This window comes from Cellulomonas marina (assembly GCF_900111925.1).
GTDB lineage: Bacteria > Actinomycetota > Actinomycetes > Actinomycetales > Cellulomonadaceae > Cellulomonas > Cellulomonas marina.
Genome location: NZ_FOKA01000001.1, coordinates 345,132 through 402,043, shown reverse-complemented (window position 1 = coordinate 402,043; position 56,912 = coordinate 345,132). Strand labels below are relative to the sequence as shown.

The 56,912-nt window shown below is 76.0% G+C and carries 52 protein-coding genes and 1 riboswitch (1 of these 53 only partly in view); of the genes, 8 read left to right on the top strand and 44 right to left on the bottom strand.

The window, feature by feature from the left end; genetic code table 11:
* The 7 genes from BM048_RS01810 to rpsB all read right to left on the bottom strand — a co-directional run.
* Nucleotides 1–100, bottom strand: partial view of a DivIVA domain-containing protein gene (locus BM048_RS01810; protein ID WP_090030142.1) — the start only. The gene continues 455 nt to the left of window position 1, outside the view; only the first 100 of its 555 coding nucleotides appear in the window; it begins with the start codon at nucleotides 98–100; the stop codon falls past the left edge of the window.
* On the bottom strand, nucleotides 97–1,215 hold the full coding sequence (gene rlmN / locus BM048_RS01805; protein WP_090030140.1) for a dual-specificity RNA methyltransferase RlmN: 1,119 nt from the start codon (nucleotides 1,213–1,215) through the stop codon (nucleotides 97–99). Before rlmN ends, BM048_RS01810 begins: the two co-directional genes overlap by 4 nt.
* 66 nt (nucleotides 1,216–1,281) lie before the next feature.
* Complete coding sequence (locus BM048_RS01800) at nucleotides 1,282–2,133, bottom strand: phosphatidate cytidylyltransferase (protein WP_090030138.1); 852 nt, start codon at nucleotides 2,131–2,133, stop codon at nucleotides 1,282–1,284.
* Nucleotides 2,133–2,690, bottom strand: a complete 558-nt coding sequence (gene frr / locus BM048_RS01795; protein WP_090030136.1) for a ribosome recycling factor — start codon at nucleotides 2,688–2,690, stop codon at nucleotides 2,133–2,135. The genes BM048_RS01800 and frr overlap by 1 nt, the downstream gene beginning before the upstream one ends.
* Nucleotides 2,691–2,766: 76 nt before the next feature.
* Nucleotides 2,767–3,462 carry a UMP kinase gene (gene pyrH, locus BM048_RS01790; protein ID WP_090030483.1) on the bottom strand — a complete coding sequence of 232 codons (696 nt, stop codon included), beginning with the start codon at nucleotides 3,460–3,462 and terminating at the stop codon, nucleotides 2,767–2,769.
* 282 nt (nucleotides 3,463–3,744) lie between these two features.
* Nucleotides 3,745–4,590 (bottom strand): translation elongation factor Ts, encoded by an 846-nt coding sequence (gene tsf / locus BM048_RS01785; protein ID WP_090030134.1) that lies wholly within the window; start codon nucleotides 4,588–4,590, stop codon nucleotides 3,745–3,747.
* Nucleotides 4,591–4,710: 120 nt separating this feature from the next.
* Complete coding sequence (gene rpsB / locus BM048_RS01780; protein WP_090030132.1) at nucleotides 4,711–5,664, bottom strand: 30S ribosomal protein S2; 954 nt, start codon at nucleotides 5,662–5,664, stop codon at nucleotides 4,711–4,713.
* 395 nt (nucleotides 5,665–6,059) lie between these two features.
* Between rpsB and BM048_RS01775 the strand changes: the two genes are divergently transcribed.
* The gene (locus tag BM048_RS01775; protein ID WP_239078645.1) at nucleotides 6,060–6,623 is read left to right on the top strand and encodes a peptidoglycan DD-metalloendopeptidase family protein; all 564 of its coding nucleotides are present in this window, start codon (nucleotides 6,060–6,062) and stop codon (nucleotides 6,621–6,623) included.
* Nucleotides 6,624–6,713: 90 nt separating this feature from the next.
* Here the strand turns inward: BM048_RS01775 and BM048_RS01770 are convergent, their stop codons facing one another.
* From BM048_RS01770 to rpsP, 13 genes are all read right to left on the bottom strand, one after another.
* Nucleotides 6,714–7,640 carry a FliA/WhiG family RNA polymerase sigma factor gene (locus BM048_RS01770; RefSeq protein WP_239078646.1) on the bottom strand — a complete coding sequence of 309 codons (927 nt, stop codon included), beginning with the start codon at nucleotides 7,638–7,640 and terminating at the stop codon, nucleotides 6,714–6,716.
* A gap of 15 nt (nucleotides 7,641–7,655) precedes the next feature.
* Nucleotides 7,656–7,730: riboswitch (cyclic di-GMP riboswitch) on the bottom strand.
* Nucleotides 7,731–7,830: 100 nt separating this feature from the next.
* Nucleotides 7,831–8,763 (bottom strand): tyrosine recombinase XerC, encoded by a 933-nt coding sequence (locus tag BM048_RS01765; RefSeq protein WP_090030130.1) that lies wholly within the window; start codon nucleotides 8,761–8,763, stop codon nucleotides 7,831–7,833.
* Nucleotides 8,764–8,868: 105 nt separating this feature from the next.
* Nucleotides 8,869–10,155: a DNA-processing protein DprA gene (dprA, locus tag BM048_RS01760; protein WP_090030477.1), complete on the bottom strand. Its 1,287-nt coding sequence runs from the start codon at nucleotides 10,153–10,155 to the stop codon at nucleotides 8,869–8,871.
* Nucleotides 10,152–11,681, bottom strand: coding sequence for a YifB family Mg chelatase-like AAA ATPase (locus BM048_RS01755; protein WP_090030475.1), 1,530 nt, complete (start codon nucleotides 11,679–11,681; stop codon nucleotides 10,152–10,154). The genes dprA and BM048_RS01755 overlap by 4 nt, the downstream gene beginning before the upstream one ends.
* A 101-nt stretch (nucleotides 11,682–11,782) precedes the next feature.
* The gene (locus BM048_RS01750) at nucleotides 11,783–12,142 is read right to left on the bottom strand and encodes a YraN family protein (RefSeq protein ID WP_090030128.1); all 360 of its coding nucleotides are present in this window, start codon (nucleotides 12,140–12,142) and stop codon (nucleotides 11,783–11,785) included.
* 136 nt (nucleotides 12,143–12,278) lie between these two features.
* Complete coding sequence (locus tag BM048_RS01745) at nucleotides 12,279–12,605, bottom strand: DUF2469 domain-containing protein (protein ID WP_090030126.1); 327 nt, start codon at nucleotides 12,603–12,605, stop codon at nucleotides 12,279–12,281.
* The gene (locus BM048_RS01740) at nucleotides 12,602–13,687 is read right to left on the bottom strand and encodes a ribonuclease HII (RefSeq protein WP_239078647.1); all 1,086 of its coding nucleotides are present in this window, start codon (nucleotides 13,685–13,687) and stop codon (nucleotides 12,602–12,604) included. The genes BM048_RS01745 and BM048_RS01740 overlap by 4 nt, the downstream gene beginning before the upstream one ends.
* Nucleotides 13,684–14,517: a signal peptidase I gene (lepB, locus tag BM048_RS01735; RefSeq protein ID WP_090030125.1), complete on the bottom strand. Its 834-nt coding sequence runs from the start codon at nucleotides 14,515–14,517 to the stop codon at nucleotides 13,684–13,686. The genes BM048_RS01740 and lepB overlap by 4 nt, the downstream gene beginning before the upstream one ends.
* 141 nt (nucleotides 14,518–14,658) lie before the next feature.
* Nucleotides 14,659–15,033, bottom strand: a complete 375-nt coding sequence (gene rplS, locus BM048_RS01730) for a 50S ribosomal protein L19 (protein WP_090030123.1) — start codon at nucleotides 15,031–15,033, stop codon at nucleotides 14,659–14,661.
* A 245-nt stretch (nucleotides 15,034–15,278) separates the two neighbouring features.
* Nucleotides 15,279–16,106, bottom strand: coding sequence for a tRNA (guanosine(37)-N1)-methyltransferase TrmD (gene trmD / locus BM048_RS01725; protein WP_090030121.1), 828 nt, complete (start codon nucleotides 16,104–16,106; stop codon nucleotides 15,279–15,281).
* A gap of 1 nt (nucleotide 16,107) precedes the next feature.
* The gene (gene rimM / locus BM048_RS01720; protein WP_090030119.1) at nucleotides 16,108–16,659 is read right to left on the bottom strand and encodes a ribosome maturation factor RimM; all 552 of its coding nucleotides are present in this window, start codon (nucleotides 16,657–16,659) and stop codon (nucleotides 16,108–16,110) included.
* Nucleotides 16,660–16,794: 135 nt separating this feature from the next.
* Complete coding sequence (locus BM048_RS01715) at nucleotides 16,795–17,031, bottom strand: RNA-binding protein (protein ID WP_090030117.1); 237 nt, start codon at nucleotides 17,029–17,031, stop codon at nucleotides 16,795–16,797.
* A complete protein-coding gene (gene rpsP, locus BM048_RS01710; protein WP_090030115.1) occupies nucleotides 17,031–17,462 on the bottom strand; it encodes a 30S ribosomal protein S16 in 432 nt (143 codons plus the stop codon). The genes BM048_RS01715 and rpsP overlap by 1 nt, the downstream gene beginning before the upstream one ends.
* Nucleotides 17,463–17,719: 257 nt before the next feature.
* Between rpsP and BM048_RS01705 the strand changes: the two genes are divergently transcribed.
* A complete protein-coding gene (locus BM048_RS01705; RefSeq protein WP_239078648.1) occupies nucleotides 17,720–19,087 on the top strand; it encodes an MFS transporter in 1,368 nt (455 codons plus the stop codon).
* Nucleotides 19,088–19,140: 53 nt separating this feature from the next.
* On the opposite strand, the gene BM048_RS01700 is transcribed toward BM048_RS01705, so the two are convergent.
* The 17 genes from BM048_RS01700 to ileS all read right to left on the bottom strand — a co-directional run bounded on the left by BM048_RS01700 (nucleotide 19,141) and on the right by ileS (nucleotide 41,981).
* Nucleotides 19,141–20,247: an amidohydrolase family protein gene (locus tag BM048_RS01700; protein WP_239078649.1), complete on the bottom strand. Its 1,107-nt coding sequence runs from the start codon at nucleotides 20,245–20,247 to the stop codon at nucleotides 19,141–19,143.
* 5 nt (nucleotides 20,248–20,252) lie between these two features.
* Nucleotides 20,253–21,851, bottom strand: a complete 1,599-nt coding sequence (gene ffh, locus BM048_RS01695; protein ID WP_090030112.1) for a signal recognition particle protein — start codon at nucleotides 21,849–21,851, stop codon at nucleotides 20,253–20,255.
* A gap of 100 nt (nucleotides 21,852–21,951) precedes the next feature.
* Nucleotides 21,952–23,745 (bottom strand): [protein-PII] uridylyltransferase, encoded by a 1,794-nt coding sequence (locus BM048_RS01690; protein WP_090030110.1) that lies wholly within the window; start codon nucleotides 23,743–23,745, stop codon nucleotides 21,952–21,954.
* A 13-nt stretch (nucleotides 23,746–23,758) separates the two neighbouring features.
* Nucleotides 23,759–24,100 carry a P-II family nitrogen regulator gene (locus tag BM048_RS01685; protein WP_090030108.1) on the bottom strand — a complete coding sequence of 114 codons (342 nt, stop codon included), beginning with the start codon at nucleotides 24,098–24,100 and terminating at the stop codon, nucleotides 23,759–23,761.
* Entirely contained in the window at nucleotides 24,100–25,407 is a 1,308-nt protein-coding gene (locus tag BM048_RS01680) for an ammonium transporter (protein WP_090030106.1), read from the bottom strand. Before BM048_RS01680 ends, BM048_RS01685 begins: the two co-directional genes overlap by 1 nt.
* Before the next feature lie 186 nt (nucleotides 25,408–25,593).
* Entirely contained in the window at nucleotides 25,594–26,841 is a 1,248-nt protein-coding gene (ftsY, locus tag BM048_RS01675; RefSeq protein ID WP_373308392.1) for a signal recognition particle-docking protein FtsY, read from the bottom strand.
* A gap of 25 nt (nucleotides 26,842–26,866) precedes the next feature.
* On the bottom strand, nucleotides 26,867–27,253 hold the full coding sequence (locus BM048_RS01670) for a hypothetical protein (protein ID WP_090030102.1): 387 nt from the start codon (nucleotides 27,251–27,253) through the stop codon (nucleotides 26,867–26,869).
* 124 nt (nucleotides 27,254–27,377) lie between these two features.
* Nucleotides 27,378–30,977: a chromosome segregation protein SMC gene (gene smc, locus BM048_RS01665; protein WP_090030100.1), complete on the bottom strand. Its 3,600-nt coding sequence runs from the start codon at nucleotides 30,975–30,977 to the stop codon at nucleotides 27,378–27,380.
* Between the two features lie 98 nt (nucleotides 30,978–31,075).
* Complete coding sequence (ndk, locus tag BM048_RS01660) at nucleotides 31,076–31,507, bottom strand: nucleoside-diphosphate kinase (protein ID WP_090030098.1); 432 nt, start codon at nucleotides 31,505–31,507, stop codon at nucleotides 31,076–31,078.
* 67 nt (nucleotides 31,508–31,574) lie between these two features.
* Nucleotides 31,575–32,033, bottom strand: coding sequence for a DUF4233 domain-containing protein (locus tag BM048_RS01655; protein ID WP_275407323.1), 459 nt, complete (start codon nucleotides 32,031–32,033; stop codon nucleotides 31,575–31,577).
* A 67-nt stretch (nucleotides 32,034–32,100) separates the two neighbouring features.
* Entirely contained in the window at nucleotides 32,101–33,717 is a 1,617-nt protein-coding gene (locus BM048_RS01650; protein WP_090030096.1) for an MDR family MFS transporter, read from the bottom strand.
* A 61-nt stretch (nucleotides 33,718–33,778) separates the two neighbouring features.
* Complete coding sequence (locus BM048_RS01645; RefSeq protein WP_175499170.1) at nucleotides 33,779–34,393, bottom strand: TetR/AcrR family transcriptional regulator; 615 nt, start codon at nucleotides 34,391–34,393, stop codon at nucleotides 33,779–33,781.
* Between the two features lie 57 nt (nucleotides 34,394–34,450).
* Entirely contained in the window at nucleotides 34,451–35,272 is an 822-nt protein-coding gene (gene dhaM, locus BM048_RS01640) for a dihydroxyacetone kinase phosphoryl donor subunit DhaM (protein ID WP_090030093.1), read from the bottom strand.
* Entirely contained in the window at nucleotides 35,269–35,901 is a 633-nt protein-coding gene (gene dhaL / locus BM048_RS01635; protein WP_090030091.1) for a dihydroxyacetone kinase subunit DhaL, read from the bottom strand. Before dhaL ends, dhaM begins: the two co-directional genes overlap by 4 nt.
* 85 nt (nucleotides 35,902–35,986) lie before the next feature.
* The gene (dhaK, locus tag BM048_RS01630) at nucleotides 35,987–36,982 is read right to left on the bottom strand and encodes a dihydroxyacetone kinase subunit DhaK (protein ID WP_090030090.1); all 996 of its coding nucleotides are present in this window, start codon (nucleotides 36,980–36,982) and stop codon (nucleotides 35,987–35,989) included.
* 209 nt (nucleotides 36,983–37,191) lie between these two features.
* Nucleotides 37,192–38,616 carry a bifunctional folylpolyglutamate synthase/dihydrofolate synthase gene (locus BM048_RS01625; protein ID WP_090030467.1) on the bottom strand — a complete coding sequence of 475 codons (1,425 nt, stop codon included), beginning with the start codon at nucleotides 38,614–38,616 and terminating at the stop codon, nucleotides 37,192–37,194.
* A gap of 89 nt (nucleotides 38,617–38,705) precedes the next feature.
* Nucleotides 38,706–41,981, bottom strand: coding sequence for an isoleucine--tRNA ligase (gene ileS, locus BM048_RS01620; protein ID WP_090030089.1), 3,276 nt, complete (start codon nucleotides 41,979–41,981; stop codon nucleotides 38,706–38,708).
* Between the two features lie 401 nt (nucleotides 41,982–42,382).
* Between ileS and BM048_RS01615 the strand changes: the two genes are divergently transcribed.
* Genes BM048_RS01615 through BM048_RS01605 form a run of 3 tightly spaced genes read left to right on the top strand, consistent with a single transcriptional unit; the run spans nucleotide 42,383 to nucleotide 44,740 of the window.
* The gene (locus BM048_RS01615; protein WP_139224266.1) at nucleotides 42,383–43,225 is read left to right on the top strand and encodes a hypothetical protein; all 843 of its coding nucleotides are present in this window, start codon (nucleotides 42,383–42,385) and stop codon (nucleotides 43,223–43,225) included.
* 34 nt (nucleotides 43,226–43,259) lie between these two features.
* Complete coding sequence (locus BM048_RS01610) at nucleotides 43,260–43,967, top strand: HAD hydrolase-like protein (protein WP_090030084.1); 708 nt, start codon at nucleotides 43,260–43,262, stop codon at nucleotides 43,965–43,967.
* Complete coding sequence (locus tag BM048_RS01605) at nucleotides 43,964–44,740, top strand: HAD hydrolase-like protein (RefSeq protein WP_239078650.1); 777 nt, start codon at nucleotides 43,964–43,966, stop codon at nucleotides 44,738–44,740. Before BM048_RS01610 ends, BM048_RS01605 begins: the two co-directional genes overlap by 4 nt.
* A 24-nt stretch (nucleotides 44,741–44,764) precedes the next feature.
* Here BM048_RS01605 and BM048_RS01600 read toward each other — a convergent pair whose 3' ends face one another.
* Together BM048_RS01600 and BM048_RS01595 are read right to left on the bottom strand one after the other, a co-directional pair.
* Complete coding sequence (locus BM048_RS01600) at nucleotides 44,765–45,292, bottom strand: phosphoribosyltransferase (protein ID WP_090030463.1); 528 nt, start codon at nucleotides 45,290–45,292, stop codon at nucleotides 44,765–44,767.
* Nucleotides 45,293–45,343: 51 nt separating this feature from the next.
* On the bottom strand, nucleotides 45,344–45,550 hold the full coding sequence (locus BM048_RS01595; RefSeq protein ID WP_090030082.1) for a hypothetical protein: 207 nt from the start codon (nucleotides 45,548–45,550) through the stop codon (nucleotides 45,344–45,346).
* Nucleotides 45,551–45,727: 177 nt separating this feature from the next.
* Here BM048_RS01595 and BM048_RS01590 point away from each other — a divergent pair, with 177 nt between their 5' ends.
* Genes BM048_RS01590 through BM048_RS01580 form a run of 3 tightly spaced genes read left to right on the top strand, consistent with a single transcriptional unit; the run spans nucleotide 45,728 to nucleotide 49,431 of the window.
* On the top strand, nucleotides 45,728–46,012 hold the full coding sequence (locus BM048_RS01590) for a hypothetical protein (RefSeq protein ID WP_090030080.1): 285 nt from the start codon (nucleotides 45,728–45,730) through the stop codon (nucleotides 46,010–46,012).
* Nucleotides 46,013–48,469, top strand: coding sequence for a bifunctional lysylphosphatidylglycerol flippase/synthetase MprF (gene mprF / locus BM048_RS01585; protein WP_090030078.1), 2,457 nt, complete (start codon nucleotides 46,013–46,015; stop codon nucleotides 48,467–48,469). It begins immediately after the preceding gene.
* A gap of 32 nt (nucleotides 48,470–48,501) precedes the next feature.
* On the top strand, nucleotides 48,502–49,431 hold the full coding sequence (locus BM048_RS01580) for a CE1 family esterase (protein WP_203708708.1): 930 nt from the start codon (nucleotides 48,502–48,504) through the stop codon (nucleotides 49,429–49,431).
* Between the two features lie 50 nt (nucleotides 49,432–49,481).
* Here BM048_RS01580 and BM048_RS01575 read toward each other — a convergent pair whose 3' ends face one another.
* The 5 genes from BM048_RS01575 to BM048_RS01555 all read right to left on the bottom strand — a co-directional run bounded on the left by BM048_RS01575 (nucleotide 49,482) and on the right by BM048_RS01555 (nucleotide 56,848).
* Nucleotides 49,482–51,326: an ABC transporter ATP-binding protein gene (locus BM048_RS01575; protein WP_090030076.1), complete on the bottom strand. Its 1,845-nt coding sequence runs from the start codon at nucleotides 51,324–51,326 to the stop codon at nucleotides 49,482–49,484.
* On the bottom strand, nucleotides 51,323–53,131 hold the full coding sequence (locus BM048_RS01570) for an ABC transporter ATP-binding protein (protein WP_090030459.1): 1,809 nt from the start codon (nucleotides 53,129–53,131) through the stop codon (nucleotides 51,323–51,325). The genes BM048_RS01575 and BM048_RS01570 overlap by 4 nt, the downstream gene beginning before the upstream one ends.
* 244 nt (nucleotides 53,132–53,375) lie before the next feature.
* Entirely contained in the window at nucleotides 53,376–54,137 is a 762-nt protein-coding gene (locus BM048_RS01565) for an SDR family oxidoreductase (RefSeq protein WP_090030074.1), read from the bottom strand.
* Nucleotides 54,134–55,573 carry an aspartate aminotransferase family protein gene (locus BM048_RS01560; protein WP_090030073.1) on the bottom strand — a complete coding sequence of 480 codons (1,440 nt, stop codon included), beginning with the start codon at nucleotides 55,571–55,573 and terminating at the stop codon, nucleotides 54,134–54,136. The genes BM048_RS01565 and BM048_RS01560 overlap by 4 nt, the downstream gene beginning before the upstream one ends.
* A gap of 111 nt (nucleotides 55,574–55,684) precedes the next feature.
* Nucleotides 55,685–56,848: an ABC transporter substrate-binding protein gene (locus BM048_RS01555; protein ID WP_090030071.1), complete on the bottom strand. Its 1,164-nt coding sequence runs from the start codon at nucleotides 56,846–56,848 to the stop codon at nucleotides 55,685–55,687.
* Nucleotides 56,849–56,912 lie beyond the last annotated feature (64 nt).

Here is a 56,912-nt window from a genome sequence, read left to right as displayed (position 1 = left end):
ACTCGTACACGGTGCGGGCGTGGGAGAAGAAGGCGTCGACCTCGCCCGGGTCGTACCCGCGCCGCAGCCCGGGGACGGTCCGGAACATGCCGTCGCTCACTGCTCCTCCTCGGCCGCCAGCTGCCCGCAGGCTCCGTCGATGTCGCTGCCCCGGGTGTCCCGCACCGTCGTCGGGATGCCGTGCGCGCGCAAGCGTGCCACGAACTCGTCCTCGACCGCCGGGTCGCTCGCCGTCCACTTCGACCCCGGCGTCGGGTTGAGCGGGATGGGGTTGCAGTGCACCCAGCCCTTGCCGCGCGCGTTCAGCTTCTCCCCGAGCAGGTCGGCCCGCCACGCGTGGTCGTTCATGTCGCGGATGAGCGCGTACTCGATGGAGACCCGGCGGCCCGTGGCGTCGAAGTACCGGCGCGCCGCGTCGAGCGCCTCGTCGACCGTCCAGCGCGTGTTGATGGGCACGAGCTCGCTGCGCAGCTCGTCGTCGGGCGCGTGCAGCGACACCGCGAGGGTGACGGGGATGCCCTCCGCGGCGAGCTTGTCGATCGCGGGCACGAGGCCCACGGTGGACACCGTGATGTTGCGGGCGCTCATGCCCAGGCCGTCCGGGACGGGTGCGACGAGCCGCCGCACCGTCTCGATGACCGCCTTGTAGTTGGCCATGGGCTCACCCATGCCCATGAACACGACGTTGCTGAGCCGGCCGGGGCCGCCGGGGAGCTCACCGGCCGCCAGGGAGCTGGCCGCGGTACGGACCTGCTCGACGATCTCCGCCGTCGACATGTTGCGCGTGAGGCCGAGCTGTCCCGTCGCGCAGAAGGGGCAGGCCATGCCGCAGCCGACCTGGCTCGACACGCAGAGCGTGGCGCGGCCCGGGTAGCGCATGAGCACGGACTCGACCTTGGCCCCGTCGAACAGGTGCCACAGGGTCTTGACCGTCGTGCCGCCGTCCGCGCTGAGCGTGCGCACGGGCGTGAGCAGCTCGGGGAACAGCGCCCCCACGAGCGTCTCGCGGGTGCGCTCGGGCAGGTCGGTCATGCGCGCCGGGTCGGCGGTGAGGTGCGTGAAGTAGTGCGTCGCGAGCTGCTTGGCGCGGAACGGCTTCTCGCCCAGCTCGACGACCGCGGCTCGGCGCTCCTCGGGCGTGAGGTCGACGAAGTGGCGCGGCGGCTTGCCGCGGCCCTTCGGCGGGGCCATGACCAGCGGGACGGGCGTGGACATCGAGGATCCCTCCCGGGACGTGTGGGTGGTGCGGTGCGGTGGCGGGGTCCGGTGCGGCCGGACGCCTCAGCCCACGGGGACGAGGACGGCCAGCACGGCCCAGGTGACGGGCGCCGTCAGCAGCAGGCTGTCGAGGCGGTCGAGCAGCCCGCCGTGGCCCGGCACCAGCCGGCCCATGTCCTTGAGCTCGAGGTCACGCTTGAGGAGCGATTCCCCCAGGTCCCCGAGGGTCCCTGCGGCGACCGCCGCGAGCCCGACGACGACGCCGACGAGCGGCGGGGCGTCCAGCAGGAACGTGGCGCCGAGGACCCCGACCACCACTGCCAACACCACGGACCCCCCCAGACCTTCCCAGGTCTTCTTGGGGCTGATCGAGGGGGCCAGCGGGTGCCTGCCCCACAGGACGCCGGCGGTGTACCCGCCGGTGTCGTTGGCGACCCCCAGCAGGATGAACAGCAGGACCCGCCACGCCCCGTCGGGCGCCGCGAGCATGAGCATCGCGAACCCGGCCAGGAAGGGCAGGTACGCCGCGGCGAACGCCGCCGCCGTCCCGTCCCGTAGCGCCGCCGTCCCCGATCCGTCGAGCAGCCGCCACACCACGCAGCCGCCCACGGTCAGCAGGAACGCGACGAACAGCGCCTCGAGCCCGCCGGTCCAGGCCGAGACCGCCATGCCGATGGTGCCCGCGAGCAGCGGCACGAGCGGCAGGTGCAGGTCCCGCCGCCGGAACGCCTGCGCCAGCTCCCACAACGAGGCGCCGACGGCCAGCACGAGCACGAGGCCGAAGGCCTCCTTGCGCACGAGCAGGGACGCGAGGACCAGCGCGATCAGCGCGACCCCGACCCCGACCGCGAGCGGGAGGTCGCGGCCGGTGCGGACGGTGGAGCCGGTCACGGCGGGCGCGGTCTGCTCGATCATCAGACCTCGAGCAGCTCGCTCTCCTTGCCCTGCAGCAGCGCGTCGATCGTGTCGACGTGCCGCTTCGTGAGGGCCTCGAGCTCCTTCTCCGCGCGCTGCACCTCGTCCTCGCCGGCCTCCCCGTCCTTGACGAGGCGGTCGAGCGTGTCCTTCGCGCGCCGGCGGACCGAGCGCACGGAGATGCGGGCGTCCTCCGCCTTCGTCTTGGCGAGCTTGACGAACTCGCGCCGGCGCTCGCTGGTCAGGGCGGGCAGGACGACCCGGATGACCGAGCCGTCGTTCGTCGGGTTGACGCCGAGGTCGGAGTCGCGCAGCGCCTTCTCGACCGCGGTCATGGACGACTTGTCGAACGGCGCCACGAGCACGGTGCGCGCCTCGACGACGTTGAAGGAGGCCAGCTGCTGCAGCGGCGTCGGGGCGCCGTAGTAGTCGACGAACACCTTGGCGAACATCGCGGCGTTGGCGCGGCCCGTGCGGATCGCCGCGAAGTCCTCCTTGGCGACCTCCACGGCCTTGTCCATCTTCTCCTCGGCCTCGAAGAGGGTCTCGTCGATCACAGGGTGCTCCCTTGTCCGTGGGTCGGTGTGGCGGGGTGTGCCGCCCGGCGGGTCCCGGGTGCCCGGGACGGGCGGGTCAGGACGCCGTGACCGACGTCCCGATCTTCTCACCCTGCAGGGCGCGGGTGACGTTGCCGGGCTCCTCGAGCCCGAAGACGCGCATGCGCACGTCGTTGTCGCGGCACATGCTCAGCGCCGTGGCGTCCATGACGGCCAGCCCGCGCACGAGCGCGTCCGTGTACGTCACGTGATCCAGGCGCTGGGCGTCCGGATCCTTCTTCGGGTCGGCGGTGTAGATCGCGTCGACGCCGTTCTTGCCCATGAGCACCTCGTCGCAGTGCGTCTCGAGGGAGCGCTGCACGCAGACCGTGTCCGTGGAGAAGTAGGGCATCCCCGCGCCGGCGCCGAAGATGACCACGCGCCCCTTCTCCAGGTGCCGGATGGCGCGCAGCGGGATGTACGGCTCCGCGACCTGGCCCATGGTGATCGCGGTCTGCACCCGCGTGGTGACGCCGGCCTGCTCGAGGAAGTCCTGGAGCGCCAGGCAGTTCATCACCGTGCCGAGCATGCCCATGTAGTCGGCCCGCGCGCGGTCCAGGCCGCGCTGCGACAGCTCCGCGCCGCGGAAGAAGTTGCCGCCGCCGCACACGATCGCGACCTGCACGCCCGAGCGCACGGCCACCGCGATCTCGGCCGCGATGCGCTGGACCACGTCCGCCGCGAGGCCGACCTCGCCACCGCCGAACGTCTCGCCCGAGAGCTTGAGCAGCACGCGGCGGGAGGCCGGCGCCTCGCCGACGTGGCGCGCGTCGGTGCCGGTGCCGGCGCCGGCGCCGGTGCCGGCGCCGGCGCCGGTGGTGCCGGTGAGCGGCCCGGCCGCCGCGGACGGGGACGGGACGTGCGTGGCGGGGTCGGTCACGGGCGGTCCTCCGGTGCTGGGTCGGTCTGGGGGCTGGGCGCACGGTACCGCGCACCGCCGGGCGCCGGGCGACCGGCGCCGTACGCGGCGGTGGCCCCGCCCCTCACGGAGGGACGGGGCCACGGCCGCCGGGCGTCAGGCGCCGACGCGGTACCGGACGAAGGCGGTGACCGTGCCGCCGGCCTCGGTCAGCACCTGGCCGACCGACTTCTTCGGGTCGCGGGCGAACGCCTGGTCGAGCAGGACGTTCTCCTTGAAGAACCCGTTGAGGCGACCCTCGACGATCTTCGTCAGCGCGGCCTCGGGCTTGCCCTCGTTGCGGGCCGTCTCCTCGGCGATCTTGCGCTCGGACTCCACGACGTCCGCCGGCACCTCGTCGCGCGTGAGGTACTGCGGGGAGTACGCGGCGATGTGCGTGGCGACGTCGCGGGCGACCGAGGCACCTGCGGCGTCGGTGGCGACGAGGACGCCGACCTGCGGCGGCAGGTCCTTGTTGACCTTGTGCAGGTAGACCTCGACGTGCTCGCCGGCCACACGGGCCACGCGGCGCACGACGACCTTCTCGCCCAGCGTCGCGGCCGTCTCGTCGACCACCGTCTGCACCGGGGTGCCGTCGGAGTCGGCGGCCAGCAGCGCGTCGGCGTCGCGGGCGCCGGAGGCGACGGCGGCGGCCAGCACGCGGTCGGCCAGGGAGATGAACGCCTGGTTCTTGGCGACGAAGTCCGTCTCGGAGTTGACCTCGACGAGCACGCCCGTCTGACCCTCGCCGTCGCCGGTGGGGGCGACGTGCGCGGCGACGAGGCCGTCCGAGGCCGAGCGGCCCTCGCGCTTGCCGACGCCCTTGAGGCCCTTGACGCGGATGATCTCGAGGGCCTTGTCGGCGTCGCCGGCGGCCTCCTCGAGCGCCTTCTTGACGTCCATCATGCCGGCGCCGGTCTTCTCGCGGAGCGCCTTGATGTCGGCCAGCGAGTAGTTCGCCATAGGAGTGCTTCCGTCCTTCTCGTCGGGGCCCGCGGCACGGGCCCGGTGGCACCCGTGGGTGCCGGGATGCGTGGTGCGGCCCGGGCCACCCGCAGGTGCGGGCGACCCGGGCCGGGGACGTCAGGCCTGGGAGGGCTCGGCGGGGGCGGCCTCGACGGCCGGCGCGGCGTCCTGGCCCGGCGTCGCGGGCTCGGCATCGACGACCGTCTCGGCGCCCGCGCCCGCGGCCGGCGTGGCCTCGGAGACGACGGCGTCGGCGGGGGCGGCGTCCGGGACGTCGGCGGCCGGGGCGGCGGGCGCCTCGGTGCCGGCGAGCAGCTCGCGCTCCCACTCGGCCAGCGGCTCGGCCTGGGCCGTCGCGGCGTCGTCCGCACGCCCGCCGCCGGAGCGACGGACGAGGCCGTCCGCGGCCGCGTCGGCGATCACGCGCGTGAGCAGCTGCACGGCGCGGATGGCGTCGTCGTTGCCCGGGATCGGGTAGTCGACCATGTCCGGGTCGCAGTTCGTGTCGAGGATCGCCACGACCGGGATGCCGAGCTTGCGCGCCTCGTCGACGGCGAGGTGCTCCTTGTTGGTGTCCACGATCCACACGGCCGAGGGGACCTTGGCCATGTCGCGGATGCCGCCGAGGGTCTTGCTCAGCTTGTCCTTCTCGCGACGCAGGACGAGCAGCTCCTTCTTCGTCAGGGCCGAGCCCGCGACGTCGTCGAAGTCGATCTGCTCGAGCTCCTTGAGGCGCTGCAGGCGCTTGTGGACCGTGGAGAAGTTGGTCAGCATGCCGCCGAGCCAGCGCTGGTTGACGTAGGGCATGCCCACGCGCGCGGCCTGCTCGGCCACGGGCTCCTGCGCCTGCTTCTTCGTCCCGACGAAGAGGATCGACCCGCCGTGCGCGACCGTCTGGGAGACGAAGTCGTAGGCCCGGTCGATGTAGGTGAGCGACTGCTGCAGGTCGACGATGTAGATGCCGTTGCGCTCGGTGAAGATGAAGCGCTTCATCTTGGGGTTCCAGCGGCGGGTCTGGTGCCCGAAGTGGACACCGCTCTCGAGCAGCTGGCGCATGGTCACGACGGCCATGGCACGTCCTTCCGTCGCGCGCCCGTCGGGGCACGCGCACTCGTGCAGGAGCCCGCACGCGTCGCGCGCACGGGACCTGCGGTCTCGGTTGTCGGCCCGACCGGACGGCCGGGGCCCCTGACGCCGAGCCGGGCAGGCGCCGGGCGGACCCGGACCGTTGCCTGCACCAGTTCCGGACCGCGTGGTCGGGCAGGGCCCGACGGTGACGGCGACCGGATGACGGCGTGCGAAGTCGACCGGCGAGGGCCGGTCGCGTCACCAGGGTACCGGACGCCAGGCCGTGCCCGTACCGGCCCCGTCGCCGATCCGTCCCCAGCCCCGGTCGTGCGGTGCTCGCCCACGGCCCCGGCGGGGGCGCGCTGCTGCGAGGCCTGCGGCCAGGCACGGTGCCGGCCATGGATCCCCGCCGCTCCCCCGCCACCCCCCTGCTGATGGCCGCGCTCCTCGTCGCCGGCGTGGCCCTGCCGCTGCTCGCGGCACCGGCCTACGGAGGGAGCTCGACGACGACCGTCGCGGCGCCGGCCACGACCGCGTCGGCCGCCGAGGGCTGGCGGCTGCCGGTGGCGTCGGCGGTCCTGGCGCCCTTCGTGCGCCCGCCGCAGCCGTGGGCCGCCGGGCACCGGGGCCTGGACGTGCGCGCGGACCCCGGCACGGTGGTGCGCGCTCCCGCGACCGGCACGGTCGGCTTCGCGGGTGTCGTCGCGGGGCGCGCGGTCGTGGTGGTGCGGCACGACGGCGGCCTGCGCAGCACGCTGGAGCCCGTCACGGCGACGGTCCCGATCGGGACCGTGGTGGAGGTCGGGGACGAGGTGGGCACGGTGGCGGGTACGGTCACGACCGCCGGCGCCTCGCACTGCGCGGACCGGTGCGTGCACTGGGGCGTGCGCGAGGGCGACCGCTACCTCGACCCCGGCGCCCTCGTGGTACGGCTGCCGCGGGTGGTCCTGCTGCCCTGGTGAGCGCCCGGCACGGCCCGTCGGTGCGGGCGGCGTCGATCCGTTCGCCGAACCGTGCGCCGATCCGTGCGCCGACCCACTACCGGTCGCGGGTCAGGCCGCCTCGGCGTCCGTCAGCCGCGTGCGCAGCCGGCCGATGGCGGCGGTGTGCATCTGCGAGATCCGCGACTCGGTCACGCCGAGGACGCGGCCGATCTCGGCGAGGGTCCGGCCCTCGAAGTAGTACAGGACCACGACGAGGCGCTCGCGCTCGCTGAGCTGCTCGACGGCCCGCGACAGCAGGAAGGCCTGCTCCTGCTGCTCGACCGAGCCGGCCGGGTCCTCCGCCCGCGCGTCGCGCAGGGCGTCGCCCAGCGAGGCGGCCGAGGAGCCGTCCTCGCCGCCGAGCAGCTCGTCGAGCGCGGCCACGTTCGTCGTGGCGAGCTGGCTGTAGGTCGCGCGGACCTCGGCGACGGGGAGCTCGAGCTCGGCGGCGATCTCGGGCAGCGTCGGCGTGCGGTGCAGGCGCGCCTCGAGGTCGGCCACGGCGCGGTCGAGCGTGCGCGCCTTCGAGCGGACGGACCGCGGGACCCAGTCGAGCGAGCGGAGCTCGTCGATGATCGCGCCGCGGATGCGGGCGGCGGCGTACGACTCGAACTTCACGGCGCGGTCCGTCTCGTACTTCTCGATCGCGTCGATGAGGCCGAACATGCCGTAGGAGACGAGGTCGGACTGCTCGACGCTGCTCGGCAGCCGCATGCCGAGGCGCCCGGCCACGGACTGGACCAGCGGCGCGTAGTGGAGGATCAGCTGCTCGCGGGAGCGGCGGCAGCCCGTCTCCTTGAACGTCGCCCAGAGCGTGTCGACCTCCGAGCGCGGGGCGTCAGGCGTCGGCAGCTCGGCCGGGGTGCGCTGGGCGGGGATGACGCCGGCCGGCGCGGTCACCGCGGGCGCCACGCGGGCGGCGACGGAGAGAGCGGCGGTCTCACGGGACATCCCGACCGGGGCGGACACGGTCAGGAGGGAACCGGGCTGCGGCATGATCGATCCTGTCTGTTCGGTGGCCCGGCTGACCTCAAGGGTCCCGTGGCTTTGCGTCCCCCCCTCGCGGAGGGTTTGCCGTTTCGCTGACAGTGAGGACTCTAGGCGACCGCACAGCCAGGAGCAATGGTCTGTCCCCACCGAACGGTGGTTTCACCCGCGCCGGGCGGTGCACCTGGGATGACGCGGCTCAAGCCCGCGGGTGCGCGAGCCGATAGGCGGCCCTCAGGCGCTCGGCGGACACGTGCGTGTACCGCTGCGTGGTCGCCAGCGACGCGTGCCCGAGGACCTCCTGCACCGACCGCAGGTCCGAGCCCCCCTCGAGCAGGTGGGTGGCCGCCGCGTGCCGCAGGGCGTGCGGGGCCACGTCGGGGACGGCGGCACCGGCGGCGGCCGCGTGCACGACGGCCCGGATGCGCCGCTGGTCCACGCGCCCGCCCCGCGTCCCCAGGAGCAGCGCCGGTGGCGAGCCCGCGACGGCCAGGTGGGGCCGGCCGCGCGAGAGCCACCGCTCGAGCGCCACGGCGGCAGGCCTGCCGAACGGCACGACCCGCTCCTTGTCACCCTTGCCGACGACCCGCAGGAGCCGTCCCACGAGGTCGGCGTCGTCGACGTCGGCCGCGCACAGCTCCCCCACGCGGACCCCGGTGCCGTAGAGCAGCTCGAGGGCGACCCAGTCCCGCAGGGCGAGGGGGTCGTCGCCCGCCGCCCGGTCGCGCGCGCCGTCGACCAGCGCGGCCACCTGCGCGGCCGGCAGCACGGTGGGCAGCGTCACGCGGGGCCGGGCGCTGGCCAGGCGGGCGGCGGGGTCGACGGCGACGCGGCCCGTGCGCTGCGCCCAGGCGAAGAAGGTGCGCGCCGCCGCCGTCCGCCGGGCGAGCGTGCCCCGGCTGAGGTGCGCCGCCGCCATGGCGGCGAGCCACGAGCGCAGCACCGCGAGGTCCACGTCGGCCAGCGTGGCGCTCCCGCGACGGAACGCATGGGACAGCAGGTGGTCGACGTCCGCCCGGTAGGCGCGCACGGTGTGGCGTGCCAGGCCCCGCTCGGCGCCGAGGTGCTCGGCCAGATCCGCCAGCAGGCGCGCGCGCGCGGGGTCGCCCGGCAGCAGGGGGACGTCGGACACGGGGTCACTGTGGACCGCCTCCCCCGCCCCACCACGGAGGCGCGCGGACGGGCCACGTCAGCTCCCCCGCCCGCGCGACCCGAGACGACCCGCCCTGACGGCGCGTCACGTCGGGACGGCCGCGCGCCACCCGGTGGCGGTCCGCTGCGCCCAGCCGCCGAGCTCGAGGACCGCCAGCGCGTCCTGCGCCTCCCGTAGCGTGACACCGGCCGCAGCGGCGACGTCGCCGTCCGGGCGCGCCACCCGACGGGGCAGCGCGTCGTGCACCCGGGCGGCGACGGGGTCCACGTCCTCCGGCCCCCTGGTCGTCGCGGGGGCACCCGTGAGGGGCGCGCCGGTGTCCGGCGGTGCGTCCGGCGCGTCCACGGTACCGACGGGCTCGACGAGCTCGCGCACGTCGTCGGCGTCCGTCACGAGCGTGGCCGCCTCCTCCCGGACGATGCGGTGGCAGCCCGCCGACGCCGCCGACGTGACCGGTCCGGGAACCGCGCCGACGGGCCGCAGGAGGCCAGCCGCGTGGCGTGCGGTGCTGAGGGCCCCGGACCGCCACGCCGCCTCGACCACGACGGTCGCGCCGGCGATGGCCGCGATGAGCCGGTTGCGCTGCAGGAACCGTGTGCGGGTCGGCAGCGCGCCGGGCGGCACCTCCGCGAGGACGGCCCCGCCCTGCTCGACGGCCGCCGCGAGCAGCCGCGCGTTCCCGGCCGGGTACGGGCGGTCGACCCCGCCGGCGACGACGACGAGCGTCGTGCCGCCGGCGGCCAGCGCTCCGCGGTGCGCCGCCGCGTCGATGCCGTACGCGCCGCCGGAGACGACGACGAGGCCGGCCCGCGCGAGGTCGCCGGCCAGCCGGCTCGCCACGTGCTCGCCGTACGGGGTGGCGGCGCGGGCGCCGACCAGCGCGACGGCCCGCCGCCCGGCCGCCGGCAGCGTGCCGCGCACCCAGAGCGCCGGGGGTGCGGTCTCCCGCAGGTCGTCGAGCCCGGGCGGCCAGTCCTCGTCACCGGGGACCACGAGGCGCCCGCCGGCTGTGAGATGGTCCCGGAGACCACCGTCGGGCGCGAGGCCGGGCAGGCGGACCGCCCACCGCGCCAGGGCGCGCCGTGCGCCGCGCCGATCGTCCTCCCCGAGGGGCTCGACGAGGCGGGCCACCACCCCTTCGGGGGAGCCGGCACCCGAGGCGGCCCCCACGGCCGCGCGGACCCCGGCGAGCGCCGCCGGCGCGCCGTGCGCCGCGAGGAGCAGGCCGGCCGCCCGGTCCCCGGGCTCGACGAGCGCGCTCCACACCGCGCGGGCCGTTCGGTCGTCCCCGTCGAGCGCCCGCCGGTCCTCCCGCACCGGCCTGACAACCGAGCCGTTGCCCGCCCGCAGGGGCGTCACGCTCCCGCTCATGCGCCCTGCCCCCGCGTCCGCAGCCACAGCGCACGGCCGAGGTCGGCGCGGTCGGGCGCCACGCGTCCGGCCAGGTCGGCCAGCGTCCACGCCACGCGCAGCACCCGGTCGACCCCGCGCAGGCTCAGCGTGCCGCGGTCCACCGCCCGGTCCAGCTCCGCCAGGACCGCGGCCTCGGGACGCCACCGGGCACGCAGCCACGGGCCGGGGACCTCGCCGTTCGTGCGCCAGGGCGTGCCGCGCAGGCGCTCCGCGGCGGTCGCACGGGCTCCCTCGACCCGGGCGGCCACGACCGCCGTCGCGTCGCCGGGGACGGCGCCCGACCGCTCGGGCAGCACCTCCACCTGCAGGTCGACGCGGTCCAGCAGCGGCCCGGAGAGCTTGGCGAAGTACCGCCGTCGCTGCTCCGCCCGGCAGGTGCAGGCCAGGCCCTTGCCGACGCCCTGGCCGCAGGGGCAGGGGTTGGCGGCCAGCACGAGCTGGAACCGTGCCGGGTAGCGCGCGGCCCCTGCCGCCCGGTGCAGCACGAGCTCCCCGTGCTCGAGCGGCTGCCGCAGCGTCTCGAGGACCGCGGTGCCGAACTCGGGCGCCTCGTCCAGGAACAGCACGCCGCGGTGGGCACGAGACGCGGCGCCGGGACGGGGCAGCCCCGCCCCGCCGCCGACGATGCTCGCCGGGGTGGCGGTGTGGTGCGGGTCCTCGTAGGGCGGGCGGCGCAGCAGTCCCTGGCCGGGGTCGAACGTGCCGGCGACCGAGTGGACGGCCGTCACCTCCACCGCCGCCGCCTCGTCGAGGTCCGGCAGGAGCCCGGGCAGGCGGGCCGCCAGCATCGTCTTGCCGGCTCCCGGCGGGCCGACCATGAGCAGGTGGTGCCCGCCCGCGGCCGCGACCTCGAGCGCGGTGCGGGCCTCCGCCTGCCCCACGACGTCGACGAGGTCGAGCGTGGGTGCCGCAGCCGGCGCGCGGTGCCCGGCGGGCACGGGGACGACGTCCGGGACCCGGACGTCGGCGCCGTGCCAGGCGGCCACCTGCGCCAGCGTGGCCGCGCCGCGCACCCGCGCCCCGGGCACCAGGGCTGCCTCGGCCGCGTTGGCCTCGGGCACGACGACGTCCGGCACACCGGCTGCCACCGCCGCCACGACGGCGGGCAGCACGCCGCGCACCGGCCGCAGCCGTCCGTCGAGCCCGAGCTCGCCCAGGTGCACGGTGCGTGCGGCGGCCACCGGGGCGAGCACGCCGGCGGCGGCCAGCACGGCCACGGCGACGGCGAGGTCGAAGCCCGTGCCGGACTTGGGCAGCCCGGCCGGCGAGAGGTTGACGGTGATGCGACGGTTCGGCCAGGCGATGCCCGAGGCGGCCACCGCCGCCCGGACCCGGTCGCGCGCCTCCGCGAGGGAGGCGTCGGGCAGCCCGACGAGCACGAAGCCCGGCAGGGACGGCGCCAGGTACGCCTCGACGTCCACGAGGTGCGCCTCGAGGCCGACCAGCCCGACGGCCCGGCTGCGCCCCAGGTCCGGGCTCGTCATCGGGACCGGCACCGGGACCGGCACCGGGACCGGCACCGGGGCCGGCGCGGAGACCGGCACGCAGACCGACGCAGGGAGCGACGCCGGGACCGACGCGGCGCTCACGGCGTCACCCCGACGAGGTGCTCCAACCGCGGCGCCCCGGTCCGCGGCAGCACCACGCACACGACGTCGACCCGCACGGCACGCGCGTGCTCGTCGTGCTCCGCGAGCCACAGCGCCAGCAGTCGGCGCAGCCGCGCCAGCTTCACCGCGGTCACCGCTTCCGCGGGCGACCCGTACCGCTGCGACCGGCGCGTCTTGACCTCGACCGCGACGAGCTCCTCGCCGTCGCGCGCCACGAGGTCCAGCTCGCCGGCGCGGCACCGCCAGTTCCTGTCGAGCACCGACCAGCCCGCGGCGCGCAGGTGCGCCTCGACCAGGTCCTCCCCGTACCGTCCCACCACGTCCTTGACCGCCATGCGACCACCTCCGCGCCCGAGGCTGCCGCGCAGGCATCGGCCGAGAGGCGGTGCGGACGCCGGCCCGGGATACGAGCGCGCACGGCGGGGCTGGGGACGGCTCGGTGGCCGCAGGGCGACCGCGTGGTGCCGTCGGTCAGCGGGCGGGGAAGGCGGTGGAGCCGCCGAGGTCCAGCTCGGCCTTCGCCAGCTCCTCGACGTTGACGTCCTTGAAGGTGACCACGCGCACGGACTTGACGAACCGCGCGGACCGGTAGACGTCCCACACCCACGCGTCGGCGAGGGTCAGCTCGAAGTAGACCTCGCCCGCGGCCGACCGCACCTGCAGGTCGACGTGGTTGGCGAGGTAGAAACGACGCTCGGTCTCGACCACGTAGGAGAACAGGCCGACCACGTCCCGGTACTCGCGGTAGAGCGCGAGCTCCATGTCCGTCTCGTAGTTCTCGAGGTCCTCGGCGCTCACGCGCCCATCATCCCCCATGCCGCACGCCCGTCGGACGGCTCCTCGTCGGGCAGCAGGTCGCCGTCGAGCAGCCCGTCGTCCACCAACTCGTCGTCCAGCAGCCCGTCATCCAGCAGCCCGGGAGTGACGGACGCCCCGACGAGGCCGTCGGGCACCGCCACGTCGGGGCCGGGGCCGGACCCGTCGTCGTGCGGTAGGCCGGGCAGCCGCCAGGAGCGCCGGTGCCAGGGGCTGGGTCCGAGCCTGCGGAGCGCGTCGACGTGCTCCGGCGCCGCGTAGCCCTTGTTGTCCTCCCAGCGGTACGCCGGGTGGTCGGGCGCGAGCGCCACCATGAGCGCGTCACGTTCGCACTTGGCCAGCACGCTCGCGGCGGCCACGGACGCGCAGGAGCGGTCGGCCTTGACCCTCATCCGCACCCGCGGCACGACGAAGCCTGCGGGCAGGCCCGGGGCGACGGGCGGCACGGAGGCCGGCACTGGCCTCGTGCCGGGGTCCGGCACCGGGTCCGGCACGGGGAGCGCCACCGGGGCCGGCAGGAGGGCCGGCAGGAGGGTCGGCACCGACGCCCGAGGACCCGTCGCGGCCGGTGGCGGCGCCTCGTCCGCCGGCGGGTCGGCGGCGCTGAACAGGTCCGCAGGGGGCGTCAGCCAGTCGTGCGACCCGTCGAGGATCACCAGGTCGACCGGGCCGCTCACCGCCGTCGCGGCGACGAGCGCGCGCGTCCCGGCCAGCCGCAGCGCGGCCACGATGCCCAGGGCGTCGATCTCCGCCGCGCTCGCGTGCCCGACCGCCCGCGCCAGGCCCCAGCGTCCGAGGGCCGGCAGCAGCGCCCGGCGCGCGGCCGGCGTCAGGAGCTTCGAGTCGGCCACGCCGCGCGGCGCGGTCCGCGTCGTCGCGTCCACCACGACCACGCCCACGCTGACGGGCCCGGCGAGGCTGCCGCGCCCCACCTCGTCCATCCCGGCCACGCGCACGGCCCCCTCGCGCAGCGCGGCCCGCTCGTGGCGCAGGTGCGGCCCGGGCCGGGACGGGCCCGGCGTGCGCGCGACCCCGCCCGTGCGCGTCGGCACGGACGCGCTCACGGTGCGGGGACCTCGGCGAAGGTCGCGGACGGGTTGCGCAGGATCGTCGCCCGGTCGAGGGGCCACACGGTGACGAAGGCGACGCCGACGACGTCGCTGATCGGCACGAACCCCCCGCCGCGGCTGCCGAGGTTGAACCGCGAGTCGGACGACTGCTGCCGGTTGTCGCCCATGACCCACAGCATGCCGTCCGGGACCACCTGGTCGAATCCCGACTCGCTGGGCTGGGAGCCGGGGGCCAGGTAGGGCTCGTCGAGGGCGACCCCGTTGACCGTCACGGGCGCACCCGGACCGGCGCAGGCCACGCGGTCGCCCGGCAGCCCGATGACGCGCTTGACGAGGTGCTCGTCGGAGTCCGACGGCAGCAGCCCGACCCAGGTCATGACCTCCTGCAGGAGGCCCGGGTCCGTCTCGACCGGCGCGGGCAGCCACCCCCCCGGGTCCGCGAAGACGACGACGTCCCCGCGGTGCAGGTCGAACGGTCCGGGCGTGAGCTTGCTGACGAGGATGCGGTCGTCCTCGATCAGCGTGTCGTGCATCGACGGGCTGGGGATGTAGAAGGCCTGCACGAGCAGCGTCTTGACCAGCCACGAGAGCACCAGCGCGCTCACGAGCACGATGGCGGTCTCCCGGACCCAGCCGAGGACGCCCCGGTGGCCGTGGTCCTCGTCGCCGTGGTGGTGGCCGGCGTGGTGGTCGGGTCCCTCGTCGCCGTGCCCGCTCCCGTCGTCGCGCGGGAGCGGCGGGAACGAGGGCGGGGGCGCCGACGCCGCCGCGGGCGCCGAGGGCTCGGACCGGTCCTCGGGGAGCCCGGCGGCGTGCTGCGTCACCGGTCCAGGGTCGCACGCGCGGCGGTGTGCTCGTGCCGCCCAGGTGTGCGGGACGGATCGGGCACGGGGGCCGCGGCGGGACGACGACGGGCGGCCACCCCAGGTGGGGTGGCCGCCCGTCGACGGTGCGGTGCCGGAGGGTCAGCTCGTCTTCGCGGCCTTGGCCGGGACCGACTCGCGCTTCTCCTTGATCTTGGCCTTCTTGCCCCGCAGGGAGCGCAGGTAGTACAGCTTCGCGCGGCGCACGTCACCGCGGGTGACGACGTCGACCGTGTCGATCGTCGGCGCGTGCAGCGGGAACGTGCGCTCCACGCCGACGCCGAAGCTGATCTTGCGGACCGTGAAGGTCTCGCGGACACCGTCGCCCTGGCGGGCGATCACGACGCCCTGGAACGCCTGGACGCGGGAGCGGTTGCCCTCGACGACCTTGACGTTGACCTTGAGCGTGTCCCCGGGGCGGAAGTCCGGGATGTCGGTCCGCAGCGAGGCGGCGTCGAGCTGGTCGAGCGTCTGCATGGTGGTTCGCTTCCTCGTCCCCGCCACAGGTCGGCGGCGTCGTCGTGGGCGCGCGTGCGCCCGGCGATCTCTCGGGGGTCCCCGTCACGGGGTGGTGGCGGACCGGGCAGCCGGCCGAGGGCCGTCGTGCACCGGTGGGGCCGTCGGCCGTCTCCCCTGTGGCAGAGACGCGGCCTGCGCGCGCACCAGCGCACGAGTCTGCCACACGCACGGCCCGTCCTGGAACCCGGCCCTGCGTCACGGGATCACCGCACGGGGTCCGGCCCCTCGCCCGCGTGCCCCTCCCCCGTCGCCACCAGGCGGTCGCCGAGCACGGTCCACCCGAGGCCCGCGAGCAGGGCGCGGTCCGCGCGGTCGAGCGCGGCGACGTCGAGAGCGGCGAGCAGGTCCGGTCGCCGCCGTGCCGTCCGCTCCAGCGCCTGGTCCCGCCGCCAGCGCGCGACGCGGCCGTGGTGGCCCGACAGCAGCACCTCGGGCACCTCCAGGCCCTCCCACACCGGCGGCTTCGTGTAGACCGGGTACTCCAGCAGCCCGGCGGCGCCGTGCGACTCCTCGACGAGCGACTGCGGGTTCCCCACGACGCCGGGCAGGAGCCGCACCACGGCCTCGACGACGACGAGCGCCGCGGCCTCGCCGCCGTTGAGCACGTAGTCGCCGATGCTCAGCTCCGTCACGGGGTGCTGCGCGCCCACGTGCTGCGCCACCCGCGCGTCGATGCCCTCGTAGCGCCCGCAGGCGATGACGAGGTGGCTCTCGTCGGTCAGCCGCTCCGCCAGCCGCTGCGTGAACGGCTGCCCGGACGGGGTCGGCACGAGCAGGTGGGCGTCGACCGGGAGCCCGGGGCCCGGCCGCATGACGTCGTCCAGCGCCGCACCCCACACGTCGGGGCGCATGACCATGCCCGCGCCACCGCCGAACGGCGTGTCGTCGACCGTGCGGTGCCGGTCGTCCGTCCAGTCCCGCAGGTCGTGCACCCGCAGGTCGAGCAGCCCCGTCCGGGCAGCCCGCCCGACGAGGGACAGCCCGAGCGACGACAGGTAGGCCGGGAAGATGGAGACGACGTCGATCCGCACGTCAGCCCTCGGCCCGGTCCTGCGTCTCCGGCGACACGACGAGGTTCGCGGCGTCCGACGCCAGCAGCCCGCCGGGCGGGTCGAGGACGACGCGTCCGCCCGGCACGTCCACCACGGGCACGATCGCCCGGACGAACGGCACGAGCGTCCGCTCGCCGCCGGTCTCGCGCAGCACGAGCGCGTCGTGCGCCGGCAGGTGCTCCAGACCCATCACCTCCCCGACGACCGTGCCGTCCGCGAGCTCCGCCCGCAGCCCGGCCAGCTCGTACGGGTACCAGGCGTCCTCCTCGTCGGACCCCTCGGTCTCGAGCACGAGGGCGGTGCCCGCCAGCGCCTCGGCGGCCGTCCGGTCCTCGACCCCGGTGAACGCGACGTACCACCGGCCCTGCTGCACCCGCGTGCGCGCCACCGTCAGGGGGCCGCGCCCCACGGGCTCGGTGAGCAGGACGCTGCCCACCGCGAGCCGCTCCTCGGGCGCGTCCGTGCGCAGGTCCAGGGCCACCTCGCCCCGCAGTCCGTGCGCGCGTCCCACGCGCGCGACCGTCAGCCGCATGCCCGGCCCGTCCCTTCTCGTCGGTGGTGGCGCCGGCCGCCCTCGGCCGCCCGCGCCGCTCGCGCCCGGCACGGACGGCGAAGGCCCGGCCCCCGGTCGGGGGCCGGGCCTGCGCCGGTGTCCGGCTCGCGCTGCTCAGCGGCGGTCGACGTCGACGACGTCGACCCGCACGGGACCGTCGGCCAGCGCGCCGACGACCGTGCGCAGCGCGCGGGCCGTGCGGCCGTTGCGCCCGATGACCCGGCCGAGGTCCTCGGGGTGCACGCGCACCTCGAGCAGCTCGCCCCGGCGGCCCGTGGAGTGCTCCACGCGCACGTCGTCGGGGTGGTCGACGATGCCCCGCACCAGGTGCTCGAGCGCGTCGGCGACCATCAGGCCTGCTCGTCCTCGGCGGCCGGGGCGGCGTCGGCGTCCGCGGCCGGGGCGGCGGCCTTCGCCTCGGCGGCGCGCGCCTTGGCCTTCTCCGCGTCGGCGGCGACCGCCTCGACGGCCGCCTTCGTGTCGGCCTTGCCGGCCTTCGTCCGCAGGGTGCCCTCCTGGCCCGGCAGGCCCTTGAACTTCTGCCAGTCGCCGGTGACCTTGAGCAGGGCGAGGACCTGCTCGGTCGGCTGCGCGCCGACGCCGAGCCAGTACTGCGCGCGCTCGGAGGTGACCTCGATGAGCGAGGGCTCCTCGGTGGGGTGGTACTTCCCGATCTCCTCGATGACGCGACCGTCGCGCTTCGTGCGGGAGTCGGCGACGACGATGCGGTAGTACGGCGCGCGGATCTTGCCCAGGCGCTTGAGGCGGATCTTGGTGGCCACGGTGTGGTGTCTCCTGATGTCTGCTGAGGTGGCTCCGCGGCGCCGTGCCCAGTGGGGTGCGGGCGTGCGACGCGGGCCGAGGACGCGCCGGGCGCAGGTAGAGGGGCTGCGGGCCGACGAGTACAGCCGGCCATTGTGCCAGACGCGCGGCCCGGCACCCAACCGCCTGCGAGCGCCTGGTCGGCCCGACGGTTAGCCTCACCGGGCCCCTCCGCACGAGGACCGGCGGGAGCGGGACGACGACGAGGGGCGAGCGGGTGCAGCACGGGGACGCGGACGACGACGACCTGACCGCCGGTCCGGTGGTCGCACCGCCCCGGCGACGCGGGCACCTCGTCGACCTGTCGCCGCTGCGCGCGAGCCCGTCGTTCGCGCGGATGTGGGCCGGGACAGCCGTGTCGACCGTCGGCACCCAGCTGACCGTGGTGGCCGTCGGCCTGCAGGTCTACGAGCTGACCGGCTCGACGCTGGCCGTCTCCGGCGTCGGCCTCGCCGCGCTCGTGCCGACCGTGCTGGCCGGGCTGTACGGCGGCGTGCTCGCCGACGCGCTCGACCGCCGACGGCTCCTGCTCGTCGCCGCCGTCGTCGCCTGGTGCGCCACGGCGACGATCGCCGGGCTCGCCTGGGCGGGGCACGAGGGCGTCGGCGCGCTCTACGCCCTGACTGCGCTCACGGCCACCGCCGGCACCGTCCTCGGCGCGACCCGGATGGCCGTGGTCCCGCGGCTGCTGCCGCCGCACCTGCTGCCCGCCGCGGCCGCGCTGGGCGGCATCACCGGCGGCCTGGCGGTGACGGCCGGCCCGGCCCTGGCCGGCGTCCTCGTCGCCACGGCGGGGTTCCCGCTCACCTACACCGTCGACGTCGTGCTGTTCCTCGGCGCCTTCCTCGGCATCGTGCAGCTGCCGCCCGTGCGCCCCGAGGGCGAGCGCGTGCGCGCCGGGATGGGGTCCGTCGTGCAGGGGCTGCGGTTCCTGGCGACCGCGCCCACCGTGCGTGCCTCCTTCGTGGCGGACATCGCGGCGATGGCGCTGGCGCAGCCGCGCGTGCTGTTCCCGGCGGCCGGTGCGGCGGTGCTCGGCGGCGGGGCGGTCACGGTCGGCGTGCTCACGGCGGCCGGCGCGGTGGGCGCGGTGCTGTCCGGGCTGCTCTCGGGGCGGCTCACCGGCACCCGGCGGCAGGGCGTGGCCATCGCCCGCGCCATCCAGGTGTACGGCGCCGCGGTCGCCGCCTTCGGCGTGGTGCTGGCGGTCGCGGCCGCCACCGATCCCGCCGCGGGCACGGGCAGCGTGCTGCGCGCCGAGGGCCTGCGGCCGGTGCCCGTCGCGGCGGCGGCGCTGCTGCTGGCGGTCGCGGGCGCCGCCGACAACGTCTCGTCGATCTTCCGCCAGGCCGTGCTGCAGCAGGCGGTCCCGGACCACCTGCGCGGGCGGCTCCAGGGCATCTTCATCGTCGTCGTCACGGGCGGTCCGCGCGTCGGCGACCTCTGGACGGGGGTCCTGGCGACGCTGCTGGCCGTCTGGCTCCCGCCCCTGCTCGGCGGCGCGCTCGTCGTCGTCGCCCTCGCCGTGCTGCTGGCGCGGCAGCCGGGCTTCCGCGCCTACGACGCACGGCACCCGACGCCCTGACCGCGGCCCGGGGCAGCGGCGTCGACGAGGACGACGACGAGGACGGCGACGGGTCAGCGCACCCGGCGCCCGCGCAGCACCACGGCCGACGGGGCCGCCAGGACCTCCACCCCGTGGCGCGGGTCGGCCGGGACGACGACGAGGTCCGCCGGGTCGCCCTCCTCCAGGCCCGGAACGCCGAGCCACGCGCGCGTCCGCCAGCTCGCGGACGCCACGACGTCCGCCGCCGGCAGCCCGGCCGCGACCATCTCGGCCATCTCCTCGACGATGCGTCCGTGCCCGATGGTGCCGCCCGCGTCCGTGCCGACGAGCACCCGCACGCCGGCCTCGTGCAGGTCGCGCACGTGCTGGTGGCGGCGGCCGTGCATCGCGCGCATCCGCGCCGCGTACACCGGGTAGCGCGTGGCCTGGGCGGCGATGGCCTCGAACTGCGCGACCTGCAGCAGCGTCGCCGTCACCGGCACCCCCGCCGCCGCGATCCGGTCCATCTGACGCGCGTCGGCCCCCGTGGCGTGCTCGAGGCAGTCGATCCCCGCGTCGAGCAGGTCGTCGAGCGCCTCCGTGGCGAAGGTGTGCGCCGTGACGCGGGCACCCGCGGCATGGGCGGCCGCCACGGCCTCTGCGAGCACGTCCCGCGGCCACAGCGGACGCAGGTCCCCCGCCGCCCCGAGGTCGCGGTCGATCCAGTCCGCGACGAGCTTGACCCAGCCGTCGCCCCGTCGGGCCTCCTCGGCCGCGGCGGCGGGCAGGTCGGCGACGTCGTCGAGCTCGCGGGCGTAGTGCCGCAGGTACCGCTTCGGCCGCGCCAGGTGCCGGCCGGCCCGCAGCAGCCGCGGCAGGTCCTCCTCGTCGTGCACCCACGCGGTGTCCGCGGGCGACCCGGCGTCCCGGACCAGCAGGACCCCCGCGTCCCGGTCGGCCTCCGCCTGCGCGCAAGCCGTCGCGCGGTCCACGGCACCGTCGGCGCCCAGGCCGATGTGGCAGTGCACGTCGACGAGCCCCGGCAGGGCCCAGCCCTCGAGCACGGCGTCGGGCTCGCGGGCGGGACGCGTCGTGGTGACGCGCCCGTCGACGACCCACAGCTCGTCGAGCACTCGCTCGTCGTCGAGCAGGACGCGCCCGCGCACGTGGAGCACGGGCGCCGCGCCCTCGCGGCCCACGGGGGTCAGCGCCTCAGGAACCGGTCCAGGCCGGCGGGCAGCTGCAGGGCCGACGGGTCGACGCCCTCGGGCTCCTGCGCGGCGCCGGCGCCGAGCCCGAAGGCCGACCCCGCCGGCGCCGCCGGGCGCTGGGCGCCGAGCCGCTCCTGCTCGGCGCGCTTGGCCGGGTTGCCGCTCTTCCCCTTCGCCTTCCGCGCCGGGGCCGGCGCCTGGCGGCCGCGGGACTTCTTGCCGCTGCCGGGCAGGCTGCCCATGCCGCCCATGGCCGGCATGCCGCCGCCGCGCGCCATGGTCCGCATCATCTTCTGGGCGGCGTCGAAGCGCTCGAGGAGCTGGTTGATCTCCGCCGGCGTCGTGCCCGAGCCCTTGGCGATGCGCGCGCGGCGCGAGCCGTTGATGATCTTCGGCGTCTCGCGCTCGGCGGGCGTCATCGAGCGGATGATGGCCTCGATCCGGTCGACCTCGCGCTCGTCGAAGTTGTCCAGGGCCTCCCGCATCTGCCCCATGCCGGGCAGCATGCCGAACATCTTCTTGATCGAGCCCATGTTGCGCAGCTGCTGCATCTGCACGAGGAAGTCGCCCAGCGTGAAGTCCTGGCCGCTGGCGAGCTTGCCCGCCATCCGCTCGGCCTGCTCGGCGTCGAAGGCCTTCTCGGCCTGCTCGATGAGCGTGAGCACGTCGCCCATGTCGAGGATCCGGGACGCCATGCGGTCCGGGTGGAAGACCTCGAAGTCCGTGAGCTTCTCGCCCGTGGAGGCGAAGAGGATGGGCCGGCCGGTGACGCTCGCGACCGACAGGGCCGCACCACCGCGGGCGTCGCCGTCGAGCTTGGAGAGCACGACGCCGGTGAAGCCGACGCCGTCGGCGAAGGCCTGCGCGGTCGTGACCGCGTCCTGGCCGATCATCGCGTCGATGACGAAGAGGATCTCGTCGGGGTCGACGGCGTCGCGGATGTCGGCGGCCTGCTGCATGAGCCCGCCGTCGACGCCCAGACGGCCGGCGGTGTCGACGACGAGCACGTCGTGGTGGCGCTGCCGCGCGGCCTCCAGGCCCGCGCGGGCGACGGCGACGGGGTCGGCCCCGGCCGGCAGCACGTCGTCGAGGCCCTGGTTGCCCGGGTGCGGGGCGAACACCGGCACGCCCGCGCGCTCCCCGACGACCTGGAGCTGCGTCACCGCGTTGGGCCGCTGCAGGTCGGCGGCCACGAGGAGGGGGGTGTGCCCCTGGCCCTTGAGGTGCAGCGCGAGCTTGCCGGCGAGCGTCGTCTTGCCGGCACCCTGCAGGCCCGCGAGCAGGATGACGGTCGGGCCGGTCTTCGCGAACCGCAGGGTGCGCGTCTCGCGGCCCAGCACGCCCACGAGCTCGTCGTTGACGATCTTGACGACCTGCTGCGCCGGATTCAGCGCGCCGCTGACCTCCGCCGACAGCGCCCGCTCGCGCACCGCGCCGGTGAAGGCCCGCACGACGGGGACGGCGACGTCCGCGTCGAGCAGGGCGCGGCGGATCTCGCGCACCGTGGCGTCGATGTCGGCCTCGGACAGCCGCCCCTTGCTGCGCAGGTTGCGGAAGGTCGACGTCAGCCGGTCGGACAGGGTGGCGAACACCGGGTGCTCCTGGGGTCTCGGGGGTCGGCCGCCGGTCCGGCGGCACGCGGGCCGGTCCGCGTCCGCGGTGGCCCCGGCGCTGCGCCGGGAGCCCCCGGCCTCACGCCCCGCCCAGGGTACCCGTCAGCACCCGGCGGGCCCGGTCCGTGAGGTCGTCCACCAGCCGGGCGCGCCACGCGGTCCACGCCTGCGGGCCGGCCGCCGACGCGTCGGCCTCCGTCAGCGCCCGCAGCACCTCGAGCAGGTCCAGCCGGTGGTCGACGGCGTCGAGGAGACGGGCGACCGTCGCCGGGTCGTCCGGGTCCGCACTCGTCGCCAGCTCCGACAGCGTCAGGTGCTCGCGCACGAGCCGGGCGACGTCGTCGGCCACCGCGTCCTCGAAGCCCATCCGCTCGACGACCGGACCGGCCAGCCGCGCCCCCTCCACCGAGTGGTCGCCCGCGCCCGCGCGCTTGCCGATGTCGTGCAGCAGGGCGGCGACGAGCAGCGTGTCCCCCAGCGCGACCGCCCGCCGGTCCCGCCCGGCGCGCGCCGCCGTCTCGACGAGGTGCCGGTCGACGGTGTGCCGGTGCACGGGCGAGCGCTGGGGCCGGTTGCGCACGCCGGCCCACTCGGGGATCCAGGTGGTGACGACGCCGGCGAGGTCGAGGGCCTCCCAGACCGGCACCTGCGCCGTGCCCGCGCCGAGCAGCTGCAGGAGGTGGTGCCGGGCCGACCGCGGCCACGGCACCGGCAGCGCCGGCGTCACCTCGAGGCTGGCGACGGTGACCGGGGACAGCGCGAGCCCCGTGCGGGCGGCGGTCGCCGCGGCCCGCAGGGACAGCACGGGGTCGTCGGCGGGGCGCGCCTCGACCGCGAGGACGATCTCCCCGTCGTGCTCGACGAGCCCCTCGGCGATGGTGCGCAGGCGCGGGGCGGCCCGGCGCCCGCGGGCGAGCACGGCCGCGCGCGCCGGACGGTGCAGCGCCTGCCGGGCGTTGCGGACGGTCGTGTCCAGGGCGTACGAGATGATCCGCCCCGCCTCGGCGATGGAGGCCAGCAGGTCGTCGCGGTCGTCGAAGCCCGCGCGCGCGGCCACCTCGTCCTGGTCGGCGAGCCCGAGGCGGTTCGTCCGGCGGCGCGTGACCACCTGCACGGTGTCGCGCACGTCGAGCAGGTGCGCGTAGGCGCGGTCGACGGCGCCGTGCGGCCGGTCCGTGAGCCAGGTGGCGGCCAGCGCCGACAGCACGACGGCGTCGCGGATGCCGCCGCGCGCCTCCTTGAGGTCCGGCTCGATGAGGTAGGCGAGCTCCCCCGAGCGCTCCGCGCGCTGCCGCGTCGAGGCCAGGAGCTCCGGCAGGCGCCGCCGGGCCGCCGACCGCCAGTCGGCCAGCAGGGCGGAGGTCGCGCGCGCCACCACCGCCGCGTCGCCGGCCACGGGGCGCAGGTCGAGCAGCCCCACCGCGGCGGGCAGGTCCTTCGAGGCGACCTGCCGGCACTGCGCGAGCGAGCGCACGGAGTGGTCGAGGTCGAGCCCGGCGTCCCACACGGGGTACCAGAGCCGCTCCGCGAGCGTCGCGAGCTGCTCCGGCGGGTGCGCCCGGCCCTCGTGCACGAGGAGGAGGTCGAGGTCGCTCGTCGGGCCGGCGTCCCCGCGACCGACGCTGCCGACGGCGGCCAGCGCGAGCCCCGTCGTGTCGACCCCGGCGGTCGCCTCGTCCCACAGCTCGGCGAGGCGGCGCACGACGAGCGCGCCGACCGCGGCGCGCCGTGCGGCGCCGTCGCACGTCGGGCCCGTCAGCGAGGTGGCCAGCGCCAGGCGCTCACGGCGGAGGTCCCGCACCCCGGTGGTGCTGGGGTGCGGGACCTCCGACGTGGCGCCGGCGCCCGGGGCGGGCGGCGGCTGGTGGTTCATCCGGTGCGGGCCCTCAGAGGGCGTCGGAGCCGTGCTCGCCGGTGCGGACGCGCACGACGTCCTCGACCGGCACGACCCAGACCTTGCCGTCGCCGATCTTGCCCGTCTGAGCGGCCTTGACGACCACCTCGACGACCCCCGCGGCGTCCTCGTCGGCGACGAGCACGTCGATCTTCACCTTCGGCACCAGGTCGACCGTGTACTCGGCCCCCCGGTAGACCTCCGTGTGGCCGCGCTGCCGGCCGTAGCCGCTGGACTCGCTGACCGTCAGGCCGCGGACGCCCGCCGCCTCGAGGGCCGACTTCACGTCGTCCAGCCGGTGCGGCTGGATGACCGCCTGCACGAGCTTCGTCATCACTTCACCTCCGTCACGACACGACCCCCACCGAGGGTCTCGTACGCCGACTCGCCGTGGACGGCGAGGTCGATACCGCCGACCTCGACATCCTCCGACGCCCGGATGCCGATGGTCGCCTTGGCGATCGACCCGATGACGTAGGTGGCGAGGAAGGAGAAGACCACCGCGACGAGCGCGACGACCGTCTGGGAGAGCAGCTGCGTGACGCCGCCGCCGTAGAACAGGCCGTTGAGCGCGCCCTCGGGGTACCACGTGGCGTTCTGGTCCGTGGCGAACAGGCCGATGAGGACCGTCCCGACGAGCCCGCCGACGAGGTGCACGCCGACGACGTCGAGCGAGTCGTCGTAGCCGAACCGGTACTTGAGGCCGACCGCCAGGGCGCACAGGACGCCCGCCACGGCACCGATGACGATCGCGCCCCACGTGTCGACGGCCGCGGCGGCCGGCGTGATGGCCACCAGGCCGGCGACGATGCCCGACGCCGCACCGAGGGACGTCGCGTGCCCGTCGCGCGCCTTCTCCGTCGCGAGCCACGCGAGCATGGCCACGCCCGTGGCGACCGTCGTGTTGATCCACGCGCGGCCCGCCGTGGCGTCCGCCGCGAACTCCGAGCCGGCGTTGAAGCCGAACCAGCCGAACCACAGCAGGGCGGCGCCCAGCATGACGAACGGCAGGTTGTGCGGCCGCATGGGCTCGCGGCCGAAGCCCTTGCGCTTGCCGAGCAGCAGCGCCAGCGCCAGGCCGGCGGCTCCCGCGTTGATGTGCACGACCGTGCCGCCGGCGAAGTCGATCGGCGTCGACAGGGCGCTGGCGATGGCGCCGTCCCCCGACAGGTGGCCTCCGCCCCACACCATGTGCGCCATCGGGATGTAGACGAACGTGGCCCAGACGCCGGCGAAGACCATCCAGGCGCTGAACTTCATGCGGTCGGCGACCGCGCCGGAGATGAGCGCGACCGTGATGATCGCGAACGTCGCCTGGTACCCCGCGGCGACGAGGAACGGCACGCCCGTGGCAGCCATGAGCGACTCGTCGTCCGTGGCGCCCTGCAGGCCGAAGTACTCGAACGGGTTGCCGAAGAAGCCGAGGTAGTTGCCGTCCCCGAACGTCGCGGAGTACCCGTAGAGGATCCAGATGAGGCCGACGAGGCCCAGGGCCCCGAAGCTCATCATCATCATGTTGAGCACGCTCTTGCCGCGCACCATGCCGCCGTAGAAGAACGCCAGGGCCGGCGTCATCAGCAGCACGAGCGAGGCAGCCAGGATCATGAACGCGGTGTTGCCGCTGTCCAAGGTGAATTCCATCGGTCGCCCTTCTGCTCCACCCAGGGAAGTTGTCGGGCACCACCGTCGGGGACCGGCGTTTCACGAGGTGTCCGCCGACGTTACGGCGACGTGACAAGCCGCCCGTGGGCGTAAACATCCGGTTTCGGGCGCGCCAGGGTGACGCGGGCGGGCGCGGGCGTCACCCCCGCGGGTGAGACCGGCGTCTCAGGCCCCGAGCAGTCCGTCGACGAAGGCCTCAGGGTCGAAGGGCGCCAGGTCGTCGGGCCCCTCCCCCAGGCCGACGAGCTTGACCGGCACGCCGAGCTGGCGCTGCACGGCCACGACGATCCCGCCCTTGGCGGTGCCGTCGAGCTTCGTCAGGACGATGCCCGTGACGCCCGCGACCTCGCCGAAGACCTTCGCCTGCTGCAGGCCGTTCTGCCCCGTGGTCGCGTCGAGGACGAGCAGCACCTCCGACAGCGGCGCCTCGCGCGTGATGACCCGCGTGATCTTGCCCAGCTCGTCCATGAGCCCGGCCTTGTTCTGCAGGCGGCCCGCGGTGTCGACGAGCACGACGTCGACCTCGGCCTGCCGCCCCGTGCGCACGGCGTCGAAGGCCACCGCCGCAGGGTCGGCGCCGTCGCGGTCGGAGCGCACCGTCGGCACGCCGACGCGGCTGCCCCACGTCTCGAGCTGGTCCGCCGCCGCCGCGCGGAACGTGTCGGCAGCGCCGAGCACCACGCTGCGGCCCTCGGCGACGAGCACCCGGGCGAGCTTGCCGACCGTGGTCGTCTTGCCGGTGCCGTTGACCCCGACGACGAGCACGACCGCGGGCACCCGGGCCCCGTCGGCCGACGTGCCGGGCGCGACGGCCAGGGACCGGTCGAGGGACGGGTCGACGAGCGTCAGCAGCTCCTCGCGCAGGACCGCGCGCACCTGCGCGGGCTCCCGGACGCCCTGCACCCGCACGCGGGTGCGCAGCCGGTCGACGATCTCCCCCGTCGGGCCCGCGCCGACGTCGGCGAGCAGCAGGGTCTCCTCCAGCTCGTCCCAGTCGTCCTCCGTGAGGTGGTCGCGGGAGAGGACCGACAGCAGGCGCGAGCCGAGCGGGGACCCCGAGCGCGCCAGGCGTTCGCGCAGGCGCACCCAGCGCCCGGCCACCGGCGCGGGGACCTCGAGCGGCGGGGCCGCCAGGACGTCCTCGTCGAGGACGGGGGGCGGCAGCACGTCGGGGTCGGCCAGGCCCGGGGTGGCCGTGCCGGCCGGGTCCGGGGGCAGCGGCGCCGTGCCGGGCCGCTCGAGGGTCGACGTGCCGGTGCCGGTGCCGGTGCCGGTGCCGCGCCCCGTGCGGTCGGTCCGGTCGGCGTCGCCGCCCCCCGGACCCCGACGGCGGACGAGCAGGGTCGCGGCGACGCCGACGACGGCGGCCACGGGCAGGCCGACGGCGAGCAGCTCTGGGAGCAGGTCCTCGATCACGGGGTCAGTCTGTCAGGGCGGCCTAGCCGCGGCGCACGTGCTGCAGCAGCCCCGAGGTCCGCTCCTGCGCCCGCTCGGTCACCCGCTGCAGGCCGGTGGCGAGCTCGTCGACGCGCACGTAGGCGTCGCCGCGCTCGACCGTGGACCGCAGGAGCTCGGCCAGCGACACGTCCACGGGGTCCGCGAGGACGAGCTCGCGGTCGCCGGCTGACGCCGCGTCCGCCCCGGTCCCCGGCGTGCCCGCCGCGTCCGCGTCGTGCCCCGAGCGGGCCGCCCGACGCGCGGCCCACCCCTCGCGCAGGCCGGTCCAGGGGCGGTGGCCCTCGTCGTCGGGGAGGACGGCGCTGACCCCGACGAGGACGAGGGCGGCGACGAGCAGGACGAGCAGGAGCGTGAGTGCGATGGCCACGTCCCCATTATCGGCCGGGTCGTCCCATGACGAGAGGTCGGACACGCGCCGACGCGCCGACCGCCACAGAGCCTTCACACGCGCGCCACCCGGAGGTCGCGCGGCCGGGCTCCCGGTCGGCCGCCTACCCGGTGGCCGCCGGCTCGCGGAGGCGCTGGCTGATGACGGTCGTGACCCCGTCCCCGCGCATCGTCACGCCGTAGAGGGCGTCGGCGATCTCCATCGTCCGCTTCTGGTGCGTCACGACGATGAGCTGGGAGTCCTCCCGGAGCTCGCGGAAGACGTCCAGCAACCGGCCGAGGTTCACGTCGTCGAGCGCCGCCTCGACCTCGTCCATGACGTAGAACGGGCTCGGCCGGGCCTTGAAGATGGCCACGAGCAGCGCGACGGCGGTCAGCGACCGCTCCCCGCCGGACAGCAGGGACAGCCGCTTGACCTTCTTGCCCGCCGGCCGCGCCTCCACCTCGATGCCCGTGGTGAGCATGTCGTCCGGGTCCGTCAGCACCAGCCGCCCCTCGCCGCCGGGGAACAGCCGGGGGAAGACGCGGTCGAACTGCGCCGCGGTGTCGGCGAAGGCCTCGGCGAAGACCCGCTCCACGCGCTCGTCGACGTCCTTGACGATCTGCAGCAGGTCGGCACGCGTCCGCCGCAGGTCCGCGAGCTGCTCCACGAGGAAGCCGTGCCGCTCCTCCAGGGCCGCGAACTCCTCGAGGGCCAGCGGGTTGACGCGTCCGAGCCGGGCGAGCGCCCGTTCGGCGGCCCGCAGCCGCCTCTCCTGCTCGTCGCGCACGTACGGCACGGTGGTCGGCGCCCCGGGGTCCGCCTCCTCCCCCGGCGCGGGCACCACCGGGACGGGCCGGTCGGGGCCGTACTCCTCCAGCAGCACGTCGGGGTCCGTGCCGAGCTCGTCGACCGCCCGCTGGCGCAACGTCTCCACGCGCAGGCGCTGCTGGGCCCGCGCCACCTCGTCGCGGTGCGCCTCGTCCGTGAGCTCGGCCAGCTCGCGGGCCGTGGCGTCCACCTGCGCCCGGACCTCGACGAGGGCCGCCTCCCGGTCGGCGCGGTCGGCCTCCGCGGCGGCGCGCTCGGCACCGGCCCGCTCGAGCGAGACCTCCAGCGCGGCGAGGGCGCGCCGGGCACCGTCCGCGACCGACGAGGCGAGGGCCGCCTGCCGCCGCCGCGCGCGCTCGCGCTCGGCCGCCCGTGCGCGCGCCTGCCGCTCCGTCGCCGCCGCCCGCTCGAGGGCGGCCGCGCGGCCCGCCACCGACCGGGCGCGCTCCTCCCCGGTCCGCAGGGCCAGCCGCGCCTCCGTCTCCGCCGCCCGCGCCTCCGTCGCGGCGCGCGCGAGCGCGTCCCGCCGGGCCGCCCCCTCGACGAGGACGCGCTCCCCGACCTCGGGAGCCTCCTCCGCCGCGGCGAGCCGGGCGGCGAGGTCCGCCAGCTCCGCCCCGTGCTCGGCGAGTTGCCGGGTGGCCGCCTCGAGCGACCCGCCGAGCCGCTCCGCCTCCGCCCGTGCGGCGCGGGCCGTCTGCCCCAGCTGGCCGAGCTGCTCGGCGACGGCGGCGAGGGCGGCGTCGGACTCGTGCAGCCGGTCCAGCGCGGCCGCGTGCCGTGCCGCCGCGGCGTCCCGCTCGGCCGTCGCCCCGACGAGCGCGAACCGTGCGCGCTCCGCCGCGGCGGCGGCGGCCGCGGCGCCGGTGCGCGCCGCGTCCAGCGCCTGCTGCAGGTGCAGCGCGCTCGGCGCCCCGGCTGACCCGCCGGCGGCGCGGTGCCTCCCGACGAGGTCCCCCGCCCGCGTCGCCACCACGAGCCCGGGGTGCGCCGCGACGAGCGCCCGGGCGCGAGCGAGGTCGTCGACCACGACCACGCCGGCCAGGGCGGCCGCCACGGCGTCGCGCACGGCCTCCGGCGCCCGCACCAGGTCGAGGGCGGCCACGACGTCCTCCTCCAGCCCCGCGACGGCGCGGACGTCGACGTCGGCGCGCCCCTCGCCCTGGCCCCCACTGCGCCCCCCGCCCACCAGCAGGACGGCCCGCCCGGCGTCCTGGTCCCGCAGCCAGCGCAGCGCGTCGACGGCCGCGTCGACGGACTCCACGGCGACGGCGTCGGCCAGCGGCCCGAGCGCGGCGACGACCGCCTCCTCGTCGTCGGGCGCCACGCCCAGCAGCGCCGCGACGCTGCCGAGCCGGCCGGGCAGGTCCTCCGCGCCGAGCAGGGCGCCGGCGCCGTCCTTGCGCGTGAGGGACAGCTCCAGCGTCTCGGCGCGCGCCACGAGGGCCGCCCGGTCACGATCCGCGTCGGCCGCCGTCGCCCGCAGGTGCTCCACCCGCTCGCGCGCCGCCTCGAGGGCCTCCAGCGCCGCCTCGTGCTCCGCGTCGAGGTCCTCCTCGCCCGCCTCGGCGCCGACGGCCTCGGCCTCGAGCGCGGCGAACCGGGCCGTCGCCGCGGCGTGCCGGCGCTCGGCCTCCTCGTGCGCGGCCCGCAGGCGGCCGATCTCCGCCTCCGTCGCCTCGACGCGGCTGCGGCGGGCGGCGACCTGCCCCGCCAGCCGCGCGACGCCCTCGCGGCGGTCGGCCGCGGCGCGCAGCGCGGCGGCGAGCTCGCGCTCCGCGACGTCGGCCGCGCCCTCGGCCGCGTCCCGCGCGGCCACCGCCGCGGCCAGCGCCGCGCGGGCGCCCTCGACCTCCTGGGCGGCCGCGCCCTCGGCCCGTCGTGCCCGGTCCGCCTGGGCGTCGAGGTCGTCCGGGTCCTGGCCGGCCCCGCGCGCGGGCTCATCCGTGCCGAGCAGCCGCACCCGGTCGGCGGCCAGGGAGGCCGTGCCGCGCAGGCGCTCGCGCAACGAGGACAGGCGGTGGAACGTCTCGGTCGCCTCCCCCAGTGCCGGTGCCGCCTCGGCCGCCGCGCGCTCGAGGGCGACGAGCCTGGTCCGGGCCGCGTCGAGCTGCGCCTCCACCTGCGTGCGACGGGCCACGAGCGCCGTCTCGTCGGCCAGCTCCTGCTCGAGCGTCGCGGTGAGCTGGGCGAGGTCGTCGGCCAGGAGCCGGGCGCGCGCGTCGCGCAGGTCCGCCTGCACGACGGCCGCCCGGCGCGCGACCTCGGCCTGGCGGCCCAGCGGCCCGAGCTGGCGGCGCAGCTCGGCGGTCAGGTCCTGCAGACGCGCGAGATTGGCCTGCATCGCGTCGAGCTTGCGGACCGCCTTCTCCTTGCGGCGCCGGTGCTTGAGGACGCCCGCCGCCTCCTCGACGAAGCCGCGACGCTCCTCCGGCGTCGCCCGCAGCACCGCGTCGAGCCGCCCCTGGCCGACGATGACGTGCATCTCGCGGCCGAGCCCCGAGTCCGAGAGCAGCTCCTGGATGTCCAGCAGCCGGCAGGCCTGGCCGTTGATGGCGTAGTCGGAACCTCCCGTGCGGAAGAGCGTCCGGGAGATCGTCACCTCGGTGTAGTCGATCGGCAGGGCGCCGTCGCCGTTGTCGATGGTGAGGGCCACCTCGGCCCGACCCAGCGGCGGGCGGCCGGAGGTCCCGGCGAAGATGACGTCCGCCATCGTGCCGCCGCGCAGCGAGCCGGCGCCCTGCTCGCCCATCACCCACGCCAGGGCGTCGACGACGTTGGACTTGCCGGACCCGTTGGGCCCCACGACGCAGGTCACCCCGGGCTCGAAGCTCAGCGTCGTCGCCGAGGCGAACGACTTGAAGCCCCGCAGGGTGAGCGTCTTGAGGTGCACGCGCCGACTCTAGGCCGGACGTCCGACAGCACCGGCGTAGGGGCGCCGCGCCGCCGCCGCCGACCCCGCCGCACCCGACCGGGTGGGCCGGCGGCCTGTCAGAGCGAGGGGAACCAGAGGGCGATCTCCCGCGCAGCCGACTCCGGGGAGTCCGAGCCGTGCACGACGTTCTCGATGAGCGGCGAGCCGACGTCGTGCGCCAGGTCGCCGCGGATGGTGCCGGGCGCGGCGACCGTCGGGTCGGTGGCGCCGGCGAGGCTCCGGAAGCCCTCGATGACGCGGTAGCCCTCGACGACGGCGGCGAGGACCGGCCCGCTGTGCATGAACTCGACGAGCGCCGGCAGGAACGGCTTGCCCGCGTGCTCGGCGTAGTGCTCCTCGAGCAGCTCGGTCGGCGCCACCCGCAGCTCCGCCGCGACGAGCGTGTAGCCCTTCGCCTCGATGCGGCGCAGCACCTCCCCGGACAGGCGGCGGCGGACGCCGTCGGGCTTGACCAGGACGAGGGTGCGCTGCGGTGCGGTCGCGTTCATGGCGCACACCCTAACGGCGCGGCCGGCGCGTGGACGGGGCGGCGGGCCCGGCCCGGGGCGGCCGTCGTCAGCCCAGGCGCGGGCGCGGCGGCGGGGGCACCGCGTCGGGGTGGGCCGCGTCGAAGGCGGCCCGCTCCCGGTCGATGCGGCCGCCGAGCCGCAACGACACGACCCACAGGACGACGAACACGCCGCCGGCGACGAGCATCATCGGCACGACGACCCCCGTCGCCAGCACGAGCACCTGGGCGACGGACCCGAGCGCGTACCCGCCGCGCCGGCTCACCGACCCCGAGAGCAGCGTCAGCACGACCGCCAGCCCCAGCCCCCCGCCCCACAGCCACCCGGCGGGCACGTCGAGCTGACCGGCGCGCTGGAGCCCCGAGGCGACGAGCGTCGCGAACAGCACGACGAACGCCTCGAGCAGCAGCATCGTCTGCGCGAACTGCGGCTTCGCGTCCCGCTTGCGCCGGATGACGTACCCCGGCGGCGGCCCCGGCGGCGGGCTGGTCGTGGACCCGGTCATGGCACCCAGGGTACGAGCCGGCCGGCGGTGGGTGGTCCCGCCGCCGGCCGCGTCCCGCGTCGTGCTCTCAGGCGCCCGCCCCCGGCGTGTGGGCGACGGCCTCGCCGCGGGCGACCATGCCGGCCTCGTCGGACAGCTTCACCTCGCGCAGGAACAGCGCGAGCACCAGGCCGACGAGGATGAGCGGGATCAGCAGCCAGAACGCCGGGGCCAGCGCCTGCGCGTAGGCGTCGACGACGCCCGTGCGCAGCGCCTCCGGCAGGGCCGAGACGATCGCGGGCGTGAGGCCCGACGCGCCGCCCGAAACCGCGGACGGGTCGCCGCCCGTCGTCGCCCCGGCGAACAGCGGCTCCAGGCCGTCGGCCAGCCGCCCGGTGAAGATCGTCGAGAAGACCGCCGTCCCGACCGCCGCGCCGATCTCGCGGAAGAAGTTGTTCGCGGACGTCGCGGTCCCGATCTCGTGCGGGTCCACGGAGTTCTGCACCGCGAGCACCACGGTCTGCATGACGAGGCCCAGACCGGCGCCGAGGACGAAGATCATGGCGCCGAACACCCACATCGACATGTCGCCGGTGATCCGGGTGAGCCACACCATGCCGGCCGCCGTGACCGCCAGGCCCGCGACGGGGAACAGCTTGTAGCGGCCGGTCCGGGTGATCGCGACGCCGGAGACGATCGCGGTGAGCATGAGGCCCGCCATCATCGGCAGCATGAGGAAGCCGGACTCCGTGACTCCGGCACCCGTCGCCATCTGCAGGAAGGTCGGCAGGAACGCCAGGGCGGAGAACATGCCCATGCCGAGCACGAGGCCGATCGCCGTGGCGATGGTGAAGGTCGGGTTGCGGAACAGCCGCAGCGGCAGGACGGGCTCCTGCGCCCGCAGCTCGACGAGCACGAACGCGGCGATGGCGGCCAGCGTGCCGACGACGAGGCCGGACAGGCGCACGTCGGACCAGTCGTAGCCCTCGGCGCCGGACCAGGAGTCCCAGCTCGTCGCGAGGACGAGGCCCGAGGTGGCCAGCACGAGCAGGACGATCCCCGCGACGTCCAGCCGCTTCTCGGACCGGTGGCTCGGCAGGCGCAGGGTCACCCAGGCGGTCACGAAGGCGGCCACGCCGATGGGGATGTTGATCCAGAACACCCAGCGCCAGTCGGCGTGCTGGGTGAAGAAGCCGCCGAGGACCGGCCCGAGGACGGCCGAGATGCCGAACAGCGCGCCGAGCGGCCCCATGTACTTCCCGCGCTCCCGCGCGGGGACGATGTCCGCGATGATCGCCTGCGACAGGATCATGAGCCCACCGCCGCCCAGGCCCTGGACCCCGCGCCAGGCGACGAGCTCGCCCAGGGACTGAGAGAAGCCGGCGCCGGCCGACGCCACGGTGAACAGGCCGATGGCGACGAGGAACGGGTAGCGCCGGCCCCACAGGTCGCCGAACTTGCCGTACAGCGGCATGACGATCGCGATCGCCAGGATGTAGACGGTGACGACCCAGCCCTGGTGCTCGACGCCGTCCAGCTCCCCGACGATCGTCGGCAGCGCCGTGCCGACGATCGACTGGTCGAGCGAGGACAGGAACATGCTGGCGAGCAGCGCGGCGAAGATCGTCCAGATGACGCGGGGCGTCAGGACGACGAGCCGGCCGTCGGGTTCCGGCGGGGCGCCGGCCGTGGTGGCTGCGGACATGCGGATGACCTCGTTCTCGATGACGTGAGGGAGTGAAGAGGGGCGGGTGGGCGCGGGGCGGTCAGGCGCTGATGAGGGACCGCAGGTCGCGCAGGGCGGGGCCGAGGTGGTCCCCGGGCGAGCCGTCCCCGCCGGCGCGGTCCCGCCGCTCGATGGCGGTGTGCACGAGGAGCAGCACGAGCATCGTGGCGACGTCCGACCGCTCGTCGTCGGGGCCGAGGCGGCGCCGGACCATCTCGAGCAGGGCGTCCTTGTGCTGGTCGAGCCAGGCGAGGTGGCGGGACAGGAGCCGGGGCTCCTGCCGGGCCAGCGACAGGCCGCGCATCATGCGGTCCCGGTCCGGGACGCCGTCGAGCACGCGCGTCAGGAGGTGGACGACGTCGTGGGGGAGGACGCCCGTCGGCCCGCCGGCGGCGAAGGCCTCCGCCACCGCCGGGTCGAGCGGCCAGGGCACGTGGCCCAGCACCGCGTCGTCCTTCGTGTCGAAGTAGTTGAAGAAGGTGCGGGCGGAGACGCCGGCCCGCTCGCACACCTCCTCGACCGTGACGGCCTCGACGCCGCGGTCCGCCGCGATGGCCTGGGCGGCGTCGATGAGCGCGGAGCGGCACGCGGCCTTCTTGCGCTCGCGCAGCCCGGGACCGCCGGGGACGGCGGGTGCGACATCGGTCTTCTGCACGGGACGCAAAGTTACAGCGACTGCACGTTTCTCACCAGGGGCCGTCCAGGTGACGCCTCACACCTCGCCGAAGCCGCTCTCCACCGCGGTCGTGAACGCGTCGAGCGCCTCGCGCGCCTGCCGGCCGCGCGCCTGCACGGTCAGGGTCTGCCCACCGACCGCGCCGAGCTTCATGAGGGCGATGACGGACGCGGCGTTCGCGCCGTCCACGAGCACCTGGGCGTCGAACGCCGCCATCGCGCGGGCGAGCTGGGCGGCGGGGCGCGCGTGCAGCCCGAGCTCGTTGCGCACGGTGACCTGCGCGTCCAGGGGCTCGTCGGTGGGCGCGGCCGGAGCCGGCGTCGCGTCGGGGCCCGGCGTCGTGACGGATGCCGCGGCGGTCCCCGCGGACGCCGTGTCCGGCCCGTCCTCCGCCCCCGCGACCGGTCCTACGTCCGGTCCTGCGTCCGGTCCTGCACCGCCGGACGCCGGTCCGCGCGCCTCCGCCGCCGCCCGGGCCACCGCCTCGAGGTCGGCACCGCCCGCCGCGGCGACCGCCGCGGCCACGGCCCCCTCGACGAGCGGCGCGTCCACGAGGCGCACCCGCGCGACGACGTCGTCGGCGGCGAGCTCGAGCGCGGACTCCGCCGTGAGGACGGCCGACCCCAGGTCCGTCAGGACGACGACGTGCCCCCCGTCGCGCGTGCCGGCGACGAGGGCCTGCGCCACGAGGTCGAAGCTCGTCCCCAGCCCGCCGTCGGGGGCGCCCGCGGCCGGCAGCAGCCGCACCCCGGGCGCCATCTGCGCGGCGAGCTCGACGACGCCGTCGGCCAGGGTGCGCGAGTGCGACACGACGACGAGGGCCACGGACGGCGTCGACGCGCCGGCGGTCCCGCTCATGAAGCCGCTCCCGCCGCCGCCCGCAGGATGAGCGCGGTCGAGGCCGAGCCGGGGTCGAGGTGCCCGGCCGAACGCTCGCCGAGGTAGCTCGCCCGGCCCTTCGTGGCGACGAGCGGGATCGTCGAGCGCGCGCCCTCCTCGGCCGCGTCCGCCGCCGCCCGCAGGACCGCCGCCGGCTCGGCACCGGCGTCGGCCGCCGTCACCGCCGCCTCGACGGCCGGCGTCCAGGCGTCGACCATCGTCTTCTCCCCCACGCCGGCCTTGCCGCGCACGACGATCCCCTCGAGCGCCGCCTCGAGCAGCGCGACGACGCCGGCGCTGTCGAGCACCTCGGCCGCCGTGACCTTGGCCGCGCGCAGGTACGCCGTCCCGTACAGCGGGCCTGCGGCGCCGCCCACCGTGGACATGAGCGTCGTCGCCACGAGCTTGAGCACCTCCCCGACCTGCGCCGGCGCCTCGGGGAGTGCGTCGAGGCGCTGCACGACCGCGGTGAAGCCGCGGTGCAGGTTCTCCCCGTGGTCGCCGTCGCCGATCTGGCGGTCCAGCTCGACGAGCTCCGCCCGGTGCTCGGCGACGGCCGCGGCGGCGGCCCGGGTCCAGGCCACGGCCCACTGCGCGTCGAGGCTCATCACGCTCCCTGCCCTTCGGGGTCGGGGCCCTCAGCCGGACCGGCCGGACCGACGGCCACCGTAGACCCCGGCCCGCGTCGGCTCCTCACCAGCGCAGCGCCGCCGTGTGCACCGGCGCGTCCCACAGCGCCGTCGTCTCCTCGTCGAGCCGCAGGACCGTCACCGAGGCGCCCTGCATCTCCAGGGAGGTGACGTAGCTGCCGACGAGGGACCGCGCGACGGAGACGCCCCGGGCCTCGAGCAGCGCGCGGGCCTTGCGGTAGACGATGTAGAGCTCGGACGCCGGGGTCCCGCCCATGCCGTTGACGAAGAGCAGGACCTGCTCGCCCCCGCTCAGCCCGAGGTCCTCGACCACGGGCGTCAGCAGCGCCTCGGTGACGGCGTCGGCGGGCTGCAGCGGCACGCGGTGCCGGCCCGGCTCGCCGTGGATGCCGATGCCGATCTCCATCTCGTCGTCGGGCAGGTCGAAGCTCGGCCTGCCCGCGTGCGGGACCGTGCACGCGGTGAGCGCGACACCCATCGACCGGACGTTGGCGACGACCTTCTCGGCGACGGCCGCCACCGCGTCGAGGTCGTCGCCGCGCTCGGCCGCGGCGCCGGCGATCTTCTCGACCATGACCGTGCCCGCGACGCCGCGACGGCCGGCGGTCCACGTGGAGTCCTCGACCGCGACGTCGTCGTTGACGACCACCGTGCGCACGGTGACGCCCTCGGCGTCGGCGAGCTCGGCGGCCGTCTCGAAGTTGAGCACGTCCCCCGTGTAGTTCTTCACGATCGCCAGCACGCCGGCGCCGGAGTCCGCCGCCTGGATCGCGGGGGTGATGGCGTCGGGGACCGGGGAGGTGAACATCGCGCCCGGCACGGCCGCGTCCAGCATCCCGACGCCGACGAAGCCGGCGTGCAGCGGCTCGTGCCCGCTGCCCCCGCCGCTCACGAGGCCGACCTTGCCGGAGACGGCACCGCCGGCCCGGGCGACGAACAGGGGGTCGGCGTGGACGGCCACGAGGTCGGCATGGGCGAGGCCGAAGCCCTCCACCGACTCGGCGACGACGTCCTGCGGGTCGTTGATGAGCTTCTTCACGAAGGTCCCTCCAGCGTCACGCCGCCCTCGCCGGGCGGTGCCGGGCGTCCTCGCCCGCGGCGGGACCCACTGTGTCCGCAGGTGAGCGCGCGGTCAAGGACTCCCGTGCAGGTGCGCTGCACGTCCGTGCACTCGCCCGCCCGGGATCCCCCGGACGGGCGACGTGCCATTGCAGCGCGCCCTCGCGGACGCGCGCTCCGGGCCTGTGCTCAGGACCGGCCGAGCAGCGTGCGCGCCTGCGCGACGAGCTGGATGGACCCAGTGACGAGCACGCCGGCGCCGCGCTCGACCTCGCCCTCGGCCCGCTGCACCGCCACGTCGATCGCCTCGTCGAGCCGCTCGGCGACGTGGACGCGATCCTCGCCGAACACGTCGCGCGCGAGGTCGGCGAGGTCGTCGACCTCCAGCGCCCGGTCGGAGGCCGCGCGGGTGACGACGACCTCGTCGAGCACGGGCTCGAGGACCGACAGGATGCCCTCGACGTCCTTGTCCGCCATCGCGCCCACCACGCCCACGAGCCGGACGAAGGAGAACGCCTCCTCCAGCGCCGCCACCATGGCCTCGGCCCCGGCGGGGTTGTGCGCGCCGTCGACGACGACCGTCGGGCTGGTCCGCACCACCTCGAGGCGGCCGGGGGAGCTCACGTCGCCGAACGCCGCCTCGACCACGCCCGCGTCGAGCGCGCCGCCCCCGGTCAGCAGCGCCTCGACCGCGACGAGGGCGAGCAGCGCGTTGTGCGCCTGGTGCTCGCCGTGCAGGGGCAGGAACACGTCCGTGTACACGCCGCCCAGGCCGCGCAGGCTCACCACCTGCCCGCCGACGGCCACCACGCGCTCCAGCGCGTCGACGTCCACGCCCTCGCGGACCACGCGGGCCCCGCGTTCGGCGGCGACGGCGAGCACGACGCCGTCGACGTCCTCCTGCTGCCGCGCGAGCACGAGCGTGGCGCCGTCCTTGACGATCCCCGCCTTCTGCTCGGCGATCTCCACGAGCGTGTCGCCGAGGTAGCGCTCGTGGTCCATCGCGACCGGCGTGATGACCGCGACCTCGCCGTCCACGACGTTCGTCGAGTCCCACCGCCCGCCGAGCCCGACCTCGACGACCGCGACCTCGACGGGCGCGTCCGCGAACGCGGCGAACGCCATGACCGTGAACACCTCGAAGAACGACAGCCGCGGCTTCCCCTGCTCGAGCGAGCGGGTGTCGACGAGGTGCACGTACGGGGCGACGTCCTGCCACACCTCGACGAACCGCTCGTCGGACAGCGGCTCGCCGTCGATCGCGATGCGCTCGGTGACGCGGGTCAGGTGGGGGCTCGTGAACCGGCCCGTGCGCAGCCCGTGCTCGCGCAGCAGCCGCTCGACCATGCGCGCGGTGGAGGTCTTGCCGTTCGTGCCGGTGAGGTGGACCGTCCGGTAGGCCTTCTGCGGGTCGCCGAGCAGCTCCAGCACGTCGCGGACCCGGTCCAGCGTCGGGTCGATGTCGTGCTCGGGCGCGCGCTCGAGGATCGCGCGGTAGACCTCGTCGGCCGCCTCCCGGGCCTCGCGCGCGGCCTCGGCGCGCAGGTGCGCGGCGCCCGACGAGGCGTGCGTCCCGCTCGACGACGCCGCCCGGCGCTCGTCCTGCTGCGCCATGCGCAGCCCGAGCAGGTCGCGGCGCTCGTCGTCGGCGTCCCGGCCGTGGTCCTCGTCGCGGACCTCGGGCCTCTCGTCCTCGCGTCCGGTCATGCGCGCGCCACCTCCACGGTCAGATCAGGGGCGGGGGCGACGACGAGCGTCGTCGCCAGGGTCTCGTCGGCGACGAACGCCCGGTGCGCCTCGACGGCGGCCACGTGCTCGGCCGGCACGCCGAGGGTCAGCGCGATGCGGTCGCCGACCTGGAGGCCGGCGGCCTTGCGCGCGTCCTGCACGGCGCGGACGACGTCGCGGGCGTAGCCCTCGGCACGCAGCTCGTCGTCGAGGACGAGGTCCAGCACCGCGAAGCCGCCGCCGGGCAGCACCGCCGCCGCGGCCGTCGGCCCCTCGCCGCCCTCGGCCACCGCGACGACGGTCGTCAGCTCGTACTCCGCCGGCTCGAGCGGGACGTCGCCGTCGGGCGTGGTCACCACGACCGTCGCGCCCTCGACCCGCCACGCACCGTCGCGGGCCGCGCGGATCACCGCCTGCACCCCGCGGCCGAGGCGTGGCCCGGCGGCCCGGGCGTTGACCGCCAGCCGCTGGGCGATGCCGTGCGCGGCGGCGGCGGCCTCGTCGGCCGCGACGAGCTCGACGTCCTTCACGTTGAGCTCGGCCGCGAGCAGGTCGCGGTACGGCGCGAGCGCGTCGGGGTCCGGCACCGCGACGGTCAGCCGCCGCAGCGGCTGGCGGACGCGCTGCCCGTTCGCCTTGCGCAGCCCGAGCGCGACGGACACCGCGGACCGGACCCCGTCCATCGCGGCGACGAGCGCGGGGTCGGCGACGAGCGCCCCGTCGTCCGGCGTCGGCCAGTCGGTGAGGTGCACGCTGCGCCCGCCCGTGAGCCCGCGCCAGACCTCCTCCGTCACCAGGGGCGCCAGCGGCGCCATGACCCGCGTGAGCGCCTCGAGGGCGGTCCACAGCGTGTCGAACGCGTCGGCGTCCTCCGCCCAGAACCGGTCGCGCTGGGTGCGCACGTACCAGTTGGTCAGGACGTCGAGGTGCTCGCGGACGGCCTCGCAGGCGCCGGCGATGTCGTACGCGTCGAGCCGGCGGGTGAGGTCGACGACGAGGTCGTGCGTGCGCGCCAGGAGGTACCGGTCCATCGGCGGCAGCCCGGCGACGCGCTCGGCCGTCACCGGCTGCGCCTCGTACCCCTCGCCGCCGCGCGCCGCACCGGCGTAGAGCGTGAAGAAGTAGTACGTGCTCCACACCGGCAGCAGCACCTGCCGCACCGCCTCGCGGATGTTCTCCTCGGCGACGACGAGGTTGCCCCCGCGCAGCACCGGCGAGGACATGAGCGACCAGCGGACCGCGTCGGAGCCGTACCGGTCGAACATGACCATCGGGTCGGGGAAGTTGCGCAGGGACTTGGACGCCTTGCGGCCGTCGTCGCCCAGCACGATGCCGTGGGAGATGACGGACCGGAACGCCGGTCGGTCGAACAGCGCCGTGGCCAGCACGTGCAGCGTGTAGAACCAGCCGCGCGTCTGCCCGATGTACTCGACGATGAAGTCGCCCGGGAAGTGCCCCTCGAACCAGTCCGCGTTCTCGAAGGGGTGGTGGACCTGCGCGAACGGCATGGAGCCCGAGTCGAACCACACGTCGAGCACGTCGGTGATGCGCCGCATCGTCGCCCGGCCCGACGGGTCGTCGGGGTTCGGGCGCGTGAGCTCGTCGATGAAGGGCCGGTGCAGGTCCGGCTGCCCGGCGGCGTTCGTCGGCAGGCGCCCGAAGTCGCGCTCCAGCTCGGCCAGCGAGCCGTAGACGTCCGTCCGCGGGAAGGCGGGGTCGTCGGAGGTCCACACCGGGATGGGCGTGCCCCAGTACCGGTTGCGGGAGATCGACCAGTCGCGCGCACCGGCCAGCCACTTGCCGAACTGCCCGTCGCGCAGGTGCTCCGGCGTCCAGGAGATCTGCTGGTTGAGCTCGACCATGCGGTCGCGGAACGCGCTCACGCGGACGAACCAGGAGGAGACCGCCTTGTAGATCAGCGGGTTCCGGCAGCGCCAGCAGTGCGGGTAGGAGTGCACGTAGGAGGACTCGCGCAGCAGGCGGCCGTCGGCGCGCAGGCGGTCGATGATCGGCTTGTTCGCCTCGAAGACCTGCAGGCCCTGGACGTCCGGCACCACGGCGGTGAACCGGCCGCCCTCGTCGACGGACAGGATCGTCGGGATGCCGGCGCGCTCGCAGGACTCCTGGTCGGCCTCGCCGTACGCGGGGGCCTGGTGGACGACGCCCGTGCCGTCCTCGGTGGTGACGTAGTCCTCGGTGAGCACCTGCCAGGCGTTGCCCGTGCCCCAGGCGGCGGTGTCCGCGAAGTAGTCGAAGAGCCGCTCGTAGCGCACGCCGGCGAGCTCCGCGCCGGTGACGCGGCGCGTGACGGCCGCGAGCGCCTCGTCGCCGGACGCGTAGCCGAGGTCCTTCGCGTACGCCGGCAGCAGCGCCTCGGCGAGCAGGAACGTGTCCGCCGCGAGGTGCTCCTGGATGCCGGTGCGCTCCCCGGCCGGCGTGGCGTGCGGCACGACGACGTAGGTCACCTCCGGCCCGACGGCCAGGGCGGCGTTCGTCGGCAGCGTCCACGGCGTCGTCGTCCAGGCCACCGCCGCGACGCCCGCCAGCCCGAGGCCCTCCGCCCGCTCCCCCGCCAGCGGGAACGTCACCGTGACCGTCCGGTCCTGCCGGTCCTGGTACACGTCCGCGTCCATGCCGAGCTCGTGGTTGGACAGCGGCGTCTGGTCGCGCCAGCAGTAGGGCAGGACGCGGTAGCCCTCGTAGGCCAGGCCCTTGTCGTACAGGGTCTTGAACGCCCAGAGGACCGACTCCATGAAGGAGATGTCGAGCGTCTTGTAGTCGTGGTCGAAGTCGACCCAGCGCGCCTGGCGGGTGACGTACTCGCGCCACTCCCCCGTGTAGCGCAGGACGGACTCCTGGCACGCGGCGTTGAAGGCCGCGATGCCCATCTCCTCGATCTGCGACTTGTCGGTGATGCCGAGGATGCGCTCGGCCTCGAGCTCCGCGGGCAGGCCGTGGGTGTCCCAGCCGAACCGGCGCTCGACGCGGTTGCCGCGCATCGTCCGGTAGCGCGGCACGACGTCCTTGGCGTAGCCCGTCAGCAGGTGGCCGTAGTGCGGCAGGCCGTTGGCGAAGGGCGGGCCGTCGTAGAAGACGAACTCGTTGCTGCCGCCCTCGCCGGCGGGGCGCGCGTCGATGCTCGCGCCGAAGGTGCCGTCCTGCGCCCAGTGCGCGAGGACGTCCGCCTCGAGGGCGGGCAGGTCCGGGGACGCCGGGACGGGCGACGACGAGCGGTGCAACGGGTAGGCCACGCGAGGGGCTCCTTGGTCCTGCCGCACCCGCCGGGGTGCGTGACGTGCCGGGCGCACGAGGACGACGGACCCGGACCGGCCGGGCCACCGCGGTACCACCTCGCTTGCCGGGCCCGTCGCCCGCCCTGCGGCGTGCGACGCGTCCGACCACTCGTCGTCGGCTGTGACGGGCCTGCCCGTCCGGTTCTACCGGGACCGCTCGCGCAGTCCTTTCTTCCGGAGGCTCGCCGGTGATGGCCGGGTCGACGCCTGTGCGGCCATGGTAGCCACATGCGCCGTCCTGCGGCGTGCGGCGGACTTCCCGGGACCGCGCCGCCGGGCCAGGATGGGACCGAGCAGTCGCGACCCCGGCGGGACGGCCCGCGCGGGACGACACGTCGACCTGACGGAGGGACGACGTCGTGACGTCTCCGCAGCCCCACCCGCCCGTGACGCCGCAGCGCCTGCTGGACCGGCTGGACGACATCGGCCGCCGGCTCGCCCGGACGCCGGGCGCCCTGGCGCTCCTCGGGCTCGGGTCCGTCGGCACCGACCGGCACCGGCTGGACGAGCACTCGGACCTCGACTTCTTCGTGGTCGTCGAGGACGGGGCGGAGCCGCGCTTCCTCGAGCAGCTCGACTGGCTGGAGGGCGCCGCACCGCTGGCGTTCAGCTTCGCCAACACCGCTGACGGCCGCAAGGCGCTGTTCGAGGACGGCGTGTACGCCGAGTACGCGGTGTTCACCGTCGCCGCGCTGCGGTCGGCCGCCTACCCGCCGGCTCGCGTCGTGTGGCGGCGGCCGGACGCCCCGGAGGGGCTCGAGGTACCCGCACGTCCCCTTCCGAGGGACGGGGGGGACGTGGCGCACCAGGTGTCCGAGGCATTGACGAACCTGCTCGTCGGCCTGCACCGGGACCTGCGGGGGGAGCGCCTCGCGGCCACCCGGCTCGTCCAGGTCCACGCCGTCGACCGGGTGCTGCGGCTCGCCGAGCTGGCCGCCGAGGAGCGCGGCGAGCGCGGCGCGCGGCAGGACGCCTTCGCGGCGGAGCGGGGCGTCGAGCGGGCGTACCCGTCGCTCCCCCTGGCCGCCATGGTGCCGGGCTACGACCGCAACGGCCCGGCGGCGCGCGCGGTGCTCGACCACGTCGCCCGCCACCACCGCGAGCACGTCGACCCGGCGCTGCGCCGCGCGGTCGAGGGGCTCGTCGCGGCCGTGGAGGAGCGGGAGGCGGCGGACGCGGCCCGCGCGACGCGCTCCTCCTGAGGCGAGGGGTGCTGCGACCGGGCGAGACTGGGGTGTGCGCGCACCCGGCCCCGACGGTCCTGCCCCCCTCGTCCTGCTCGACCTCGACGGCACGCTGACGGAGTCCGGGCCCGGCATCGTCGGGTCCTACCGCGTCGTGCTGGAGACGCTGGGGCTGCCGGTGGCGTCCGACGAGGAGCTGGCCGACGTCGTCGGGCCGCCGCTGACGGAGAACCTGCTCGCGCACGGCGTGCCGGCGGCGCGCGTCGCGGAGGGCATCGCGCTGTACCGGGCGCACTACGCCGAGGTGGGGCAGTACCGGAACCGGCTCTACCCGGGCGTCGTCGAGGCGATGACGGAGCTGCGGGCGGCGGGGCTGACGCTCGCCGTGGCGACGTCGAAGGTCCAGGACCGGGCGGAGGAGATCTGCGCGCGGTTCGGGGTCGACGCCCTCGTCGACGCGGTGTTCGGGGACCTCGACCAGGACCACCCGACGGACAAGGCGACCGTCGTCGGGCGCGCGCTGGCGACGCTGGGGCCGCGTCGGGTGCCGGCGCCCGCCCGGACGCGGATGGTCGGCGACCGGCGGCACGACGTGGTGGGCGCGGCCGCGCACGGCATCGCCACGCTGGGGGCGGGGTGGGGGTACGCGCCGCCCGATGAGCTCGCGGCGGCCGGCGCCGAGCGCGTGCTGGCCTCGGTCGACGAGCTGGCGCCCGCCGTGCTCGCCGCCGTCGGTGCGTCGGGGAGGATCGTCGCGTGACGTCCTCCCCCAGCGCCCTGTACCCCGGCGACCCGCGCATCACGCCGGCGACGATGGCCGCGGACCTCGTGACCGCTCCCGCGCCGGAGGGCCTGTCCCCGGGGCCCGTCGCGCTGCTCGACCTGGACGGCACGCTGATGGACTCGGTGGAGGGCATCGTGGCGTCGGTGCGGGCGGCGTACGCGGCCCTCGGCCTGCCGGTGCCGGACGACGCGGCGCTGCGCGGGTTCGTCGGGCCGCCGATCACGACCTCGATGCCCGCGCACGGCGTGCCCGCCGAGCTGCTCGAGGCCGCGGTGACGCACTACCAGGAGGAGTTCGCGCGGACCGGGCTGTGGCGCACCCAGGTGTACGACGGGGTCGTCGAGGCGCTCATGCGCCTGCGGATGGAGGGGGTCGTGCTCGTCGTCGCGACGTCCAAGCCGCAGGTGCTGGCGCGGCCCGTGTGCCGGGAGTTCGGGCTCGACCGGCTCGTGGACGCCGTCTTCGGGGCGCCGCTGGACGAGAGCGGCAGCAAGGCGTCGGTCATCGCGGAGGCCCTGGCCTGGCTGGGTCCGGAGCGCACGGCGGACCCGCGGGACGTGGTCATGGTGGGCGACCGCGAGCACGACGTCGCGGGTGCGGCGGCGCACGGCATCGCGACGCTCGGGGTGCTGTACGGGTACGGCTCGGCCGACGAGCTGCTCGACGCGGGGGCGGTCGGGCTCGTGCGGGGGCCGCGCGATCTGGCGGGGGCCGTGCTGCGCCAGTTCGGGCTGGGCGACGAGCTGTAGCGGCCGGCTGGGGCCGCCCGTGCGTCAGGGGGTGCTGCTCGGCGCGGACCGCTCGACCGGCGGCAGGGCGGACCACGGGAACGTGATCCACAGGTCGGTCCGCTTCCAGACGTAGTCCGGGTCGATGACCGAGCGGGACTTGGCGTACAGCACGGCCGTGCGCACCTCGTCGCAGTGCTGCGCCATGAGCTCGCGCACGAGGGCGAGGGTCTCCCCCGTGTCCGCCACGTCGTCGACGACGAGCGCGCGGTGGCCCTTCAGCGCGGCGGTGTCGAGCAGCGGCGGGAGCAGGACGGGATCGGGCAGGCGCTGGTCGACGCCCGTGTAGAACTCGACGTTGAGCGTGCCGACGGCCTTGGTGCCGAGCGCGTACGCGACGGCGCCGCCCGCGGGCAGCCCGCCGCGCGCCACGGCGACGACGATGTCGGGGTCGTAGCCCGAGTCGACGACGGCCTGCGCGACGGCGCGCGCCGCCTCGCCGAAGACCTCGTAGGTCATGACCTCGCGGTCGTCCGGCAGGGCCTGGCCCGGACCGGCCTCGGTCGTCGTCATGGCGGCCACCCTAGGGGGCCGCGCGGCCGGCGGACCGTGCCGACCCCGTCGTCAGGCCGTGACGTCGAGGTGCCGCCCGACGGCCTCGTCGAGCCGCGGGGCGTCCGTGGGGGTGGCCGCAGGTGCCCGTGCGGGGGACGTCGACAGCGGTGCCGGGACGTCCGGCAGACCGGGCGTCGGCAGCTCGCCGGTGGCGGCGTAGGCGACGTGCACGAGCTGGAGCGCGAGGGCGCTCGAGGAGAGGGCGGGGACGGACATGCGAGGCCTCCTGTGACGACGTCGTCCGGTCGTCCCACGGTCGCGCACGACGTGCGGGGGCGGGCCCGGCGGGGCCGACGACCACTCGTCCGCCGGCCCCGGCGAGGGCCGCGGGGGGTGATCCGCAGCGCGCGTTCGTTCACGACGTCGCCCGTCCGGCCGATCGGTCACCGTGCCATGGAGACGACCACCGCACCCCTGACGCCCCCCGGCCACCGGCCCTCCGGCCACCGGCCGCGGACGGGCCTGCGCCGACTGCGCCGAGCGCTCGCCCCGGTCCTCGTGGCCGGCGTGCTCGGCGTGGCCATCCTCCAGCTGCACCGCACCCTCGACGGGTACCGGTGGTCGCAGCTGCCTCACGACGTCGCCGCCCTCGGTGCGCCGGCACTCGTCCTGGCGGTCGTCGCGACCGCGGTGTCCTACCTCGCCATGACCGGATACGACGCGCTGGCGCTGCGGTAAGTGGAGCACCGGCTCCCCTACCGCCGGTACGCCGCCGCCTCATTCGTCGCGACCGCCTTCGGCAACTCCACGGGCGCCTCCGCCGTGGTGGGGGCCGTGCTGCGGGCCCGCGTGTACTCGGCCTGGCAGGTGCCCGCGTTCGCCATCACGCGGATCGTGGGCTTCAACCTCGTGACGCTGGGGCTGGGCTTCGCCGTGCTGTCGGCGCTGGGCATGCTCACCGCACCGGACCGCACCGGCGAGGCGCTCCGGGTCGCACCGGGCGTCGCCGCGGCGCTCGGGGTGGCGCTGCTGCTGCCCGTCGCCGGCTACGTGGGCTGGGCGCGTCGCGGCGGGCGGGCCGTGCGGTGGCGCGACTGGCGGATCGACCGGCCGTCGAGGCCGCTGGCCGTGGCGCAGGTGGTGCTGTCGACGCTCGAGGTGGCGACGATGGCGGCGGCGCTGTGGGTCCTGCTGCCCGTCGGCCTGGACGTCGCGTTCGTGCCGTTCGCCGCCGCCTTCGCGATCGCGACGCTCCTCGGCCTGCTCAGCAACGTCCCCGGGGGCATCGGCGTGTTCGAGGCGGCCCTCCTGGTGCTCCTGGCCGGCACGGTGGACCCGCTCGTGCTGGCACCCGCGCTGGTCGCCTTCCGGATCGTCTACTACGTGCTGCCGCTGCTCGTCGCGGCGGTCGTGCTCGTCACCCTGGAGGCCCGCCGGGGACGCGACGAGACGACGGGCTCGTCCCGGTCCGAGCTGGTGCAGCGCACCGGCCTGCTGACGCCCTGGGTGCTCGCCGTGGTCGTGGCGGGCGCCGGCGCGCTGCTCGTCGTCACCGGCGAGATCCCGGGTCTGGTGGACCGGCTGCCCGCGCACTCCGGGCCGACGCTGAGCCTGCTCGGCGTGGGGCTGGTGCTGCTCGCCCTGGGGCTCCGTCGTCGGCTGCACGAGGCCTGGCTCGGGACCGTGGTCGTCCTCGTGGCGCTCACCGCCGTGTGCCTGCTCGTCGGCGCGCGCGTGACCGGGCTGGTGTCGCTCGGCCTGCTCGCCCTCATGGTCCCGGCCGCGCCGGTGTTCGGCCGCCGCAGCCACGTGTTCCACCACTCGCGCGGCTGGACCTGGTCGGCGGTGGCCGGCGGGACCGCCACGACGGCGCTCGCGTGGCTCGCCCTGCACCCGACCGACGACGGTCAGGGGTCGTGGTGGGGGCTCGTCGTGGGCGGCTCGCACCCCGTCTCGGCGCGCCTCGTCGCGCTCGTCGCGCTCGTCGGGCTGCTGCTGGCCGGCGCCCGGCTCCTGGCACCCGTCGTGCCCGGACCCGCCACCGGCGGTGAGGAGGACCTCGCGCGGGCCGAGGACGTCGTGCGGCGCTTCGGGAGGGCCAGCGCCCACCTGGCCTTCACCGGGGACAAGCGCCTGCTCTTCAGCGCGGGTGGCGACGCGTTCCTCATGTACCAGGTCGAGGGACGCAGCTGGGTCAGCATGGGCGACCCCGTCGGCGACCCGGCGCAGTTCCGCGAGCTGCTGACGACCTTCGTCGAGCGGGCCGAGCGGCACGACGGACGGCCGGTGCTGTACGGCGTCGGCGACGCCCTGGCGCCCACGTACCGCGAGCTCGGCCTCGGCCTGAGCAAGCTGGGCGAGGAGGCGCTCATCGACCTGGGGTCCTTCGGCCTCGAGGGCCGGGACCGGGCGAAGATGCGACGCTGGCGCAGCATCAACGAGCGCGCCGGCTGCACCGTCGAGGTCGTCCCGGCCGAGGCGGTCCCCGCCCTGCTGCCCGAGCTGCGGGCCGTCTCCGAGGAGTGGCTGGCGGGCCGGCGGGCGTCCGAGAAGCGGTTCTCGCTCGGGCCCTTCGACGAGGACTACGTCGTGCGGTTCCCCGTCGCCGTGGTGCGGCTCGAGGGCCGGGTCGTCGCGTTCGCGACGCTGTGGGTCGGCGACGGGGAGGGCGAGGTCGCGATCGACCTCATGCGGCAGGTCCGCACCGAGGTGCCGAACGTCATGAACTACCTGTTCCTCGAGGTCATGCTGTGGGCGAAGGCGCGCGGCTACGCGACGTTCAGCCTCGGCATGGCCCCGCTGTCGGGCCTGCGCACCGACGCCACGGCACCGTTCTGGGACCGCATCGGGCGCCTGGTGTTCACGCACGGCGACGCCTTCTACAACTTCAAGGGCGTGCGGCACTTCAAGGAGTGCTTCCACCCCCGCTGGGAGGAGCGGTACGTCGCCGCGCCGCCCGGTCCGGCGTTCCCGACGACGATGCTCAACGTCGCGACGCTCATCGGCGGTGGTGTGCGCGGGATGTCCGCCGGGTTGCGGACCGTCGACGCCTCGGTGGTGCGCCGGCTCTGGCCGGCGGCCCGCAGCCGGGCGCGGACGCGGGTCTGGGCGCGCCGGGCGCGTTCGTCGGAGCCGGTCGTGCCCACGCAGCGGTCGGAGGCGGCCGTCGAGGTCCCGGCCGACAGCGCCGCGTGACGCCGACCCCCGGTCGGGCTGCCGAACGCGTGGTGCCTGAGGGCGTGGGGCCCGAGCGCGTGACCGTGCGGGCCGGGGGGCTCGAGCGGACGGCGCTCGTCGTCGGGGCGCCGGACGGACCGGCGGGGCGCGACCTCGTGCTCGTGCTGCACGGGTCGCGCCAGGACGGCGCGGCCCTGCGCCGGGCGACGGGCGGCGCGCTCGACGGGCTCGCCGTGCGGCACGGAGCCGTCGTGGCCTACCTCGACGGGTACCGCGGCAACTGGAACGACGCCCGCCGCGCGAACGCGTTCCCGGCGCGACAGGACGGGGTCGAGGACGTCGCGTTCGTGCACGCGGTGGCCGAGCGGCTCGCGGCCAGCCACGGGACGGACGCCCGCCGCGTGCTGGCCGTCGGGTTCTCCAACGGCGGGCTCATGGCGCTGCGGCTGCTGCACGAGCGGGACCATCCGCTGGCGGGCGCCGCCGTGGTGGCGATGACGATGCCGGTGCCGGCGGACTTCCTGCTGCCCGTGGGGCGGGCGGAGCGGCCCGTGCCGGTGCTGCTCGTGCACGGCACGGCCGACCGGGTGGTCCCCTACCGCGGCGGCCGGGTGCCGTGGTGGGCGCGGCGGGTCTTCCACGTCGACGGCACGTCGCTGTCGGCACCGGCCACCGCGGCGTACCTGGCGGACCGCAACGGTCTGGCCGGACCGCCGGTGGCGGAGACGCTCCCCGGCACAGGCACAGGCACCGGCACGGGCACGGGCGCTCGCGGCGGCCGTCCCCGCGGTACGACCGCCGAGCTGCTGACCTGGGCGCAGGAGGGGCAGCCACCCGTGGTGCTGTGCACCGTGCACGGCGGCGGGCACACCGTGCCGGGTCCGGCCCGGGCGCCGGCGCGGCTCGGGCGGACCGGCACCGTGCCGACGGCCGAGCTCGTGGTGCGCGTGCTCGGCATCGGAGACCCTGCGGCTCGGTGACGTCCTGAGCGGGCCCCCTGCCCGATCGCTGCGCCGCCCCTCCCCTGCGGTCAGCGCAGGGAGGCCTGCCAGTCGGCGTGCAGGCCGGCGAACCGGCCGCCCTGGCCGACGAGGGCCGCCGGCGACCCGTCCTCGACGACCCGGCCGTCCTCGACGACGAGCACCCGGTCGGCGTTCATCACCGTGGACAGGCGGTGGGCGATGATGACCGCGGTCCGGCCGCGCAGCAGGCGCTCGAGGCCCTCCTGCACGACCTGCTCCCCGGGCACGTCCAGCGAGCTCGTCGCCTCGTCGAGCACGAGGACGGCGGGGTCGGCGAGGAACGCGCGCGCGAACGAGACGAGCTGGCGCTGCCCTGCGGACAGCCGCACGCCGCGGCTGTCGACGTCCGTGTCGTAGCCCCGCGGCAGGCCGGCGACGAGGTCGTGCACGCCGACGGCCCGCGCGGCCGCCTCGATGTCGGGGCGCGAGGCCCCCGGCCGGCCGATGGCGATGTTGTCGGCCACCGACCCGGAGAACAGGTACGCCTCCTGGGTCACCATGACGACGCCGTGCCGCAGGTCGTGGGGCGCGACGTCGCGCAGGTCGACCCCGTCCAGCCGGACGGCGCCGGTGCGCACGTCGTAGAACCGGGCCAGGAGCTTGGCCACCGTCGACTTCCCGGCGCCCGTCGGGCCGACGAGGGCCAGGGTCTGGCCCGCGGGGACGTGCAGGTCGACGTCGTGCAGGACCGTCGGCCCGTCGCCGTAGCCGAACGACACGTGGTCGAAGCGGATCTCGCCGCGCACGTGCTCCAGGCGCTGCGGCCGCGCCGGGTCGGGGACGGTGGGCACCTCGGCCAGCAGGGACGCGAGCTTCTCCAGCGCCGCCACCGCGGACTGGAACGAGTTGTAGAACATGCCGACGTCGCGCAGCGGCGCGAAGAACCGGCGGGCGTAGAGGACGGCGGCGACGAGCACGCCCACGGCCAGGTCGCCGTCGAGCACCCGCAGGCCGCCGACCAGCAGCACCGCGGCGACGGTGACGTTGCCGATGAGCGTGAGGCCCATGTCGAACGTGCCGTTGGTGCGCAGGGAGTCGGCGGTGGCCTGCCGGTAGTCCTCCGTGAGGGCGCCGTAGGTGCGCGCGGAGGCGGCCTCGCGCCGGAACGCCTGCACGGCGCGCATGCCGGTCATCGTCTCGACGAAGGACACGATGACCCGCGCCGACGCGGTCCGCGTGCGCCGGTACTGGGCCTGCGAGCGGCGCTGGAACCAGCGGGTGAGGACGACCCCCGGGGCGACGGCGACGAGCAGGACGAGGCCGCTGGGCAGGTCCAGGACCACGAGCGAGACGCCCGTGAGCAGCATCTGCACCGCGCCGGTGGCCAGCGTGGTGACGCCGCCGTCGAGCAGCTCGCGGACCGCGTCGAGGTCGGAGGTCTGCCGGGAGATGATCCGGCCCGAGGTGTAGCGCTCGTGGAACTCCAGGTCGAGGCGCTGGGTGTGCCGGAAGACGCGGGCGCGCATGTCGAGCAGGACCGCCTGGCTCACGCGGGCCGAGGCGCGCACGACGGCCGCGCTCAGCACGCCCGCCGCGACCGCCGCGAGGACGTAGCCGCCGCCGACGAGCGCGAGCGGCACCGGGTCGCCGTCCCGCAACGCCGGCAGCCCGCGGTCGATGCCGGCGGCCACGAGCAGGGGGCCGGCGACGACGGCGACCTGGCTGAGGACGACGAGCGCGGCGGTCGCGAGCGCGCGCCCCCGCACCGGCCGCAGGACGGAGGCGAGCAGCCGCAGCGACGGCCGGCTCCCCTCGGCGAGGCCCGGGCCCTCGGCGTCGGGCTCGTCGCCCCCGCGCCCGGCCGGGCCGCCCGGCCCGCTGCCGGACGGGGGTCGCTGCGCGGTGGCGGTCACGGGCGCACCTCCCCGTGCGCGCCGGGCCCGCCGTGCTCGTCGGGCCCGCCGTGCTCGTCGTGCTCGTCGGGCTCGTCCCCCTCGTCGGGCAGCACCGGCTCGTCGCGCATGGCGGTGAGGACGAAGCGGTAGTGCGGGTGCGTGGCGAGGAGCTCGCGGTGGGTGCCGACGCCCGTGATGCAGCCGTCCTCGAGGACCGCGACGCGGTCGGCCAGCGCGACCGTCGACGTGCGGTGCGCGACGACGAGCGTCGTCGTCCCCCGCAGGACCTCACGCAGCCGGGCGGTCACCGCCGCCTCCGTCGTCACGTCGAGCGCCGACAGCGGGTCGTCGAGCACGAGGACGCGCGGCCGGGCCGCGACGGCGCGGGCGAGCGCGAGCCGCTGCCGCTGGCCGCCGGACAGGCTGAGGCCCTCCTCCCCCACGCGCGTCTGGACGCCCTCGGGCAGCCGGGCGACGAACCCCGCCGACGCGACGTCGAGCGCCTGCGCCAGGATCCGCTCGCGCTCCGCCGCGTCCGGGCCGGCGGGCTCGTCGGGCAGGCCGAGGAGCACGTTCTCCCGCACGGACGCCGAGAAGAGGACCGGGTCCTCGAAGGCGACGGACACGGCCGCGCGCACGTCGGCCCGCGTCAGGTCGCGGACGTCGACGCCGTCGAGCAGCACCTGGCCGCCGCTGACGTCGGCCAGCCGCGGCACGAGCTGCAGGAGGGTGGTCTTGCCGCTGCCCGTCAGCCCGACGAGGGCCGTCGTCGTGCCGGGCTCGAGGACGAGGTCGACGCCGTCGAGCACCGGCGCCTGCGGGCTGCCCGGGTGCCAGAAGCGGACGCCGCGCAGCTCGACGCGGCTGCCCCGCGGACCGGGCGCGGGCAGCGGGACGGGGTGCGGCGGGTCGACGACGGTCGACGGCGTGTCCATGACCTCGACGAACCGGTCGGTCGCGGCCTTGGCGTCCAGGGTCATGGCCAGCAGCGCGCCGATGCGCTCGACCGGCCCGTTGACGACCGCCGCGGTGGCGAAGAAGGCGACGAGCGCGCCGACCGACACCTGCCCCTGCGACGCGAGCCACACGCCGAGGACGAGGGACACCGCCAGGGCCAGCTCGGGGATGGCCCCCAGCGCCAGCGACACCCGTGACAGGGTGCGGGCCTTCTCGATCTCGGTGCCGCGCAGCTCGTCGGCCTGCCGGACGAAGTCCTCCAGCGCGTCCTCGCCGCGGCCGAACGCCTTGAGCACGCGGATGCCGTGCACGGACTCCTCGACCCGGCCGGCCAGGTCGCCCTGCTGGTCACGGGCGCGCCGCGCGACGACCTTGTACCGCTCGCGGAAGGAGAACCCGAGGACGAGCACCGGCACGGCCCCGACGAGGTACACGAGCGCGAGCTGCCACGCGGTCCAGAACATGAGGCCGAGGCCGACGACGACGGTGGTCACCGAGACCACCAGCATGACCAGCGCGAAGATGAGCCAGCGCCGCACGACGTTGAGGTCCGACATGGACCGGGACAGCAGCTGCCCGCCCGACCATCGGTCGTGGAACGCCAACGGCTGGTCGAGCAGGTGGCCGAACAGCGCGCGGCGCATGTCGTTCTCCGCGCCCGTGCCCGGCATGGCGACGAGCGCCCGCCGGCACCAGACGAGGAACGCCTCGAGCACGCCGAGGAGGAGGACCACGGCCGCCGCCCCGACGACCGCCGCCCGGGACCCCGCACCCAGCAGCGGACCGTTGACCAGCGCGCGGAGCACCTGCGGGACGAGCAGCGCCAGCACGCTGGCGCCCAGCGACGTCAGCGTGCCCAGGATCATCCGCGGGACGACGGGACGGGCCCAGCGCAGCAGGCGCAGCAGCGAGCGCGTGGTGGACAACGAGCCGACGGGCGTCGTCGTCGTCGCCGGGACGCGGTGCACGTCGGCCGGTCCCCGGTGCCCGCCCTCCGGACGGACCGCGGTGGAGGTCTGGTGCACGCGACCACCCTAGGCACGCCGGTCCGGAAACGCTTCCCGGTGCCGGCGTGCCCGGAGGGGCCCCGTGGTCGTGCCCCGCGGACCGTCAGGTCGTGGCGCGCGCCGTGACGGTGTTCGTCGCCTGGGCGAGCGGCCGGATGACGAGGCTGTCGACGTTCACGTGCGCCGGCCGCGACAGCGTCCAGGCGATCGCGTCGGCCACGTCGTCGGCGGACAACGGCCTGTACCCCTCGTAGACCTTCGCCGCGCGCTCCTCGTCGCCGGCGAAGCGGACGAGCGAGAACTCCGTCTCGACCGCGCCCGGCGCCACCTGGATGACGCGGACGGGCTCCCCCACGAGCTCCCAGCGCAGGGTCTCGGCCAGCATCCGGGCGGCGTGCTTGACGCCCGTGTAGCCGGCGCCGCCCGGGTAGGGCGCCAGCGCGGCCGTGGAGGTGATGACGACGACGTCCCCGCCGCCCTCGCGCAGCAGCGGGAGCACGGCCTGCGTCACCCGCAGGGTCCCGAGGACGTTGAGCTCGTACATCGCCCGCCACTGCTCGACGTCCGTCTCCGCGACGGGCTCGAGACCGAGGGCGCCGCCGGCGTTGTTGACGACGGCGTCGAGGCCGCCCGTCGCGCGCAGGTGCTCGACGAGCGCCGCCACGTCGCCGTCGTCGGTGACGTCCACGCGCAGGGTCTGCGCCCCGGTCTCCGCGGCCAGCGCCTCGAGCCGGTCCGTCCGGCGGGCGGTCGCCAGGACGTCCCAGCCGTCGGCGCGCAGCCGGCGGACGGTGGCGGCGCCGATCCCGGCCGACGCGCCCGTGACCAGCGCGCGGCGGGAGCGCGCCCCCGTCGCCGCGCTCACGCGCGCGCCCCGGTCGTCGTGGCGCCCGTCGGACCGGGCGTCGCGCCCGTCGCGCCGCCCGTCACCGCCGCGTCCGCCACCTCGCCGAGCACCTCGTCGAGTGCGGCGAGACCCGTGCGGACCTCGTCGGGCGTGACGACGCACGGCGGCACCACGTGCACGCGGTTGTCCTGCACGAAGGGCAGCACGTCGCGGGCGAGCATGCCGGCCTTCACCTGCGCCATGACGGCCGGTGGCAGCGGCGTGCGCGCGACCGGGTCGGCGACGAGCTCCACGGCCCAGAACACGCCCGTCCCGCGCACCTCCCCCACGGACGGGTGGCGGGCGGCGAGGTCCGCGAGCCCGGGCCCGAGCACGTCGGTGCCGATCGCGGCGGCGTGCTCGACGACGCCCTCGGCCTCCATGGCGTCGATCGTGGCGACGATGCTCGCCATCGCCAGCGGGTGCCCGGAGTAGGTCAGCCCGCCGGGGAACACGCGGTCGTCGAAGGTGCGCGCGATCGGTGCGGAGATCGCCACGCCGCCGGCCGGGACGTAGCCGGAGTTCACGCCCTTGGCGAAGGTGATGAGGTCGCAGACGACGTCGTGGGCCTCGTGCGCGAACCAGCGCCCCGTGCGGCCGAAGCCCGCCATGACCTCGTCGAGCACGAGCACGATGCCGTACCGGTCGGCGATCGCCCGCACGCCCGCGAGGTAGCCCGGCGGCGGGACGAGGACGCCCGCGGTGCCGGGCACGGACTCCAGCAGGATCGCGGCGATGCTGTCGGGCCCCTCGGACTGGACCACGCGCTCGAGGTGGTGCAGGGCGCGCTCGCACTCCTGCTCGGGGGTCGTCGCCCAGAACTCCGAGCGGTACAGGTAGGGACCGAAGACGTGCACGTGGCCGCGCGCGTACTCGTTGGGCACGCGGCGCCAGTCCCCCGTCGCGACGACCGCCGCGCCGGTGTTGCCGTGGTAGCTGCGGTAGTGCGAGACGACCTTGTCCCGCCCGGTGTGCAGGCGCGCCATGCGGATGGCGTTCTCGTTGGCGTCGGCGCCGCCGTTGGTGAAGAAGACCTTGGTGAAGCCCTCGGGCGCGTGGGCCAGGACCCGCTCGGCGGCCAGCCCGCGCGTGAGGTTGGCGGTCGCCGGGGCGATGGTCGCCAGGCGCGCCGCCTGCTCCTGGATGGCGGCGACGACCGCCGGGTGCCCGTGGCCGATGTTGGTGTTGACGAGCTGGGAGGACAGGTCGAGGTAGGTGCGGCCCGCGTGGTCCCACACGTGGCTGCCCGACCCCCCGGCGACGACCAGCGGCGACAGCTGCGCCTGCGCCGACCAGGAGTGGAACACGTGCGCGCGGTCGAGGGCCAGGGCGCGGGCGTCGTCGTCCGCGCCGGCGCCGACGGGCCCCCGGGGCACCGCCCCCGTCGTCGCGGGCGGGTCGGACAGCTGGGTCATGACGTCTCCTCGTCGTGCGGGTGGAGCGGGTGGTGCCGGTGGTGCGGCGGGACGGGCCCATCATGGGGCCGGACGGGTCACGCCGTCCGGCCCCACGACGTGGACGGGCCGTCAGGCGCCGCCGGCCTCGAGCGTGACGGTGAGGGGCTGGAACCCCTCGCCCGTGACGTCGACGCCCTCCGCCTCGAGCTCGGCGAGCGCCTGCTCCACGTACTCGTTGGTGTAGGCCTCGGCGTCGGGCTCGGCGGTGATGACGGTCGCGCCCTGGTCGTTCTTCGCCGTCAGCGCGACCTCGACGGTCTGGTCCCACAGGTCCTCGTCGATCGTCCCGATGCCGTCCGGCGAGGGCCAGATGAGCTTGTTGACCTCGTTGACCTGCCACAGCTGGTGGCTGTTGCCGAGCTGGGAGCCCGCGGCGACGACGAGGTCGCGCGCCGCCTCCGCCTCGTCCCGGGCGAAGACCCAGCCCTGGATGCTCGCCTTGATGAAGGCGACGGTCGTCTCCTGGTACTCCTCGTCGGACGCCAGCCGCTCGGAGTTGGCCCAGATGGCGTCCTGGAGCATCGCCGTCCCCTCCTCGTTCCAGTCGACGACGGAGAAGTCCTCGGGCCGGTAGAGCTCGCCCGTCTCCGGGTTCTCGGCCTCCAGCACCTGTGCGTACTCGTTGTAGGTCATCGCCTGGGCGGCGTCGATCTCCCCGCTGAGCAGCGCGTTCATGTCGAACTGCTGCTGCACGAGCGTCACGTCGGTGGCGGGGTCGAGCCCGGCGGCGGTCATGCCGGCGAAGAGCTCGAACTCGTTGCCGAAGCCCCAGTTGCCGACCTTCTTGCCCGCCAGGTCGGCCGCGCTGTCGATGCCCGCGTCGGCGAAGGACACCTGCAGGGTCCCGGAGCGCTGGAAGATCTGGGCGACGTCGGTGATGCCGGCGCCCTGCTCCCGTGAGGCGAGCGCCTTGGGCACCCAGGCGATGGCGTAGTCCACGGCGCCGTTGGCGAGCTCCGTCTGCGGGACGATGTCCACCCCGCCCTCGACGATCTCGACGTCGAGGCCGGCGTCCTCGTAGAAGCCCTGCTCGAGCGCCGCGTAGTAGCCGGCGAACTGCGCCTGCGTGAACCACTGGAGCTGCAGCTTCACGGGCGTCAGCCCGCCCTCGCCGCCGGAGCCGCTCGCGGCGGGCTCGGCGTCGCCGCCGCCGCTGCTGCAGGCGGTCAGGGCGAGGGCCAGGCCCAGCCCGGCGGCGGTCAGGCGCAGGGCGGCGCGGGGGGTGCGCGTCATCGTCGTCCTCTTCTCGGTGGGCGGGGCCGGCAGGGGCCCCGCAGGGGCGGGAGTGCGGAGGGTG

Bases quoted from the DNA above. Each gene is read 5' to 3' on its own strand.
- rlmN (WP_090030140.1), bottom strand. From the start codon at position 1,215: ATGTCCACGCCCGTCCCGCTGGTCATGGCCCCGCCGAAGGGCCGCGGC.
- BM048_RS01800 (WP_090030138.1), bottom strand. From the start codon at position 2,133: ATGATCGAGCAGACCGCGCCCGCCGTGACCGGCTCCACCGTCCGCACC.
- tsf (WP_090030134.1), bottom strand. From the start codon at position 4,590: ATGGCGAACTACTCGCTGGCCGACATCAAGGCGCTCCGCGAGAAGACC.
- rpsB (WP_090030132.1), bottom strand. From the start codon at position 5,664: ATGGCCGTCGTGACCATGCGCCAGCTGCTCGAGAGCGGTGTCCACTTC.
- BM048_RS01775 (WP_239078645.1), top strand. From the start codon at position 6,060: ATGGATCCCCGCCGCTCCCCCGCCACCCCCCTGCTGATGGCCGCGCTC.
- BM048_RS01770 (WP_239078646.1), bottom strand. From the start codon at position 7,640: ATGCCGCAGCCCGGTTCCCTCCTGACCGTGTCCGCCCCGGTCGGGATG.
- dprA (WP_090030477.1), bottom strand. From the start codon at position 10,155: ATGAGCGGGAGCGTGACGCCCCTGCGGGCGGGCAACGGCTCGGTTGTC.
- BM048_RS01755 (WP_090030475.1), bottom strand. From the start codon at position 11,681: ATGACGAGCCCGGACCTGGGGCGCAGCCGGGCCGTCGGGCTGGTCGGC.
- BM048_RS01750 (WP_090030128.1), bottom strand. From the start codon at position 12,142: ATGGCGGTCAAGGACGTGGTGGGACGGTACGGGGAGGACCTGGTCGAG.
- rplS (WP_090030123.1), bottom strand. From the start codon at position 15,033: ATGCAGACGCTCGACCAGCTCGACGCCGCCTCGCTGCGGACCGACATC.
- rimM (WP_090030119.1), bottom strand. From the start codon at position 16,659: ATGCGGCTGACGGTCGCGCGCGTGGGACGCGCGCACGGACTGCGGGGC.
- BM048_RS01715 (WP_090030117.1), bottom strand. From the start codon at position 17,031: ATGGTCGCCGACGCGCTCGAGCACCTGGTGCGGGGCATCGTCGACCAC.
- BM048_RS01690 (WP_090030110.1), bottom strand. From the start codon at position 23,745: ATGAACCACCAGCCGCCGCCCGCCCCGGGCGCCGGCGCCACGTCGGAG.
- BM048_RS01685 (WP_090030108.1), bottom strand. From the start codon at position 24,100: ATGACGAAGCTCGTGCAGGCGGTCATCCAGCCGCACCGGCTGGACGAC.
- BM048_RS01680 (WP_090030106.1), bottom strand. From the start codon at position 25,407: ATGGAATTCACCTTGGACAGCGGCAACACCGCGTTCATGATCCTGGCT.
- ndk (WP_090030098.1), bottom strand. From the start codon at position 31,507: ATGAACGCGACCGCACCGCAGCGCACCCTCGTCCTGGTCAAGCCCGAC.
- BM048_RS01655 (WP_275407323.1), bottom strand. From the start codon at position 32,033: ATGACCGGGTCCACGACCAGCCCGCCGCCGGGGCCGCCGCCGGGGTAC.
- BM048_RS01650 (WP_090030096.1), bottom strand. From the start codon at position 33,717: ATGTCCGCAGCCACCACGGCCGGCGCCCCGCCGGAACCCGACGGCCGG.
- dhaM (WP_090030093.1), bottom strand. From the start codon at position 35,272: ATGAGCGGGACCGCCGGCGCGTCGACGCCGTCCGTGGCCCTCGTCGTC.
- dhaL (WP_090030091.1), bottom strand. From the start codon at position 35,901: ATGAGCCTCGACGCGCAGTGGGCCGTGGCCTGGACCCGGGCCGCCGCC.
- BM048_RS01625 (WP_090030467.1), bottom strand. From the start codon at position 38,616: ATGGCGCAGCAGGACGAGCGCCGGGCGGCGTCGTCGAGCGGGACGCAC.
- BM048_RS01600 (WP_090030463.1), bottom strand. From the start codon at position 45,292: ATGACGACGACCGAGGCCGGTCCGGGCCAGGCCCTGCCGGACGACCGC.
- BM048_RS01595 (WP_090030082.1), bottom strand. From the start codon at position 45,550: ATGTCCGTCCCCGCCCTCTCCTCGAGCGCCCTCGCGCTCCAGCTCGTG.
- BM048_RS01590 (WP_090030080.1), top strand. From the start codon at position 45,728: ATGGAGACGACCACCGCACCCCTGACGCCCCCCGGCCACCGGCCCTCC.
- BM048_RS01570 (WP_090030459.1), bottom strand. From the start codon at position 53,131: ATGATCCTGGGCACGCTGACGTCGCTGGGCGCCAGCGTGCTGGCGCTG.
- BM048_RS01560 (WP_090030073.1), bottom strand. From the start codon at position 55,573: ATGACCCAGCTGTCCGACCCGCCCGCGACGACGGGGGCGGTGCCCCGG.
- BM048_RS01555 (WP_090030071.1), bottom strand. From the start codon at position 56,848: ATGACGCGCACCCCCCGCGCCGCCCTGCGCCTGACCGCCGCCGGGCTG.